Source organism: Flavobacterium sp. FlaQc-30, assembly GCF_044005885.1.
Taxonomy (GTDB): domain Bacteria; phylum Bacteroidota; class Bacteroidia; order Flavobacteriales; family Flavobacteriaceae; genus Flavobacterium.
In genome coordinates this window covers 403701-461371 of sequence record NZ_JBIPCO010000002.1, presented here as the reverse complement: position 1 = coordinate 461371, position 57671 = coordinate 403701, and the positions used below count along the sequence as shown (strand labels likewise).

47 protein-coding genes and 1 tRNA gene (2 of these 48 cut by a window edge) are annotated in these 57671 nt (G+C 33.1%); 40 read left to right on the top strand and 8 right to left on the bottom strand.

What is annotated here, in order from left to right; translation table 11 throughout:
• The 25 genes from ACHRV0_RS07245 to ACHRV0_RS07125 form a co-directional block, all read left to right on the top strand.
• A protein-coding gene (locus ACHRV0_RS07245; RefSeq protein WP_395440366.1) for a sensor histidine kinase crosses the window boundary here: on the top strand, positions 1–696 show its end. 870 nt of this gene lie to the left of the window's left edge; only the last 696 of its 1566 coding nucleotides appear in the window; its start codon lies off the left edge, out of view; the stop codon is at positions 694–696.
• An 86-nt stretch (positions 697–782) separates the two neighbouring features.
• Positions 783–3377 carry a zinc-dependent metalloprotease gene (locus tag ACHRV0_RS07240; protein WP_395440365.1) on the top strand — a complete coding sequence of 865 codons (2595 nt, stop codon included), beginning with the start codon at positions 783–785 and terminating at the stop codon, positions 3375–3377.
• 16 nt (positions 3378–3393) lie between these two features.
• Positions 3394–6732: a SusC/RagA family TonB-linked outer membrane protein gene (locus tag ACHRV0_RS07235; protein WP_395440364.1), complete on the top strand. Its 3339-nt coding sequence runs from the start codon at positions 3394–3396 to the stop codon at positions 6730–6732.
• A 12-nt stretch (positions 6733–6744) separates the two neighbouring features.
• Positions 6745–8064: a RagB/SusD family nutrient uptake outer membrane protein gene (locus ACHRV0_RS07230; protein ID WP_395440363.1), complete on the top strand. Its 1320-nt coding sequence runs from the start codon at positions 6745–6747 to the stop codon at positions 8062–8064.
• A 124-nt stretch (positions 8065–8188) separates the two neighbouring features.
• Positions 8189–8953, top strand: coding sequence for a LytR/AlgR family response regulator transcription factor (locus tag ACHRV0_RS07225; RefSeq protein WP_395440362.1), 765 nt, complete (start codon positions 8189–8191; stop codon positions 8951–8953).
• A gap of 237 nt (positions 8954–9190) precedes the next feature.
• The gene (locus ACHRV0_RS07220; RefSeq protein WP_089059786.1) at positions 9191–9775 is read left to right on the top strand and encodes an NUMOD4 domain-containing protein; all 585 of its coding nucleotides are present in this window, start codon (positions 9191–9193) and stop codon (positions 9773–9775) included.
• A 342-nt stretch (positions 9776–10117) separates the two neighbouring features.
• Entirely contained in the window at positions 10118–11506 is a 1389-nt protein-coding gene (gene lpdA / locus ACHRV0_RS07215) for a dihydrolipoyl dehydrogenase (RefSeq protein WP_089053238.1), read from the top strand.
• A 180-nt stretch (positions 11507–11686) separates the two neighbouring features.
• Positions 11687–12433, top strand: a complete 747-nt coding sequence (locus ACHRV0_RS07210; protein WP_395440361.1) for a DUF2314 domain-containing protein — start codon at positions 11687–11689, stop codon at positions 12431–12433.
• Positions 12434–12840: 407 nt separating this feature from the next.
• Entirely contained in the window at positions 12841–14289 is a 1449-nt protein-coding gene (locus ACHRV0_RS07205; RefSeq protein ID WP_395440360.1) for a DUF1214 domain-containing protein, read from the top strand.
• Between the two features lie 41 nt (positions 14290–14330).
• A complete protein-coding gene (locus ACHRV0_RS07200) occupies positions 14331–15815 on the top strand; it encodes a DUF1254 domain-containing protein (protein ID WP_395440359.1) in 1485 nt (494 codons plus the stop codon).
• A gap of 166 nt (positions 15816–15981) precedes the next feature.
• Positions 15982–16662, top strand: a complete 681-nt coding sequence (locus ACHRV0_RS07195; protein ID WP_395440358.1) for a DUF4919 domain-containing protein — start codon at positions 15982–15984, stop codon at positions 16660–16662.
• 20 nt (positions 16663–16682) lie between these two features.
• Entirely contained in the window at positions 16683–17105 is a 423-nt protein-coding gene (locus ACHRV0_RS07190) for a GNAT family N-acetyltransferase (RefSeq protein ID WP_395440357.1), read from the top strand.
• A gap of 41 nt (positions 17106–17146) precedes the next feature.
• Positions 17147–17632: a hypothetical protein gene (locus ACHRV0_RS07185; protein ID WP_395440356.1), complete on the top strand. Its 486-nt coding sequence runs from the start codon at positions 17147–17149 to the stop codon at positions 17630–17632.
• A gap of 139 nt (positions 17633–17771) precedes the next feature.
• Positions 17772–18257: an SRPBCC domain-containing protein gene (locus tag ACHRV0_RS07180; RefSeq protein WP_395440355.1), complete on the top strand. Its 486-nt coding sequence runs from the start codon at positions 17772–17774 to the stop codon at positions 18255–18257.
• 33 nt (positions 18258–18290) lie between these two features.
• Positions 18291–18704: a hypothetical protein gene (locus tag ACHRV0_RS07175; protein ID WP_089053232.1), complete on the top strand. Its 414-nt coding sequence runs from the start codon at positions 18291–18293 to the stop codon at positions 18702–18704.
• 12 nt (positions 18705–18716) lie between these two features.
• The gene (locus ACHRV0_RS07170) at positions 18717–18932 is read left to right on the top strand and encodes an ArsR family transcriptional regulator (RefSeq protein ID WP_089053231.1); all 216 of its coding nucleotides are present in this window, start codon (positions 18717–18719) and stop codon (positions 18930–18932) included.
• Between the two features lie 79 nt (positions 18933–19011).
• Positions 19012–19380, top strand: coding sequence for a polyketide cyclase (locus ACHRV0_RS07165; protein ID WP_089053230.1), 369 nt, complete (start codon positions 19012–19014; stop codon positions 19378–19380).
• 70 nt (positions 19381–19450) lie between these two features.
• Entirely contained in the window at positions 19451–19870 is a 420-nt protein-coding gene (locus tag ACHRV0_RS07160) for a DUF1801 domain-containing protein (protein WP_129024051.1), read from the top strand.
• A gap of 294 nt (positions 19871–20164) precedes the next feature.
• Positions 20165–21268, top strand: a complete 1104-nt coding sequence (locus tag ACHRV0_RS07155) for an MBL fold metallo-hydrolase (protein ID WP_129024050.1) — start codon at positions 20165–20167, stop codon at positions 21266–21268.
• Between the two features lie 21 nt (positions 21269–21289).
• Positions 21290–21817 (top strand): GNAT family N-acetyltransferase, encoded by a 528-nt coding sequence (locus ACHRV0_RS07150; protein WP_395440354.1) that lies wholly within the window; start codon positions 21290–21292, stop codon positions 21815–21817.
• A gap of 43 nt (positions 21818–21860) precedes the next feature.
• Positions 21861–22385, top strand: a complete 525-nt coding sequence (locus ACHRV0_RS07145; RefSeq protein WP_395440353.1) for a GNAT family N-acetyltransferase — start codon at positions 21861–21863, stop codon at positions 22383–22385.
• A 67-nt stretch (positions 22386–22452) separates the two neighbouring features.
• Positions 22453–23034, top strand: coding sequence for a TIGR00730 family Rossman fold protein (locus tag ACHRV0_RS07140; RefSeq protein WP_395440352.1), 582 nt, complete (start codon positions 22453–22455; stop codon positions 23032–23034).
• Between the two features lie 89 nt (positions 23035–23123).
• The gene (locus tag ACHRV0_RS07135; protein WP_129024046.1) at positions 23124–23591 is read left to right on the top strand and encodes an SRPBCC family protein; all 468 of its coding nucleotides are present in this window, start codon (positions 23124–23126) and stop codon (positions 23589–23591) included.
• Between the two features lie 241 nt (positions 23592–23832).
• On the top strand, positions 23833–24201 hold the full coding sequence (locus tag ACHRV0_RS07130) for an iron chaperone (RefSeq protein WP_129024045.1): 369 nt from the start codon (positions 23833–23835) through the stop codon (positions 24199–24201).
• 6 nt (positions 24202–24207) lie between these two features.
• Positions 24208–24888 carry a mutarotase gene (locus ACHRV0_RS07125; RefSeq protein WP_395440351.1) on the top strand — a complete coding sequence of 227 codons (681 nt, stop codon included), beginning with the start codon at positions 24208–24210 and terminating at the stop codon, positions 24886–24888.
• Between the two features lie 9 nt (positions 24889–24897).
• Here ACHRV0_RS07125 and ACHRV0_RS07120 read toward each other — a convergent pair whose 3' ends face one another.
• Together ACHRV0_RS07120 and ACHRV0_RS07115 are read right to left on the bottom strand one after the other, a co-directional pair.
• Complete coding sequence (locus ACHRV0_RS07120; RefSeq protein WP_395440350.1) at positions 24898–25638, bottom strand: DUF2625 domain-containing protein; 741 nt, start codon at positions 25636–25638, stop codon at positions 24898–24900.
• Between the two features lie 28 nt (positions 25639–25666).
• The gene (locus ACHRV0_RS07115) at positions 25667–27814 is read right to left on the bottom strand and encodes a cation:proton antiporter (protein WP_395440349.1); all 2148 of its coding nucleotides are present in this window, start codon (positions 27812–27814) and stop codon (positions 25667–25669) included.
• Between the two features lie 322 nt (positions 27815–28136).
• Between ACHRV0_RS07115 and ACHRV0_RS07110 the strand changes: the two genes are divergently transcribed.
• From ACHRV0_RS07110 to ACHRV0_RS07070, 9 genes are all read left to right on the top strand, one after another.
• Positions 28137–29564 (top strand): L-serine ammonia-lyase, encoded by a 1428-nt coding sequence (locus ACHRV0_RS07110; protein WP_129024042.1) that lies wholly within the window; start codon positions 28137–28139, stop codon positions 29562–29564.
• 180 nt (positions 29565–29744) lie between these two features.
• Positions 29745–30938 carry an SH3 domain-containing protein gene (locus tag ACHRV0_RS07105; protein ID WP_395440348.1) on the top strand — a complete coding sequence of 398 codons (1194 nt, stop codon included), beginning with the start codon at positions 29745–29747 and terminating at the stop codon, positions 30936–30938.
• Between the two features lie 50 nt (positions 30939–30988).
• Positions 30989–31807: a 3-methyl-2-oxobutanoate hydroxymethyltransferase gene (panB, locus tag ACHRV0_RS07100; RefSeq protein WP_089053217.1), complete on the top strand. Its 819-nt coding sequence runs from the start codon at positions 30989–30991 to the stop codon at positions 31805–31807.
• Positions 31808–31903: 96 nt separating this feature from the next.
• Entirely contained in the window at positions 31904–32254 is a 351-nt protein-coding gene (locus ACHRV0_RS07095) for a four helix bundle protein (protein WP_129024040.1), read from the top strand.
• Positions 32255–32345: 91 nt separating this feature from the next.
• Positions 32346–33035 (top strand): RluA family pseudouridine synthase, encoded by a 690-nt coding sequence (locus ACHRV0_RS07090; protein WP_395440347.1) that lies wholly within the window; start codon positions 32346–32348, stop codon positions 33033–33035.
• Positions 33036–33109: 74 nt separating this feature from the next.
• Positions 33110–34438: an aldehyde dehydrogenase gene (locus ACHRV0_RS07085; RefSeq protein WP_395440346.1), complete on the top strand. Its 1329-nt coding sequence runs from the start codon at positions 33110–33112 to the stop codon at positions 34436–34438.
• Between the two features lie 111 nt (positions 34439–34549).
• Positions 34550–35344: a hypothetical protein gene (locus ACHRV0_RS07080; protein ID WP_129024037.1), complete on the top strand. Its 795-nt coding sequence runs from the start codon at positions 34550–34552 to the stop codon at positions 35342–35344.
• Between the two features lie 70 nt (positions 35345–35414).
• Positions 35415–39467 carry a PAS domain S-box protein gene (locus ACHRV0_RS07075; protein ID WP_395440345.1) on the top strand — a complete coding sequence of 1351 codons (4053 nt, stop codon included), beginning with the start codon at positions 35415–35417 and terminating at the stop codon, positions 39465–39467.
• A gap of 88 nt (positions 39468–39555) precedes the next feature.
• Complete coding sequence (locus ACHRV0_RS07070) at positions 39556–40407, top strand: neutral zinc metallopeptidase (RefSeq protein ID WP_395440344.1); 852 nt, start codon at positions 39556–39558, stop codon at positions 40405–40407.
• Positions 40408–40726: 319 nt separating this feature from the next.
• Here the strand turns inward: ACHRV0_RS07070 and ACHRV0_RS07065 are convergent.
• The 4 genes from ACHRV0_RS07065 to ACHRV0_RS07050 form a co-directional block, all read right to left on the bottom strand.
• A tRNA-His gene (locus ACHRV0_RS07065) sits at positions 40727–40800 on the bottom strand.
• A 77-nt stretch (positions 40801–40877) separates the two neighbouring features.
• A complete protein-coding gene (bshB1, locus tag ACHRV0_RS07060) occupies positions 40878–41594 on the bottom strand; it encodes a bacillithiol biosynthesis deacetylase BshB1 (RefSeq protein WP_395440343.1) in 717 nt (238 codons plus the stop codon).
• An 80-nt stretch (positions 41595–41674) separates the two neighbouring features.
• Complete coding sequence (locus ACHRV0_RS07055; protein WP_395440342.1) at positions 41675–42739, bottom strand: chorismate-binding protein; 1065 nt, start codon at positions 42737–42739, stop codon at positions 41675–41677.
• 3 nt (positions 42740–42742) lie between these two features.
• The gene (locus ACHRV0_RS07050; protein WP_089053208.1) at positions 42743–43174 is read right to left on the bottom strand and encodes a PaaI family thioesterase; all 432 of its coding nucleotides are present in this window, start codon (positions 43172–43174) and stop codon (positions 42743–42745) included.
• Between the two features lie 317 nt (positions 43175–43491).
• Between ACHRV0_RS07050 and ACHRV0_RS07045 the strand changes: the two genes are divergently transcribed.
• The 6 genes from ACHRV0_RS07045 to ACHRV0_RS07020 all read left to right on the top strand — a co-directional run bounded on the left by ACHRV0_RS07045 (position 43492) and on the right by ACHRV0_RS07020 (position 54657).
• Complete coding sequence (locus ACHRV0_RS07045; protein ID WP_395440341.1) at positions 43492–45003, top strand: hypothetical protein; 1512 nt, start codon at positions 43492–43494, stop codon at positions 45001–45003.
• A 36-nt stretch (positions 45004–45039) separates the two neighbouring features.
• Positions 45040–45411, top strand: coding sequence for a hypothetical protein (locus ACHRV0_RS07040; protein ID WP_395440340.1), 372 nt, complete (start codon positions 45040–45042; stop codon positions 45409–45411).
• A gap of 323 nt (positions 45412–45734) precedes the next feature.
• On the top strand, positions 45735–49427 hold the full coding sequence (gene purL / locus ACHRV0_RS07035; protein ID WP_395440455.1) for a phosphoribosylformylglycinamidine synthase: 3693 nt from the start codon (positions 45735–45737) through the stop codon (positions 49425–49427).
• Between the two features lie 307 nt (positions 49428–49734).
• Positions 49735–52140 (top strand): TonB-dependent receptor domain-containing protein, encoded by a 2406-nt coding sequence (locus tag ACHRV0_RS07030; protein ID WP_395440339.1) that lies wholly within the window; start codon positions 49735–49737, stop codon positions 52138–52140.
• Between the two features lie 136 nt (positions 52141–52276).
• A complete protein-coding gene (locus ACHRV0_RS07025) occupies positions 52277–52720 on the top strand; it encodes a hypothetical protein (protein ID WP_089058735.1) in 444 nt (147 codons plus the stop codon).
• A gap of 158 nt (positions 52721–52878) precedes the next feature.
• Positions 52879–54657 (top strand): AMP-dependent synthetase/ligase, encoded by a 1779-nt coding sequence (locus ACHRV0_RS07020; protein WP_395440338.1) that lies wholly within the window; start codon positions 52879–52881, stop codon positions 54655–54657.
• Positions 54658–54893: 236 nt separating this feature from the next.
• On the opposite strand, the gene ACHRV0_RS07015 is transcribed toward ACHRV0_RS07020, so the two are convergent.
• Both ACHRV0_RS07015 and ACHRV0_RS07010 read right to left on the bottom strand, forming a co-directional pair.
• A complete protein-coding gene (locus tag ACHRV0_RS07015; protein ID WP_395440337.1) occupies positions 54894–55397 on the bottom strand; it encodes a hypothetical protein in 504 nt (167 codons plus the stop codon).
• Between the two features lie 1155 nt (positions 55398–56552).
• Positions 56553–57671 carry the 3' portion of a UvrD-helicase domain-containing protein gene (locus tag ACHRV0_RS07010; protein ID WP_395440336.1) on the bottom strand. Its footprint extends 855 nt past the window's final position, so only the last 1119 of its 1974 coding nucleotides appear in the window; its start codon lies beyond the right edge, outside the window; its stop codon occupies positions 56553–56555.

Sequence of the window (57671 nt, the reverse complement as noted above, 5' to 3'; positions counted from 1 at the left end):
ACTGTAATGCTTTTATTGATTTTCTACATCTTCTCTTATGCAAACAGACGTGCTTATAAGGAAAAAGAAATTGTCGAAAATGAAAAGAACAAACTGCTTGTCGAGAATGAGAAAATTATAAAAGAAAAAGCGCTTACTCAGCTGCAACAATTAAAGGAACAAATAAATCCTCATTTTTTATTCAATTCGCTCAATTCACTGTATATGTTAATTAGCAGCGATGTAAAAACTGCACAAAAGTTTACACTGAACTTATCACGTATTTATCGTTATTTAATAGATCCGCCAGAAAAAAACATTGTTCCGCTAAAGCAGGAATTATTGTTTATTGAAAAATATATCTTTTTACAGCAAACCCGTTTTAAGGAAGAATTGTTCTTTTCGATTCAAATCGAAGACCAAGAAGCCTTAGAAAAATTTATTCCGTATCTGGCTCTTCAAGTTGTGATTGAGAATGCAATTAAGCATAATAAAGCGACGCAGGAAACACCGTTAAAAACTCAAATTCTGATTCAGAAAGATCAAGTAATTATTACGAACAATCTCCAAAAAAAGGCCGACAGCGAGCCCGGAACCAAGTTTGGACTAAATTATCTGAACAGTATTTATCAATTTTACTCGAAAACCAATTTTGAAACCTCAGAAAAAGAGGGCAATTTTGTTTGTATCCTGCCATTAATACACATTCACTCCTAAAATAAAGCCACTCACTCCCTTTTGTTTTTTTTTCGAGCTAAAATCAAATAGCTTCGGCGGAAAATTAACTTAAACTTAACATCAAAATGAAGGAAAAGGCATTCCTGCATAATTTAAAATTATTCTGCTTACTAGTTCTACTTTTATTTGTTCCCGTTACTGTTCTTGCTCAGAAGAAAAAGAAAAAAGAAACGGATACCGAAATTGCAAAAGATTCTACTGATTCAAAAAAAGCAAAGAAATATGGTGACCTTATCAAAAAAGGAACCCTTAAAAAAGGTCTGTTTAATATTATTCAGGTTAAAACCGATGTTTATTTTGAAATTCAGGATAGTTTATTTAAAAGAGAATTTCTAGTTGTAAACAAATTATCTCAAGTTCCATTTCAGGTTAATGAAGCTGGATTAAACAAAGGGATGAATTATGAAAACAAAATAATTACCTTTTATAAAGATACAATTGCAAAGAAGGTTTGGGTAAAATCATATGTCCCAAAAGTTTCTTCTCCTAAAGAAGACGCTATTACAGCATCAGTAATCGACAATTTCTCTGAATCAATTATTGAAGTTTTTGATATTGAAACTAAAAATAACGATTCGACTGCGGTTGTAATTAAGGTAAATAAAATTTTTGACGGTAAGCAAAAAAGCTTCAATGATGTTTTGAGCAACATTGGTTTTGGAGGTTCTGTAAAATCTGACTTATCTTATATTGAAAGTTTAAAATCATTTCCTAAAAACATTGTTGTAAAATCACAGTTAACGACTTCTGTAAGCGAAGGCGGACCAGCTTTATCTGTAACTCTTGGTGTAACAAGCAATATTGTTTTGTTGGATAAAACACCTATGAAACCACGTTTTTCTGATAGACGAATTGGTTATTTCACTGAAAAACATTGGTACTTTGCTGATGCCCAGCAGTCAATGCTCGAAAAAGAACTTATTACACGCTGGCGTTTGGAACCTAAAAAAGAAGATGAAGAACGTTATTTAAAAGGTGAACTGGTTGAACCTAAAAAGCAAATTGTTTATTATATCGATCCTTCGACTCCAAAACAATGGAGAAATTATATTATTGACGGTGTTCACGACTGGCAGGTTGCTTTTGAAAAAGCTGGATTTAAAAATGCTATTATTGCAAAAGAACCTACTGAAAAGGATTTAGATTTTGATATAGATGATGTACGTTATTCTGTAATTACATATGCAGCATCGCCAAAATCAAACGCAATGGGACCATCTGTTGTTGACCCAAGAAGCGGTGAAATTCTAGAAGCTGATATTATATGGTGGCATAATGTAATGACGTCTTTACAAAGCTGGATGCGTATACAAACTGGTCCAATTGACCCAAAAGCCAGAGGAAACAAATTTAGCGATGAACTTATGGGAGAAGCTATTCGATTTGTATCATCACATGAAGTTGGTCATACTTTTGGACTTAAACATAATATGGGATCTTCTTTTGCTTATGATGTTGAATCTTTGCGTTCTAAAGATTTTACTGCAAAAATGGGCGGTACCGCACCATCTATTATGGATTATGCTCGTTACAATTATGTGGCACAGCCAGAAGATAATGTTACTGTAATTACTCCAAAAATTGGTGAATATGATAAATATGCTATCGAATGGGGTTACAGATGGTATAATGTGAATGAAAATGAAACTTTAAAATTAAACGAATTAATTGCCAAACATCAAAATGATCCGATTTACTTTTATGGCGAACAGCAAGAAAATATAATCGATCCGCGTTCACAATCTGAAGACTTAGGAAATGACGCTGTAAAAGCGAGCGAATATGGTTTAAAAAATCTAAAACGTGTAGTCGATAATATCTTAAACTGGACGTACGACAAAGATCGCACGTATTACGAAACTGGTAAACTTTATATTGGAACTATTGGTCAATGGCAATTATACAATCGCCATGTGTTAAATAATATTGGCGGAGTTTATCTAAATGAAACTGTTCACGGAGATAACAAACAAAGTTACATTCCAGTTTCGGCAGTAATGCAAAAAAGAGCAGCCGATTATTTGATCAAAAATGTACTTACAATTCCACAATGGTTATTCTTTAACGATATTTTAGACAAAACAAATCCGCTTAAAGATTCTCCTGTAGGACCTTACGAATACACGCCTTATACTTTATCAAGAGAATTGCAGTACGGTATTTTATACGATTTGTTTAGTGATGATCGTTTACTTCGAATAACAGAAAACGAATTGTACCAACGAAATAAAACCACTGAGAAGGTATTTACCGTAAATGATTTATTTAAAAAGATACATCAAAGTGTATTTGCAGGAACAATACAAGGTAAATCGCTGACAATTCTAGAGCGTATGACGCAAAAGAACTATGTAGATGTTTTGATTGTTTCTACAAATAAAATATTTGAAAAAACAGATGGTAAAAAAATAATCGACATTCAGGAAACACTAAATATGCCGCATTTATGCAATTATTTAGAAGATTCGAAAATGGTTCGGAATATCAATCAGACTTCTTTAAAAAGAGTTACAGAAGTTACCTCTGATAAAAAAGGAGAATTGAATACAGTCTTAAAATTACTAAAACTGAAAAAGAATATTGGAGATCAATCGACTCAAAATCATTATACCGATTTAATTCAAAGAATCGAAAAAGCGCTAAACAACACAATCAATTAATATACAATACAAAAACATGAAAAATTTTCTAAATATCTTACTGCTGTTCCTAGCTGTCGCAGGATACTCACAGGATAATAGAACCATTACAGGAATCATTCTTGATGAAGCTGACCAGTCGCCAATACCTGGCGCATCAGTTTTTGTAGAGAACAATTCTATCTCGAACAAAACTTCTCTAGCAGGAGTTATACACAGCGAAGCAATTGGAACTACAACTGATTTTGATGGTAAATTTCAATTAAAAATCAGCAAAAATGTTACTTCATTAAGAGTTACTTTTATGGGATATAAACCTTATACTCTTGAAATAACTTCTCAAAAAGAATACACAATCCGTTTAAAATCTGATGTTGCCCAGCTTCAAGAAGTGGTTTTGACAGGATACCAAAAAATCGAAAAAAGAAAACTGACTTCGGCTATTACTAAGGTTGATATGGCTTCAATTCAGCAATCTGGAGTTTCTGGTGTCGATCAATTATTAATGGGACAAGTTGCAGGTGTTGCTGTTACAACTCCTTCTGGAGCGCCGGGAGCGCCAGCCAAAATTAGAATTAGAGGTACAGCATCTCTTAATGGTACGCAAGATCCTTTATGGGTACTTGACGGATTACCATTAGAAAATAATGATGTTCCTAAAAACTATGACAAAGAAAATATCGATCAACTTGCAAATTACTCTATCGCTGGTTTAAATCCAGACGATATTAAAGATATTACAATATTAAAAGACGCTGCCGCAACTGCAATTTATGGTGCTCGTGCCGCAAATGGTGTAATTGTGGTAACTACAAAAAAAGGACGCAGAGGTAAAATGGTTGTAAACTTCAACACGAACACCTTTATTACACGCAGACCTGATTTTGACAAATTGAACTTATTAAATTCAAATCAAAAAGTAGATTTAGAACTTAACATGGCAAGTCGCGCAGATTTGACATATAGAGACACCGGTGGTGAAGTTGCTCGTATCTTAAACGGAGCGAATGAATTAGATGCCTTCAGAACCGGTGGTTTCTCTTCTTTAAGTGCAGGAACTCAACAATCAATCAATAACTTAAGAAATCAAAATACAAATTGGGGTAACTTATTGTATCAAGATGCAATTAATACGCAGCATGGTTTAAGTTTATCCGGCGGTGGCGAAAAATCAGATTACTATTTCTCTTTAGGATATTATGACGAAAACGGAGCTACTGTTGGTACAGGTTTCAAGCGTTACAACTTAACATTGAAAAACAATTACGAGATTACTGATAAATTTAAAGTTGGTATTGGAATTTTTGGTGCCGAAAATAAAACGACATCTTACTTAACAGATCTTGATGGATTTACAAATCCAGCAAATTATTCAAGAAACGTAAATCCTTATTTAACTCCGTACAATGCAGACGGAAGCTATAAATATGACCCGGATATTGCTTCTTATTCTGATATTAAACTTCCATTTAATTTCTTAGAAGAGAGAAACAATACTTCATACGATTTAAAAACGAGAGCTATAAAAGCATTGTTTGATGCTGAATATAAAATCACAAAAGATTTAAGAGTAACAAGCCAGTTAGGTTTACAACTTGATAATTCTTCTAGCGAAAAATACGCTGGTCAAGAAACTTTTTACACTAGAAGACAAAGAGAAAGATCAAGTTATTTTGCTGATAATACACAAAAATACTTCTTACCTGATGGTGGAATTATTCAAAACACAAATACAGACTTTTTTCAGTACAACTTAAAAACAATGGTGAATTATTCTAAAACTTTAGGAGAGAATCACGAAATTGAAGTAATGGCTGGTAACGAATTAAGAAGAAACAAAACGACTTCTATAGCAACTAAAGGTTTTGGTTTTGATGAAAATACCTTGACTACACAACAAATTATTTTCCCAAATTCAACTTTTGCCAAAGAGGCATTTTACAAAACATATGTAAAAACACAAAACGAAAATGCTTTTGTTTCATTCTTTGCAACAGCATCTTATACTTACAAAAGAAAATACAGTTTCTACGGAAGTGTTCGATATGATGGTTCAGATTTATTTGGTGTAGATCCTAAATACAAATACTTACCACTTTGGTCAGCATCTGGATCTTGGTTAGTTTCTCAAGAAAATTTCTTAAAAAATAGTAAAGCAATTTCTAACTTAAGACTTCGTGCTTCTTACGGTTTACAAGGAAATATTGATAAAAACACTTCACCTTACGTAGTTGGAGATAACCAAACAACTACTATCCTTCCTGGACAATCAGAATCTACAATTGTGGTATTGAGTCCGCCAAACAGCAAATTGCGTTGGGAAAAAACTCAAAACACAAACTTTGGTTTTGACCTTGGTGTACTTAACAACCGTATTACTCTTGTAACAGATATTTACGGAAGAAAAAGTACTGATTTAATTGGTTTAAAAGCAATACCATTAGAAAATGGTTTTGAATTTACAAACATGAACTGGGCTCAAGTAAGCAACAAAGGTTTTGAAATCGCTTTATCGACAAAAAACATCGACCGCCCTAATTTTAAATGGAATACCAATTTTAACTTTTCACATAACAAAAGTAAAGTTGATCGTTTAGAAATAAGAGACAACAGTTATTTACCAAACCAAGAAGGACATGCTGTAAATGCGGTATTTGGTTTAAAAACAAACGGAATTGACGAAAACGGTTACCCGTTATTTGTTAATAAACAAGGAGAAACTGTAAATGCGCAAACTTTCTTTGGTTTATATGATCCGCTTGCTGGTGTTTTTCCAGGTATGTTCTCGCAATCAGATTTAAGTGCGGCAGAGTTTAGAGACTTATTTACTTATTTAGGAGATAGAGATCCAAAATTTACAGGAGGTTTAATCAATACTTTTAAAGTAAGTAATTTTGATCTTACCATAGCAGCGTCGTTTAACATCAAACAAACTGTTACAAGAACTCCTCCATACAACGGAACACTTGTAGATAGAGGGCAAAACTATACGACTGATATTTTAAATGCTTGGTCGCCAACTAATACTTCATCAAACTTACCTGGAATTACAAGTAAAGATTCTGGTACAGGAGATTCTTGGATGGCTTACAATTGGTTCTCTGGCGGTAACCCAATTATTACTTATAATTATTTAGACACATGGGTCAGCGAAATGAGTTATATGAGATTAAGCAGTGTTCGTTTTGGATATACTTTCCCAAAAACGTTCCTAGACAAAATCGACATTCAAAGTATTAGAGTAAATATTGAAGCCAGAAACTTGTTCGTAATCAGCTCAGACTACAAAGGTTATTTTGACCCAGAAACTTTCGGAAACATTTACGCACAGCCAGTTCCTAGATCGTTGACTTTAGGATTTAATGTAACTTTCTAAAAATTAAAAAAGATGAAAAAATTCTCAAAATATATAACACTTTTCGTTGCTGCTATTGCACTTAGCAGCTGCGATGACTATTTGGATATTACTCCGGTAGGAAAAGTAATTCCAGAATCGTTAGCTGAATTTCGTGCGGTTTTAACAACGGCATATTCAGTTTACCCAGAACACAAATCATTGAGCGCCGCTCGTACAGATGAACTAATCTTGAATGAAGATAACAGTGAAACTGCTATTTACAAAGATGTACATATCTGGAAAGATCTAAATCCGGATCGAAACACTCTAAATTTTCATTATCAAGATTTATATACTGTCATTTTTTATACGAATGTAATTATCAACGAAGCGTCTAATAAAGTCGCAGCATCTGAAGAAAGAGATCAATTAATTGGAGAAGCTTATGCTTTGAGAGCAATGGCAAATTTTGATTTAATAAATCTTTTTGGAAAGCCTTATAATCCAGCAACTGCAGCTTCAGACAAAGGAGTTCCACTAGCTTTAGAGATTGATTTGGAGCAAGTATTTGTTCCGCAAAGCGTAGACGTTATTTACAATCAAGTTATTTCTGACACTAAGGAAGCTGAAAAATTAATTAATTTAAGTACACAGCCAAAAGGTTTAAATTACCGTTTCTCAAAAGTGGCGCTATACAGCTTAGAAAGCCGTTTGTATTTGTATCAACAGCAATGGCAAAAATCACTTGATGCTGCCAATAAAGCTTTAGAAATCAAAAATACGTTAATTGACTTAAAAGCAACGCCGGTTTTAGCTACAAAATATGATGGAAAAGAATCTATTTTAGCCCTTGAAGATGGTTACATCGTTGGTCTAAAAAGAGCTTCTTATGCATCTGCTGATTTAATTGCGGCTTATAATAAAACAACTGATTTACGTTTCCCATTATACTTTGGAGCAAGCGGAAGCCGTTTTAGAATTTTAAAAGGCGGAAACGACGATCAAAAATCATCTTTCAGATCTTCAGAGTTGTATTTGACAAAAGCCGAAACTTTGTTGAAACTGGATAATATTAACGATGCAAAGGCAACCGTTTTAAGTTTTATTAAAAACAGATACACACAAGCAGGATACGATCAATTGGCAAGTAATATCAATACAATGAATGCGACTGATCTAACCAACTTCATTTTTGAAGAAAGACGCAGAGAATTTCCTGTAGAAGGACACCGCTGGTTTGATTTAAGAAGAAGTAGTCAAAAACAAATTGTTCATAAATTCATGACCATAGAGTACACTTTACTACAAAACGATCCGCGTTACACTATTATTTATCCAGCAGACGCAAGATTAAATAATCCGAATTTATAAGTTCGTTCAAAATCAGAAAAAAGGTCCAGTTCAAAAAACTGGGCCTTTTTGCATTTAAAAACAGAGTCAACTATCTTTGCAAAATCAACTTTAGAATTTCGATTCTATAAACGAAATATTAAAAATGAAAATTGCCATTGTTGAAGACGAATATCTTGCTTCAAGTTATCTGAAATCAATTTTAGAACAGCAGGACATTTTACAAATAGCCGAAATTGCAGTTTTAAAATCGGTAAAAGAAGCTGTGGCCTTTTTTTCTGAAAATAATGTCGACTTGGCTTTTATGGATATTCATTTAGGCGACGGAAAAAGTCTTGAAATTTTTGAAAAAACAACAATCTCCTGCCCTGTCATTTTTGTTACCGCTTACGACTCCTACGCCATTTCAGTTTTCAAACACTTTACAATTGATTACCTTTTAAAACCTTTTGAAGAACAAGAATTATTTGAAGCCCTAATCAAATTCAAAAAAATAAAAGAAACCTTTAACAGCGATGCGACACTGCAATCATTAGTTGCAATCGAAAACCCCGATACAAGCAAAATACAGCGTCATTTTTTAGTAAACCACGGTTATAAGCTTATCTCTATAAATGAAGCCGAAATAACCTATTTTGCTGCATCTGGAAAACATTTGTTTATATATGTAAATTCTGGAAACAGTTTTTTATACAATAGCACTTTAACCGATATTATAAACAACCTCGATCCATTTACATTTTTTAAGATAAATCGTAAATACATTGTAAATCGAAGTACCATAAAAGAAGTACTAAAACACTCCAATCAAAAAATCGAATTAATTCTTACCGTTCCTTCTATTGAAAATGACTCAATAATCATAAGCAAAAAAGAAATCACTAATTTCAAAAACTGGCTCGATCAATAAAATTCAGATCCTTTATTAGAGTTCTAAAATGTTGTTTTATTAGAATGTCAAAAACCAAAAAAGTGTATCATTAGCATTTTTTTATAGAGAAGGACTTTGCAAATTGCCAAAAAAATTTAGAAAACGTTAAATTAGCGTTATAAGAATCATAAAAATGATACTTCATAACCAGCACGATAGCGATCATTTTTGATCAATTCTTTATCTTTGAGATTCAAAAATCAAATGTAAACGAAAATGCCACAACACAGATTTTACCCTGACGAAAAATTCAAAGAAATAGAAATAAATGCCTCATTACAACTTAAATACGCCATTTCAAACAGAGGCCGATTAATAAGCTTCACTGATGAAATTGAAAACGGACGTCTTTTAAAAGGCGGTTTAAGCGATGGATATCCTACTTTTAGATTTAAGGTAAAAAAAGACGATCAAATCGTTAACAAATACCTTTTTTTATACAAATTAGTTGCCCATTATTTTATTCCTAAAGAATCAGAAGAACAAACTTATGTACTTCACTTAGACTACAATCGAAGCAATGACGATGTGCACAATTTATGCTGGGCTACAAAAGCCGAAATGATGGCGCACAGTCGTAAAAGTCCGAGAGTAATTCAAGCCAAAAAAAACCTGATCGAGCACAACTTAAAAGCCGACGGAAGAAAATTGACTACAACAAAAGTCATGTTAATCAAGAAAATATTAGCAAGACCAGAACAAAAAACACGTCTAAAAATGATCGCCAAACAATTTGGCGTAAGCGAAATGCAGATACGTAGAATTGCAAGCGGTGAAAATTGGGGACACGTTAAAGTATAATTATAAATTGTAAATTATAAATTCAATACTGATGTCACTCTGAGCGAAGTCGAAGCCCTTTTCTACAAGAAAGGACTTCGACTTCGCTTATTTTGGCAAAGGGTATAATTTCGATTTAAACTTCTAAATCTGAATTTTCAATTCATAATTCATAATTTGCAATTCACAATTCATTCAATTTCTGTGAAAAGGTCAAAATCAGCAGGGGTAAAAATAAAATTTCAAGCGTTTTTTAAAATAATTCCTTAAATTCGCAATCACAAATAACAAAAGAAAAAATCGGCAAGTGAGTTTCGGAATTATAAACCTCCTTTTCGATAGTAAATACTAAAAACCAAAAAAATGAAATACGACGTTATTGTTTTAGGAAGTGGTCCTGGCGGATATGTTACAGCAATTAGAGCATCACAATTAGGCTTTAAAGTAGCTGTAGTTGAAAAAGAAAATCTTGGTGGTGTATGTTTAAACTGGGGATGTATCCCAACTAAAGCATTATTGAAATCAGCTCAGGTTTTTGATTACTTAAAGCACGCTTCTGATTACGGATTGAAAGTTTCTGAATTTGATAAAGATTTCCCTGCTGTTGTTCAAAGAAGCCGTGGTGTTGCTGAAGGAATGAGCAAAGGAGTTCAATTCTTAATGAAGAAAAACAAAATTGACGTTATTGAAGGTTTTGGAAAACTAAAACCAGGAAAAAAACTTGACGTTACAGATAAAGACAATAAAGTTACTGAATACAGCGCTGATCATATTATCATCGCAACTGGAGCTCGTTCTCGTGAGCTTCCAAACTTACCTCAAGATGGTGTAAAAGTAATTGGATATCGTCAAGCAATGACGTTGCCAACTCAGCCAAAATCTATGATTATTGTAGGTTCTGGAGCAATTGGAGTTGAGTTCGCTCACTTCTATAACTCTATGGGAACTGAAGTTACTATCGTAGAATTTATGCCAAACATTGTTCCTGTTGAAGACGAAGACGTTTCTAAACAAATGGAGCGTTCTATGAAAAAAGCAGGTGTAAAAATCATGACTAACTCTTCTGTAGAGAAAATTGATACTACAGGAAACGGGGTTAAAGCAACTGTAAAAACAGCAAAAGGAGAAGAAATTCTTGAAGCTGACATTGTACTTTCGGCAGTTGGAATTAAAACAAACATCGAAAATATTGGTTTAGAAGAAGTTGGAATCGCTGTTGACAGAGATAAAATCTTAGTAAACGCTTACAACGCTACTAACATTCCAGGATACTACGCAATTGGAGATGTTACTCCAGGACAAGCTTTAGCTCACGTAGCTTCTGCTGAAGGTATTAACTGTGTGGAGAAAATCGCAGGTTTACACGTAGACCCAATCGATTACGGAAACGTTCCAGGTTGTACTTATGCAACTCCAGAAATCGCTTCTGTAGGTTTAACCGAAAAACAAGCAAAAGAAAAAGGTTACGAATTAAAAATTGGTAAATTCCCATTCTCAGCTTCAGGAAAAGCAAAAGCTGCTGGTGCTGCTGACGGATTCGTAAAAGTAATCTTTGATGCTAAATACGGAGAATGGTTAGGATGTCACATGATTGGTGCTGGTGTTACTGATATGATTGCTGAGGCAGTTGTAGCTCGTAAACTAGAAACTACAGGTCATGAAATCCTAAAATCTATCCACCCTCACCCAACAATGAGCGAGGCAGTTATGGAAGCTGTTGCAGATGCATACGGCGAAGTAATTCACTTGTAACAATAACCAGAGACGCATTTGCATCTCTTTGGTTACATATTATTTTCAATTTAAAAAAGTCCGGTTTGTGAAAGCAAATCGGATTTTTTTATTGTTAAAGTTTAAGCCGTTTATAAGATTTTTTTTATCTTGGAGTTAAAATACATGTACAGCCCGCAATTACAATTAAAATAATACAGAATGGAAAACACACCAATATTCTTTGCCGACGGAGAAAATCCAAAAATGATCGAAGCACACAAAAAAGCACAAGAAACGTTTAAATATTTCTGGAGAGAATTATCGTGGGAATACCGCCGAATAGTTCCCGGACTTGATGTTGCTTGTGTAAAACTCGCTTTTACTCAGGAAATAGATGGTGAAATCCTAGTTGAACATATGTGGATCAACGATATCAATTTTGACGGCGATACTATTTATGGCGTTTTAGTAAATCAACCTGATGAGTTAACCAATGTAAACAACGGAGACGAAGTACAAATACCAGTCAACCAAATAAGTGATTGGTTATTTGCTATTCAAGGTAAAACCTACGGAGCCTTTACGATACACGCAATGCGTGCGGAAATGGATGAAGACGAAAGAAAAGAACACGACAAAGCTTGGGGATTAGAATTTGGAGATTACGACGATATTCAAGTTGTTTCAGATCAAAAAGAAAAACCCGAAAACCTTGTAGAACATCCAATGAGCAAAAACATGAAAGACAGCCTTATTGATTTTCTAAAAAATAATCCTAAAGAACTTACCTCAAAAGATGAATTAGGTTATACTTTTTTACATCTTGAAACCATTGCAGGAAATAAAACCTCCGTTGAAGTTTTGCTAAAATCCGGAGCAGATACGACAGCCAAAACCAACAATGGCAAAACCCCGCTTGATTTTGCAAAACAGCTAAATTGGGAACATTTAATTCCATTATTATAATACAAAACATCTAAAATCCGATTGGTATAAACCAATCGGATTTTTTTATTAGAAACTAGATCTGCTTACAATCACTGCTCAGTAGCAGTCTTCAACAAGCAAAAAACATAAACAACTGATTTTTAATGATATTCTTTTAAAAAATCACTCACCTATACTTTTTTTTCATAATTTTAACAATAAATTTAATTCAAAAAAGCCCTGAACCAAATAATGCGCTCATTAGAGTAATAAATTACACTTAATTACCTTTTTTATAAGAAACATTGATTTCTTATAAATATTAAGCAGAAAGATTACTTTCAACTTCTAAGTTTTTTTCAGAGTCGGTTTTGGCAAAGAGTAAGCTGCAGGATGTTGAAAAATTAAAATAATAAAAATTTATATCCACTAAATAAATTAATGTTATGAAAAAAATCCTTCTTTCTTTCTTGTCGGTATTTCTCCTGACAGCCTGCAATAATAATCAAACCAGTACCCTAGAGAAAAACAACAATTCAAACACAGCAGGAACTGAATTTAAGCCTGCAAACATTAAAGAACAAATTTTGTATCAACGCGCAGTTGAAGCTGCAGTCTGGGGAATGCCAGCAGTTAATTTTCAATTGATGTACGATGCACTCGCAAAAATAAATGGCAATTACAATCAAGTTGTTATTTGGCCAAAACTGTTAGATTGGAAAAATCAAACCCTTACCCCAAATCCTGATGTAATTTATTTAATGCCTTTTTTCAATACCGAAAAAGCAGGTCCTGTCGTATTAGAAATTCCACCAGCAGACAATGGCGTTTTTAATGGTAGTGTAATGACTTACTGGCAAAATGCAATTGAAGATGTTGGACCCGGAGGAGTTGATAAAGGCAAAGGCGGAAAATATCTATTTTTACCTCCAGGCTATGATAAAAGCAAAATACCAGCAGGTTATATCCCTTTACAATCTGATACTTATAGAGGTTATGCACTTTTGCGCTCTGTATTAAAAAGCGGCAGCCCTGCCGATGTTGCTGCTGCGGTTGCATACGCAAAACGCATTAAAGTTTATCCGCTCAGCGAAGCTTCAAAAAATCCAGCAACTGTTTTTATCGATGCAAGTAATGATGTGTACGACTCAAACATTCGCTATGACCATACTTTTTATGAAACATTAAATTCAATTGTGCAGACAGAACCTTGGCTTACAAGAGATCGTGTAATGATTGATCCTTTAAAAACATTAGGTATTCAAAGAGGGAAATCTTTTGCTCCTGATGCCCGCACTAAAGAAATTCTAACACAAGCCGTAAAAACAGCTAAAGAATGGCTTTTGTATAATTACGAAATAACGCCTCCTTTTTACAAAGACACACATTGGTTTTTTCCTGCAGATGAAGACAATATTAAAAGCGTAAAAAGCCAATACTCAATCTCAGAAATTTATCCTATCGACAATAGAGCCGTTTGTTATATGATCGCTTTTTTTAGTGCCAAACATCTTGGTGAATCACAATTTTATTTGATGCAGATTGTAGACAAAGATGGCAACGCTCTAGATGGTAACAGCACTTATAAAGTAAATGTTCCTGCAAATGTACCAGTAAAGCAATACTGGTCGATGACTGTTTACAACAGAGACTCGCACACCTTTATTCGAAACCAAAAACGTGCAGGACGTTCCTCGCAAAGTCCGGGACTAAAAGTAAACAGCGATGGTTCTGTCGATTTATACTTTGGTCCAACTCCGCCTGCAAGCGGTGAGTCAAATTGGGTTCCAACAGATCCAAAAGGCAAGTTCGAAATATTAGCACGCTTTTACGGCCCAACACCTGCCTTACGTGATCAAAGCTGGAAATTAACTGATCTAGAAAAAGTTAAATAGCACAAACAAACTATTAATATTTCTTTTTTAAATCGCATAAAATGAAAAAAAATATTATCCTCCTTATTACAATGTGTGCCTTAACAGCATGTAATCAAAGTACTAAAACCGAAAATACAAATTCAACTGATTCGGAAAGCGACAGTTCTAAAAACAAAACTGTCTCATTACCTCCAGGTCCAGATACTTCAGTAAAAATAACTACCGAATATGCACGCTTAGCCGCAAAAGACGCTTATTTTTGGGCTTGGCCAATGGTAAACATCTACAATCGACGCCTTGCCTTTACACAAGTAAAAGAACTTGCAATGGCAGGCCCTTTAATACAGGCTCCTTTAAATCATTTTGGAATGCTTACAGATTATGTAATTCCTACTGAAAGAGCTGTAGCTTGTCCTAATCAAGATGTTGTGTACGGAATTGGTTCACTTGCTTTAGATAAATCGCCAGTTGTTATACAAGTTCCTGATTTTGGTAAACGTTTCTGGGTTTATCAGGTTGTAGACCTTCGTACAGACAGCTTTGCAGAACTTGGTCAAATGTATGATACAAAACCCGGATTTTATTTATTGGCAGGAAGGGATTGGAACGGAAAAGTTCCTGATGGGATAATAAAAGTTTTTCGTTCTAAAACAAATACAGGAATTGTCGGGCCGAGAGTTTTTATGGATGACACTCCCCAAGATCGTCAAGCAATACAACCATTACTGCAATCCATTACGATGTATCCGTTAGCTGATTTTGATGGAAAGACAAAAAAAATAGATTGGAACAAAATTCCAAAAACCGAAGGCGCATCAATGGGCAACGCAGAAATGTCATGGGTAATTCCTGAAAAGTTTTTTGACGAACTCCCAATTGTACTCGCTGATGCACCTCCGCTACCTGGAGAAGAAGCACGTTACGCACAGATATTAGCCGTAATTGAAGCAGCAAAAAAAGATCCTTTACTAAAAAAAGCAATGATTGAAGCTGCGACAGAAGTAGAAAACCAAATAATTAAACCGTTGTTTGAATTTCGTAATTTCGGAAAACAACTCCCTTACAATTGGAGTACAATTACTAACGGAGCCTCTTTTGGTACGGATTATTTTACCAGAACCGCAACAGCTAAATCAAATATTCTAGTTAACAAACCTGAGCAGGCAAAATACTTTTATCAGGATCTTGATTCGCAAGGAATACGATTAAATAGTACTTCAAAATATACTGTTACGTTTACAAAGGAACAAATGCCTCCAGTAAATGGCTTTTGGTCTTTGACATTGTACAATCAACACCATTTTTTTGAATTGAATAATTTAAACCGTTATTCGTTAGGAACAAAAAACAAAACAATGAAAACAAACCCCGATGGTTCCTTAACCATATATGTACAATCTAATCCACCAGCAAAAGATCAAGAATCAAACTGGCTTCCTGCTCCCAAAAAAGGTGAATTTTCTCTTTATTTGCGTACATACTGGCCAAAAAAAGAAATACTAGATGGTAAATGGACACCGCCTGCAGTAACGAAAGTAAAATAAAACATACAATCAAAAAATTAATCCGGTTTGTGAAAGCAAATCGGATTTTTCAGTTTTACACAACTACTCTTCAAAAACCTTATTCTCTCCGATCTTAATTACTTTCAATAAACGTTGACTTAAATTTCGTACATTAGTTTAACCAAAAAAACTTAATCATCAGACTATGATAAAAAAAATAATTTTATTGACTGTTTTAATATTAGGAACAAAAGCTATTGCTCAAGATCAAGGTTTCAAAATTCCCGACTACAAAGCAATTGAAAAAGAAATACAAGACAAAAAATCGGCATTTTATTATCCTCAATTAGTGGAGAGATTAGTAAAGAACGATACTCTGCTAACACACGATGATTTCACCCATTTATATTTTGGTTACGTTTTTCAACCCAAATACAATGCTTTTTGGAAATCGCCAAACGAAAAAAAACTAAATGAAATTTACGGTAAAGAAAAACTGGAAAACAAAGATTACGATGAAATCATCAAACTAATCAACAATAGTTTAAACGAATTTCCATTTGATCTCAGACAGCTCAATCTTCTAGCCTACACTTATCATTTAAAAGGCGATGAAGTAAATTCAAAAATTGCTTCTTTTAAATTTCACAGCATCATGAATGCTATTTTATCTTCGGGCGACGGAAAACAATGTGAGACAGGATTTCATGTTCTTCTTGTTGAGCATGAATATGTAATGCTTAATGTTTTTGGACTAGAAAGTAAATCACAATCTTTAGTAGATCATTGTGATTATTTAAGCTTCGAAAAAGGCAAATATCAAGTTGACGGCATCTATTTTAATATCGAAAAAATGCTTGAAAATGAATCTAAAGTTTTGAGGTAAAAGCATGAATTTATAATTCAATGAAAATAATAGAGGTTAGAAATAAAGATTACGAAGCATTAAGAATTCTATTTTTAGAAGAAAGAAAAAGAACTTTTACATGGCTTAATTCTTCTGAATTTCAATTAGATGATTTCGAAAAATATACACAAGGTGAATTAATTTTAACAGCTCTGCATGAAGATATTCCCATTGGCTTTATTTCAATCTGGACGCCTACTAATTTTGTACATCATTTATACATTCATCATAAATATCAAAATAAAGGTATTGCCACCAAACTATTAAAAGCCGCAGTCTCCAAAACTAATTTCCCACTCGCTTTAAAGTGTTTAGAAAATAATCTAAAAGCCGTTGACTTTTATAAAAGAAAAGGCTTCATCGAAAAACGAAAAGGACAATCTGAAAATGGAACTTATATTTTATTTGAGTTAAATAAATAATTAATAACAACGTATTAGCAAAAAACTATCAACCAAGAACCATGAACCTAAAAAAAATAAAAGTCTATCATATATTTTGGATCGTTGCGCTGCTCATTTTAATTATCGGATTCATCCAAGAAAATGATAATCCAACGGCTAATCTCGACATCAATATTTACGATATTTACGTCGTTACAAGTAATTTTTCCAGCACAATCTTTTTATTTATTTGCTATTTCATAATGGGATTTGGCTATTGGCTTGTTCAACAAGTATTTAAAAAACAGCTTGTAAAATCTTTAACTATACTTCATTCTCTGATTTTTATTGGCAGTTTTATAATTTATTGGATTGCTTTAATCTACGCCAAACTGCTTCCGCCAAAACCTGAATTTCCCCAATTCTTTAGTGAATATCAATTTATAAACTCGACTTTAGTTCTGGAATTATTGGTGATTACTTTTGTCGGTATACCCATATACATTATCAATTTATTAATTGGGCTAATTAGAAAAAAGCAAACAGAAATACTTTCAAAAATCTAAAACGCCAAAATCCAAAATCTAAAATCATAAATCTAAACCTTCTCTGTCTGAAACACCCCTTAAAAATGTCTTTTAAGCACCCTAACATATTGATTTTTAAACAATAACTTTGATATTCAACTATTAAAAATTAATAATTATGAGTGCAGCAGATTTTACCACAACAATAGCAGTCGATCAATCTCCAGAAGAAGTTTTTAACGCTGTTACCAATGTTCGTAATTGGTGGTCGCAGGAAATTGAAGGAAATACAGCGCAATTAAATGATGAATTTGATTATCATTTTGAAGATATTCATCGCTGCAAAGTAAAATTAATTGAAGTTATTCCAAATCAAAAAGTAGTTTGGCTGATTGAGAAAAACTACTTTAAATTCACGGAAGACAAAACGGAATGGACAAACACAAAACCTACTTTTGAAATTTCAGAAAAAAAAGGAAAAACAGAACTTCGTTTTACTCATTTTGGTTTAGTTCCAGAATACGAATGTTTTGAAATCTGTCAAGATGCTTGGACAAATTATATACAGAACAGCTTAAAAAAATTAATCACAACAGGCAAAGGCGAACCCAATGCAGCTGGAAAACCACAAACCGAAAACGAAAAGAAACTATCATCTAAATAAATTTCATAAATTCGTGATACAAAACCAGAATCTATGAATCCTATTTTAAGAAATATACTTGCCGTTATTGCCGGCCTTTTTGTTGGAAGTGTTGTTAATATGAGTATTATTTTAGTCAGCGGTTCTATAATTCCGCCGCCAAATGGAGCAGACAATACAACAATGGAAGGTTTGCAAGCCACCATGCATTTATTTGAACCCAAACATTTTCTATTTCCTTTCCTGGCGCACGCTCTCGGAACGTTTGCCGGCGCATTAACAACAGCCTTAATCGCTGCAAATCATAAAACAAAACTAGCCTTAGTTATAGGAGGTTTCTTTTTATTAGGAGGAATTGTAAGCGTTTGTTCTTTACCGTCTCCAATATGGTTTACAATTGTCGATTTAGTTTTTGCTTATATCCCAATGACATACTTGGCATTAAAGTTAGTTGCGAAGAAATCCTAAATTTGGAAAAAAATGGATGAGAAATCAACTCAAACAAAACCCGCCAAAATGTGCTACGAACATATTGGCGGAAAACTTGGTCAGCTGCTTGCCGTAACTTTTGCAGAAAAAGGCTGGATTGCAAAAAAGAATCCAGCTGATAAACATTTCTATATTACAGATTTGGGCTTAACAGAATTTACGAAACTAGACATCGATCTCAGCCAGATAAAACCTGAAAAATTATAGTCCATTCTCTAAATTCCGTTTCTATTTTCTTTAAATCCTTCTAAATTTCATAACTTAGTTAGCTGTTAATCACAATATCATGACTAGGAAAGAAATTGCGCAAAATTTTTTAAAACTTGCGGCTGGCGGTCACTCACACGAAGCATTTCGGCTTTATGTGGGCAAAAAATTTAAACATCACAATGCTTATTTCAAAGGTGATGCCGACACTTTAATGCTGGCAATGGAAGAATCGGCAAGGACAAACCCTAACAAAATTTTTAAAATTCATCATATTTTAGAAGACGAAAAGTTAGTTGCAGTACATTCGCATTTAAAACAAACCCCAATAGATATAGGTTTCGCTGTAGTTCATATTTTAAAATTCAAAGCCGATAAAATTATAGAATTATGGGATTTAGGACAATCAATTCCCACAGAAACCATTAACGAAAACGGAATGTTTTAACTCGCTTACAGTCCCAGTTTTAAGTAAATCACTAAACTGATACTGAAAATAGAATTCAAAAAAAAATACAATGGCAAAAAATAAAACTACAGAAACTCAAAGCAGCGTTACTGATTTTATAAATACGGTTGAAGACGAGGCGAAAAGAAATGATGCTTTTGAGCTTATTAAAATAATGCAGCAAATAACTGGTTTTGAACCTAAAATGTGGGGACCAAGTATTATAGGTTTCGGGTCGTATCATTATAAATATGCCAGCGGACATGAAGGTGACGCTCCTTTGGCCGCTTTTTCTCCAAGAAAATCAGCGACCACAGTTTACTTTTTCTTATCCGAAAATACCGAAAAGGAACTTGTAAAACTAGGAAAACATAAATCATCAAAAGCGTGTATTTACATCAAAAAATTGACTGATATTGACCTCGAAATCTTAAAAAATGTAATACTGCTTTCGATCAAAGAAGTTCAAAATTTATATCCAACAAAATAAAAAAATGAATTCCGTTTTACCCGAAAATAGCTCACAGCATCTCAATGATCGTTTTGCATTTGAGAGTATCGTTTTTGTATTTATTATTATAACTTTTGTTTATTGTTTTTATAGACGGAAAAAAATATACCAGCATCTCAAGGAATCCAAAGATTATAATGGTTTTCCAAATATCAGACTTTATTCCAGTTTATTGTTCGTATTTATTATTGCCATAACCTTAGTTTTTAACTACATAATGAAGCTGCTATTATAAATATATCCATAACCAACAAACACCCCAATTCTTAAAAAATGGTAACATTCCTAATTTTACTTTTTGTACTAGTGCTTATAGCCTATAATTTTTTACGGCATCCAAAATTTGGAAAAAAACCATCGGGCGAAAGACTGGCTTTAATTCAGAAATCTCCACAATATAAAAATGGAAAATTCGAAAACCAAAACTTTACGCCGGATCTAGCCGAAGGAGCAAATTACTTTTCGGTTTCTTATGAATTCTTCTTCAAAAAAGTAGAACGAAAAATCCCTGCCGATTTAATCCCTTCTATTAAGACTAATTTGCACGAAATTCCACTTCATCAAGATGTATTAGCTTGGTTTGGACATTCCTCTTATTTTATTCAATTAGAAGGAAAACGTTTTTTAATAGATCCTGTTTTCAGCGGAAACGCCTCTCCTATTTCGGGCACAACAAAGGCTTTTAAAGGAACAGATGTTTATACCGTCGACGATCTGCCGGAAATTGATTATTTATTGATTACACACGATCATTACGATCATTTAGATTACGAAACTATTCTAAAATTAAAAGCAAAAACAAGAAAAGTAATCACAGCACTTGGTGTAGGTTCGCATTTTGAATTTTGGGGATTTCAGAAAGAAAATATCATTGAGAAAGACTGGTATGAAAAAATAGAACTTGATGAGAACATAATACTTCACACCACCCCATCCAGACATTTTTCTGGTCGAAGTTTTACACGCTGCAACACGCTTTGGACTTCTTTTGTTCTTGAAACCAAAGATTTCAAAATATATCTGGGCGGCGACAGCGGTTACGATTCTCATTTTGCCGAAATTGGTCAAAAATTTGGGCCTTTTGACATTGCTTTAATAGACAACGGTCAATACAATAAAAACTGGAAATACATTCATAATATGCCCGAAGATGTTATAAAAGCAATGCACGATTTAAAAGCAAAAAGAGTTTTTCCTGTTCATTCTTCGAAATTTGCATTGGCTCTTCACGCTTGGGATGAACCTTTGAAAAAAGTAACAGAATTGAATCGTTTACATGAAAAACCACTTCCATTAATTACACCTTTAATTGGAGAAATAGTCGAATTGAAAAACGAAAACCAAGAATTTAAACAATGGTGGAACGGAATAAATTAAATTAGTATTACTGCAAAAAAAATGAATACCTCAAACTATATAATTCGAAACGCTCTTCCTTTAGAATTTGAAAAAATAGGACAACTATTAATTCAGGTTTATTCACAACTAGAAGGTTTTCCGAAAGAAAATGAACAGCCCAATTATTATAAAATGCTGGCAAATATCGGCGATTTTACAAAACACCCAGAAACGGAACTTCTCGTGGCTGTTGATGAAAAAGGTATAATTCTAGGAGCTGTCGTTTACTTTAATGATATGCAATATTACGGTTCTGGCGGAATTGCAACTCAAGAACAAAACTCGGCAGGATTTCGTTTATTAGGCGTTGACAATAAGGCACGCGGAAAAGGAATTGGAAAATTGTTGACACAGGAATGTATAAAAAAAGCAGCCCAAAACAACCGAAAACAACTTATAATCCATTCTACTTTAGCCATGAAAACGGCTTGGAAAATGTATGAAAACATTGGTTTTAAAAGATCTGAAGATCTAGATTTTATGCAGGGAGAATTGGCTGTATTTGGCTTTAGATTACCTGTTTCATAAAAACCAATCCGACTTAATTAATTTGCTGCAAAAAACACTAAAAATGACAACATCAAATTTCAATTTACAACCCGATTTCTTAGAAAATGAGACTATAAAATTGATTCCGCTAGAGGAAAATCATTTTGAAGCATTATTTCAAGCCGCATCTGACCCGCTGATTTGGGAACAGAATCCTGTAAAAAACCGATATGAAAGAGAAGGTTTTAAAACTTTTTTTGAAATCATAAGTACAAAAAATCCGTTCTTAATTCTAGACAAAAAAACCAATGAAATAATGGGAACCACAAGTTTCTATGATTTCAATCCCGAAAAATCCAATGTTGGAATTGGCTACACTTTTATTACAAGAAAATACTGGGGCGGTCCTTACAATAGTTCAATTAAAAAATTATTGATAGATTATGCTTTTCAGCACGTCGATTCAATTCTTTTTCACGTTGGAGCAGAAAATTTCCGCTCTCAAAAAGCCGTTTTAAAACTCGGGGCAGAAAAAATAAATGACATCATATTTACTATTAATGGTATCGAAGTACCGTATTTTGAATATGAATTGAAGAAAAAGTAAATTACAAAATGGTAGTCTTTCATTTTGCTTCTTGCATCTTTTAAGACTCACATCAAAAAAAATAACAATGAAAAGAATAACTGTTTTCTGCGCTTCAAGCTTTGGCACCGAAAAAATTTACGAAGAACAAGCACTTGCTTTAGGAAAAACTTTAGCCGAACAAAATATAGAATTAGTTTACGGCGGCGCAAATGTAGGTTTAATGGGCGCTGTTGCAGATGGAGCTTTAAACGCAGGAGGAAAAGTAATTGGTGTGCTTCCTAATTTTTTAAGATCTAAAGAAATTGCTCATTTAGGCTTAACCGAACTAATTTTGGTAGAAAGCATGCACGAGCGTAAAACAAAAATGAATGATCTTTGTGATGGAGTAATTGCACTTCCCGGCGGTTTTGGAACTCTAGAAGAATTATTCGAAATGCTGACTTGGGCACAATTAGGACTGCATAAAAAGCCAATTGCTATTTTAAATGTAAATGGTTTTTATGATGCGCTGATAGCATTACTGCAGACAATGACAGAAAAAGGATTACTGAAAGAAGTCAACCAAAAAATGCTCTTAGTTAGTGATACTATTGATGATTTGCTTTATCAAATGAAAAATTATGTCGCTCCAAGTGTAGGGAAATGGATTGACAAAAAAGAACTATGAGTTAGACATTTAGAGTTACAAGTAAAAAATTAAAGTTACATTTACGAATCAATCCTGCTTCTAACAAACAACATATAACTTCGAGAAAAATGATAACAGAAAACAACAAATTTGCAAAAGCCGAAATGCTGATTCGAAAACCTGTTTCAGAAGTTTTTAAAGCTTTTATTGATCCTCAAATAACAAGTAAATTTTGGTTTACAAAAGGATCTGCCAAATTAGAAGAAAATACCGAAACCGAATGGACATGGGAAATGTATGATTTTTCGCTTTTGGTAAAAACTCTTATTTTGGAAGAAAACAAAAAAATCGTTGTTGAATGGGGAAATACTGGCGAAACAACTTTAGTCGAATGGATTTTTACGCCATTAAACGAAAATGAGACTTTTGTAAGTATTACAAATTCAGGTTTTGAAGGAGATGCTGATAAAATAATCGATCAAGTTCGCAATTCAACCGAAGGTTTTACTTTGGTTCTAGCAGGAGCAAAAGCGTATTTGGAGCATAATTTACAATTGAATTTAGTTTTAGATCGTTTTCCAAAGGGATTAGCGTAAAACTTTATTTTTACCGCAAAGCACGCTAAGATTTTTTTGAGAGCCGAAAAAAAATAACGCCCAGTTATGTCATTTCGACGAAGGAGAAATCACACTCGAAACTCGACAACGATTGGAGAATATTTGGAACGGAATTTCTTGTGTGATTTCTCCTTTCAGTCGAAATGACATAAAATGAGAAAATGTTAGCGCACTTTGCGAGATCAAAAAGAAAACAACTTTAAATTAATTTTTACTCCAAATGGAAACAAAGAAACCAGAAAATATCGACGAATATATTGGCGCATTTCCAAATGATGTTCAAGAAATTTTAGAGAAAGTTCGAATGACAATTCAGAAAGCAGCACCAGATGCCAAAGAAAAAATCAGTTATTCGATGCCTGCTTTTGAACAAAATGGAATCGTAGTTTATTTTGCTGCATATAAAAATCATATCGGTTTGTATGCATTGCCAAGCGGTCACGAAGCTTTTGCCGAGGAACTTTCAAAATACAAATCAGGAAAAGGTTCTGTTCAGTTTCCTTTAAAAGAAAAAATGCCCTACGACTTGATTACTAAAATTGTAAAATTTAGAGTAAAAGAAAACCTTGAAAAAGCGAAAAAGAAATAAGTCTAAATGAATTTAACGGAACATTATAATCAACTTTATAAAAGCGCTTCTGAAGCTATTTTAAACGGAAAGTATAATTTAGATTCTTATATTAATAATAGCTCAGATTCTAGATTTGGAATTACACTTCTTGCTCGTCCAAATGAAAAAGTTAATACCGAAATTCAGCAGTTTTTAGACAAATTAAAAGCAGTTGAACCCTCTCAGTATTATTATCCAAACTCGGACATTCATATTACCGTACTCTCTATTATTTCATGTTACCAAGGTTTCAGCTTAGATAAAATTGCTGTTGAAGAATATGTAAAAACGATTCAAAAAAGTTTAATAGATCTGGGCGAAATCACGATCGAATTTCGAGGTGTTACAGCCTCAAATTCAGCAATAATGATTCAAGGTTTCCCCACAGATGAATCTTTGAATAACTTACGAAATAAACTTCGAGAAAACTTCAAAAATTCAGCTTTAGAACAAAGCATAGACAGCCGATATTCCATTTCTACAGCGCATTCAACAGTAATGCGTTTTACAGAAAAACTTGTAAATCCCGAGAAACTAATTGAAATTACAGAAGAGTTTCGCGATTACAATTTTGGATCTTTTAAAGTGGAAAAAGTAGAACTAGTCTTTAACGATTGGTATCAAAGAGAAAAAAACACAATTCATTTGAAAAACTTTGACATATAAATTTTTAAACTACTGAAAACCCAGCTGTTTTCTCAATTCTAAATTTAAGCTGTATTGTTCTTGAATTGGAATAATTTTTCGTGTGCTTTTATTAATATCGCTTCCTTCAGCCGTCCAAAGAAAAGGATAAAAATTAAAGACCTCGTCGCCTTTTAGTTTCGATACCTCGTCACGCCATCCATTCCATCTGTTTCCTTCATAGAACTTATCCAAATCATTATTAAAACAAAAACCTAGAAACTCAGAATAAGTAATATCAAGCGGTTCATATTCTAAATTATCAGGCGAAAAATAATAAATCTTCCCTAAATCATTTCCTAGTCCGCCGCCATTCAATACATAAAAGCCACCAATTGCATCATCAGCAATTAATAAAAAAGAAGGTGTTTCGCCAAATTCATTAAACGATTTTCCTTTATTCCAATCAGGTAAAGTTCTATTAAATCTTGAATTTCCAGAACCTAGAATTCGAATCCAGCCATTGTCGACTAAAATACCGCCAGTCATAAAAACAACCGCTCCCATAGTCGAACGTGTAGTTACTTGAGTTTTATATAAAACTTCTTTAGCTTTTACTGCATCAACAGGTAAAACCTCAACCTTATTTTTTGCCGTTCTAATCCAATCTTCAACAACCGGCCAGCCCGGATCAGCTTTATCTATAAGTTCTTCTGCTTTTTTCATTTTGTTCTGTGCACTTACTGCGTAAGTAAAACATATCATTATAATTAATAGAAAATTTCGTGTCATCTATGCGATTTATAACTTTAAAAATTGCCTAACCTTTCTTCAAAATACTTCCCAAACCACGACCAATCTGCTCAATAGCTTCTAAACTTTTGGTTAACGGTGTTGCGGTAAAATCTTCGTAAGCATCCATAGAACTCTCTTTTCGATCATCCTGCGGATAAACTAAAATAATGTTATTGTCTCCGAAGAATTTTTCGATTTTTTGAGGAATTCTCTCAAAAATAGATTGATAGGATACAGAACCTTTTCTAGATAAATTAAAAACAATTAAATCATTTGGTTTTATTTCGTCTGAAATCGCTTCAAAATTATCCCAATCTAAAATACTTTTAAATCCGAATTTCGCATTTAGTTTCAAACTATTGGCAATCTGCTGAATAGTTTGATGCGTTTTATATTCTGCATAAATTACAATCGGAATACTTAGTTCTTGCGATAATCTTGAAATTTTCTGCAGTAAAAGCTGAAAACCTACGCCTCTTTCAGAAAATGGCGGACAAATAAATACCAGTCTTTTATCTTCTATAAATGTTTTTTGAAAACGGCAGATGAATAAACTTTTATCAACATTATTAATAATCGAATCTACGTTTTCACCAAAAATTTTATCTAAAAATCCTGTTTTTCTCGGCCAGCCCACAATCACAATATCCGACATGATTTCTTTAGAAGTTCTTGCAATACCACTTGCAGGATTATGATCAATTCTGGCAATTGTATTAATCTTAACTTCAGAAGCTGAACCTTGAATTACGAATTTATCGACTGCTTTTCGGTACTTTAAAATATTCTTTTCGGCTTGATCATTATTAGGAACAATCGTTAAAAGCGTAACCGGATTAGCCGATTTTTTGTCTTTTATTAAAAGTGCAAAATCTAATAAACTGGCTGTCGCCGAAGTTTTAGCGAGCGGAATCAAAATATGTTCGTCTAATATTTGATCTTTATCTGCATCTTCTGTAGAAACTTCTTCTTCGCAAATGGCGATTTTTTTAGCTGCTTTTTCAGTTGCAAATGAAGCAACGATGCAAGTAATTAAAATTAGAATAATAGTTCCGTTCAAAATATTTTCATCAAGAATTTTAGCTTTAAAACCCACTAAAATCACGGCCAAAGTTGCGGCAGCGTGTGCACTGCTTAATCCAAAAATAAGCTGTCTTTCAGTCTTAGTGTATTTAAAAACAACTTGAGTAAAAAAGGCGGCAATCCATTTTCCAAAAATAGCCACAACACTCAAAGTTGCTGCAACAATTAAAGCCGTTGGTCCGCTTAAAATCACACTTATATCAACAAGCATTCCCACAGAAATCAAGAAAAACGGAATAAATAATGAGTTTCCAATAAACTCAATTCTATTCATTAAAGCTGACGAATGCGGAATTAAAGGATTTAATGCCAAACCAGCAACGAAAGCTCCAATAATAGGCTCTACTCCTGCTACTTCTGCCAAAAATGCGGCAAAGAAAACTACTGACAGCACAAAAATATAATGAGCGTGTTTTTCGCTTTCTAATTTTTTGAAAAACCATTTTGCAATTCTCGGAATCACTAAAAACATAATGGCCGAAAAAATGGCAAGTGAAACACCAAGTTTTATCCAAAAAGCCTGATTTAAACTTCCTTGTGCGCTTCCCATAATTACCGCAAGAATAATCAAAACGGCTGTGTCTGTTAAAATTGTTCCTCCTACTGTTATGGCAACCGCTTGATTTTTTGCAATACCCAGCTTACTTACAATAGGATACGCAACCAAAGTGTGCGTTGCAAACATGCTCGCTGTTAAAAAACTCGCATTAAAATCATATTTTAAAAGATAAAAGCAAACCGGAAAACCAACAGAAAGCGGCAGAATAAAAGTAAAAAAACCAAATAATAAACTCTTATTACGATTGGCTTTGAACTCGTTCATATCCAATTCTAAACCCGCAATAAACATTATATATAAAAGTCCTATGGTCGAAAACAAATCAATTGCTGAATTCTTGGCAAGTATATTAAGTCCGTGCGGCCCAATGATTACTCCAGAAATGATAAGACCTATAATACCTGGAATATTTATTTTTTTTAGTAAAATTGGAGACAACAAGATAATAAAAAGTATTAACGAAAAAATTAATACTGGGTTGCTTAACGGTAATTCGAATTCTTGTAAAAAATGCTTGAAAAATTCTATCATAGTGTAATTTTAATCTTCATTGTGGTATTTTAATTTTCTCTCAAAATGGTGTCTTAAATTAGAATATTTTTTATCTGAAGATATAATTAATTTTGTTTTAGCGAAAGTCAAAACACATTGTTTTTGCACTTGCATCTATTACAAAAATACCTAAAAAAAATTACTAAACTCTTTACTAAAGCCTTATATTAACTAATTAAATTTAGTTCCTTGTCAAATTATTAAAATTTAATATCTTTTTTAACAAAATCGCAAGATTTCTAATTGAAAGTAAAACTTCATTGCATTATTCAATTATCTTTGTCATAACAAAAATTGAACAATGGAAGAATGTATCTCTGTTTTTGATATGCTTAAAATTGGTGTCGGCCCTTCGAGCTCACACACTTTGGGGCCTTGGAGAGCCGCCGAACGCTTCTTAGAAGAGTTAAAAAACGAATCGCTTTTAGATCAAGTTACTCGAGTAAAAGTCGATTTGTATGGATCACTTTCTTTAACCGGTAAAGGACACGCTACTGATTTATCAGTAATGCTGGGCTTAAGCGGTCAAGATCCTGAATATATTCCAGTAGAAAACATTGCTGGAATCATAAAAAACATTGAAGATACAAACGAGATCATTCTCGCAGATCAATATAAAGTTCCTTTTTATTTTCTTCAAGATATTGTTTTCAATAAAGAGTTTCTTCCTTTTCATGCAAATGGACTGAAATTTACAGCTTATAAAGCGGATGACTCTGAGTACGAATCTACATTTTACTCTATTGGCGGCGGTTTTGTTGTAAAAGAAGAGCGCGAAAATGCCAAAATTAAAGAGGTAATAAAATGTGCCTTTCCGTTTCCAATACAAAATGCCGTTGAGCTTCTAAACTATACCGTTACGGAGCAAAAATCAATTTCGGAAATTGTTCATGAAAACGAAAAATCGATGCGTTCTGAAGATGAAATTCACTCAGAACTTATGCGTATTTGGAATACTATGCTTGAATGTATGTATATAGGCTGTCATACGGGAGGAATTCTTCCTGGCGGATTACATGTGCGCAGAAGAGCTTTTGATATGCATCAAAATCTAATTGGTTTATCCAACTACAACGATCCGCAATCGTGGCTTGAAGAAATAAGAAAAACGGAAGTAAAATTTCGTCAAATCTTAAAATGGGTAAGCTGTTTTGCACTTGCTGTAAATGAGGTAAATGCGTCGTTAGGACGTGTCGTTACAGCTCCAACTAATGGAAGTGCCGGCGTAATTCCAGCTGTTTTGATGTACTATTTAGTAATTGAAAACCATAAAGCCGGCGAAAAAGAAATCAAGCAGTTTTTGATGGTTGCTGGAGAAATTGGAAGTATTTTCAAAAAAGGTTCCACTATTTCTGCCGCAATGGGCGGTTGTCAAGCCGAAATTGGCGTTTCGTCATCAATGGCAGCAGCAGCTTTATGCGAATTAATGGGCGGAACTCCTGCTCAGGTTTTAATGGCTGCTGAAATCGCTATGGAACATCATTTAGGTTTAACCTGTGATCCTATTGGCGGATTAGTTCAAATTCCGTGTATTGAAAGAAATACAATGGGCGCCATAAAAGCTATAAATGCAGCCGAATTAGCACTTGAAACTGATTCTAAAAATGCAAAAGTGCCTTTAGATAAAGTGATTAATACTATGTGGCAGACGGCAAAAGATATGAATTCAAAATACAAAGAAACCTCTGAAGGAGGATTAGCTGTTGCTGTAAATATGGCTGATTGTTAAAACATTGGCTTACAATAGATTAAAATGATTTTTTTTTCACGCAGATTTGGCAGATTTTAGCAGATTAAAATAACAAATCTGCTAAGATCTGCCTAAATCATTTTAAATCTGCGTAAAATAAAAAATCGGTCTAAATCTTTTTACCCCAATTGCTATCGGGAATGCCTAAACAACAATTTCATGAAAAAACGTTACTTTTTACTTCTTTTTTGCTCTGTTTTACTGCATTCGCAACAGCGCTATTTTCTAAACTCAGATACTCGACTTTATACGGCAGCTAATACTGATGCTGATTTCTTGGGTTATTTTAAATATGGAGCTGAAGTTCGATTATTATCTGAAAGTAAAAATGGCTGGTATAAAGTACAAGCCGATAATTTCAACGAAGGTTATGTTCCTGAGAAATTTGTAGCCAAAAGTTTAAACGCTAGAGATATTAAAATTAAAGATAATGAAAATCCAATTTTAGAAGGCGGCGACGCTTATTATGGCGGTAATCATTTATTTGTTTTAGCAGCAGGTTTAAAAGCGAGAGCTTTACCAGATAAAAACTCTAAGATCAGAGAAATTTTATTTACTGGTGACCCTGTACCTGTAAATTATCTTCCAAAAAATTCAGAAGAATGGGTTAACATCAATGGTAATTTTGATGAAGAATATGCAAAATTCACTTTAAAAAAATTCCTTGGAGCAAGACCAAACTTTGAAACTTTATTAAAAGACTTCGACAAACTTGATGTCAATGCTGTAACCGAACGAAAAACAGTAAGCGAGCGAATTGTTGAACTTGCTTGGAATAGTGAATATGACAAATTAATACCTGCCTATCAAAGATATTTCGAAGTTGTCAAGCAGCTAAATGATCCTAAGTTAATCGCTGATACTGAATTAAATATAGCACTTGCAAAAGGCTTAACCAAACATAAACTGCCAGAACAAATTAGTGCATTTGTCAAAAAAGCCGAATTTTCATTAAAAGGAGTCAAAACAAAATCACTTTTCTTAACTCAAAAAGACTTATTAAAAATATTTGGAGAACCAGCAAAAAAAGCGAGCGTAGGCGATGAATGCGGTATTTATTTAAGTGACTTGTTTTATTATTACCCAGACTTACACGCATCTGTAGATGAAAAACAGAATCAAGCCGAAATTGTTAAGGTTTTTATCAATGAAAACAACAAGTTAATCTTAAATTCAGGTTCAGTTTTGGACAATACCATGTCCGAAAAAGCTTTCATTGAAAAATATGGGACTTATATCGAAGCTTCATTAAAATGGCCTCATATCTATTCTATATTAATGGAAGACAGTCAAATTAGAATAGAATTTAAAGACGGGAAACTATACAGCATCGAAATATTCTTTTATTGCTGATTCTCAATTTACAATTATTCAATACTTTTACATCATCAAAAAAAAATAAAATGTCAGTAGCAAAAAAAGATTATAAAAGAATCACAACAAAGTCATTAATAGAAATGAAAAGCAACGGAGAAAAAATCTCTATGCTTACCGCTTATGATTATACAATGGCTAAAATTGTTGATACCGCGGGAGTCGATGTGATTTTGGTGGGTGATTCTGCATCAAATGTTATGGCAGGTCACGAAACGACTTTGCCAATTACTTTAGACCAAATGATCTATCATGCTTCGTCTGTAGTTCGTGCTGTCGAAAGAGCTTTGGTTGTAGTAGATTTACCTTTTGGAAGCTACCAATCTGACCCAAAAGAAGCTTTACGCTCTTCTATCAGAATTATGAAAGAAAGCGGCGGACATGCAGTAAAACTTGAAGGCGGAAAAGAAATTAAAGAATCGATTAAAAAAATACTAAACGCAGGTATTCCAGTTATGGGACATTTGGGTTTAACTCCTCAGTCAATTTATAAATTTGGAACTTACAGCGTTCGTGCTAAAGAAGATGCTGAAGCAGAAAAATTAATTGAAGATGCTAAAATGCTGGAGAGAATTGGTTGTTTTGGAGTTGTTCTGGAGAAAATCCCTGCTGATCTAGCTAAAAAAGTAGCTGAAAGTATTTCAATTCCAGTTATAGGAATTGGTGCCGGAGGAGGTGTTGACGGACAAGTTTTAGTTATTCATGATATGTTAGGAATGAACAACGAATTTAGTCCGCGTTTTTTACGTCGTTACTTAAATTTATATGAAGAAATGACAACAGCTATCGGTCAATATGCAGCCGATGTTAAGTCTAGTGATTTCCCAAATTCTAATGAACAATATTAAGTCTAGACTATCTTAGACTTCTTAGATTCTAGACTTCTCAGATTTTTTTATTCTTTTAAAAATCTAAGAAGTCTAGAAATATATAAATCAAAAATTATGCATCAATTCAAAGAACTTTTGATTTGGAAAAAAAGTAGATTATTTTGTTCTAAAATATATTCAATAACATCAACTTTTCCTAATGATGAAAAGTTCGGAATAATTAATCAATTAAGAAGGGCTGCTGTATCCATTCCTTCAAATATAGCTGAAGGTTCTTCGAGAAATTCGAATAAAGATTTTGCTAGATTTTTAGAAATTGCTATTGGATCTGCTTATGAAGTTGAAACTCAACTTTTGATTTCATCTGATTTAGGTTTTCTAAATGAAGAAAACACAACAGAACTAATTAGTATGTTAGAAGAAATCACTAAAATGACTTCTAGATTTAGAGCAACTTTATTGTAAAAAAAACTAAAATTTAAGAAGTCCAAGTCAATCTAAAGTCTAATAAATCTAAGTCAGTCTAAAAATCTAAGCAGTCTAAGCCAGTCTAATTATGAAAATTATTTCAGATAAAAACAATCTCCAAGTTCTTCATGAAGACAATCACATTATTGTGGTTAATAAACGCGTAGGCGATATTGTTCAAGGTGATAAAACGAGAGATAAACCATTATCTGATATTGTAAAGGAATACATAAAAGCCAAATACAATAAACCCGGCGATGTTTTTTTGGGTGTGATTCATCGACTAGATCGTCCTACAACTGGTATTGTTGTTTTTGCGAGAACCAGTAAAGCATTGTCACGAATGAATGAATTGTTCAGTAATCGTGAAACTCAAAAAACGTATTGGGCAGTTGTAAAGAATAAACCTCACGAAGCATCTGCTAAATTGGTACATTATTTAAAAAGAAACGAAAAGAATAACACTTCAAAAGCGCATTTAAAAGAAGTTCCAGACAGCAAACTAGCTAGTTTAGATTATAAAGTAATCAAAGAACTTCAAAATTATACGGCGCTGGAAATTAATCTTCATACAGGACGTCATCATCAAATTCGTGCGCAATTAGCAGCAATTGGATCTCCCATAAAAGGAGATTTGAAATACGGTTTTGACCGAAGTAATCCTGACGGCGGCATTCATCTTCATGCCAGAAAATTAGTTTTTGTTCATCCTGTATCCAAAGAAAACATAACTATCATAGCGCCAACACCCGATGAAACGGTTTGGAATGCCATTTGATTTTTATGATATAATTGTTAATTTTTTAAATTTTATCGATTAACTTGCATAGACAAAAACAAGCTGATCATAAAATGGACTATAAAAACGACATCGGGTACAGAAAAGAAACGCTCAAAAAGTTATTGTATAACATTCAAAAAAGCGAAGATTTAATTGTACAAGCTTTGTACGATGACTTTAAAAAGCCTGAATTTGAAGCTGTCCTGACGGAGACAAATTATGTCATTTCAGAATTAAAAGATACGATCAAAAATATTAATGCTTGGGCAGAACCAAAACGAGTTTTTCCTTCTCTGCTTAATTTTCCTTCTACAGATTACATTTACAAAGAACCTTACGGAAATGTACTGGTTATTGCTCCCTGGAATTATCCATTTCAATTAGCTTTGTGTCCGCTTATTGCTGCCGTTGCTGCAGGAAACAGAGTGGTTTTAAAACCGTCAGAACTTACCCCCCACACTTCTGCAATAATTGCAAAACTTATTGAAAAGACTTTCCATATTAATCATGTCGAAGTTTTTGAGGGCGGCGTTGAAGTTTCTAATAAATTACTAGCAAAACGCTGGGATTATATTTTCTTTACGGGCAGTGTTACGGTTGGAAAAGTAATTGCCAAAGCTGCTGCCGAAAATCTTACTCCCGTAACTCTTGAACTCGGCGGAAAAAACCCTTGTATTATTGATGAAACTGCCAATCTAAAACTTGCAGCAAAGCGAATTGTCTGGGGAAAATTTATTAATGCAGGACAAACTTGCATTGCACCAGATTATATTTTGATTCAAAAAAATATGAAAGTAAACTTTATTACTTTCTTAATGGAAGAAATCATAAAAGCTTACGGTAAAAAAATGGACAAATCTCCAGATTTTGCTCGTATAATTAATACAAAAAACTGGGTGCGTTTAGATCAGATGATTGAACGTGATAAAGTCATTTTTGGAGGTGAAACTAATGCCGACAAACTTTACATATCTCCTACTCTAATTGAAGAGCCAAGTTTAGACAGTCCAGTAATGAGCGAAGAAATTTTTGGCCCAATTTTACCAATTCTTGTTTATGAAACTGAAGACGACATTCATAACGTAATAAGTCGTTACGAAAAACCTCTTGCTTTTTATGTTTTTAGCGACGATAAATCGTTTGCAAAAAAAATGATCACAAGCTATTCTTTTGGAGGCGGATGTATCAACGACACTGTAATTCATTTTTCGAACAAAAGACTTCCTTTTGGCGGTGTCGGGCACAGCGGTATCGGGGCTTATCATGGTCAAAGGAGCTTTGATACTTTCTCTCATCATAAAGCAATTGTAAAAAAAGCAAACTGGCTTGATTTACCTATGCGCTACGCTCCTTACAAAGACAAATTAGCTTCAATAAAAAGGGTATTAAGCTGGATTTAAGAGGCAAAAACAATTCTAGGATTTTTAGACGAAATTGATTAAATATACTATATTTACCATTGACTATTATGGTACCAAACACAAACTATATTTAACAATTTTACTCTTAAAATGAAAGCTACACTTGACCAAATTGAAGACATCAAAAAAAATGGCTATTCAATAGATTTTTCAACTATTTTCAACTATGCCCTTGAAAACTTCAAAAAAATTGCATTGTATTCCGGACTTATAATTCTAGTATTTTCAGTCGTAGTAGTAATTGTAATTATGGGGTTAGCTGTAACTTTTTACGGCGTTAAAAGCCTGTCTGAAAATTTCTTAGAAAATTTTCAAATTCAAAACCTAAGCTACATTCAACAAGTAATAACTGCTGTTTCACTTGCTGCCGTTACCGCTGTATTTGCTCCTCTGGGCGCAGGATTCTTAAAAATGGCTGATTGTGCAGATAAAGACGAAGAATTTAATGTTTCTACAATTTTTACTTATTATAGAGCTCCGTACTTTGTTCAATTATTTGCAGTTGCTTTTATTATAGGACTTGTAACTAATGGAATTTCTTACTCTACAGAAAGCTTAGGCTTAGGATATTTAGGAACGGGAGTTTCTTTATTCATCAATTTTTTTACCTTTTTTACAATTCCACTAATCATTTTTGGAAATTTAAAAGCCATAGATGCTATTAAATCAAGTATAATCTTGGTAAGTAAAAACCCTGTTATAATATTCTGCCTATTTATAGTTGGATTTCTTGGCTCATTAGTAGGTCTTGTAGCTTGTTGTGTTGGTGTTATTTTTACAGCTGTTTTCAATACATCGATTACCTATGCGACTTATTTTTCAATTTTCAGCGAAGAAGAAGAGCAAGATTCAATTGATTCTATCGGACAATCAGATTTCGAATAAAAAGAGTTCAAAAACGTCTTTTTAGAATTTTTTAAAATGTTGTTTACGAAAACTAACTCTCTCAAAATATATGACGGAAAGCTATAGTTTTTTCAATGTATTGATTTCAGGAATTACCGCTTTTGGTAATTCTCTGAAATCAATCATGACAAAATCATACGCTCTGAGCCCCGACATTATTTTTTTCAATAGTCCAAAACTTATTATACTCGGACTTTCATTAGCTGCTTTTTTGGCATTATTAATCTACCAGTTTTTTAAAATTAAAACTAAAATTGGGTATTTTATTGAAAAAACAAAAGAAGCCGAAACAGCTAAAAAAGAATATCAGCTTTACATTTTATTTTTTGGAATTGCGGTTATTGTAATCGAGATCATTAATGAGATTTTCAAAATCCGCCCGAAAAGCTTATTAGTAACAAATGTTTCGATTGGATTCTTCGTTTTGTTCATTTATCTGCTGGTAGACAAAATAAAATGGCTGCGCGACAAAATTCAGAACATATTTATTACTTGCTTTTTTATATACATAAGCTATGTATGTTATAATATCGTTCGCCTCAGCAACGATGTTGTTCCTGTTATTGTTTTTTTAATCTCCTTTTTCTTCTCGTACAATATTTTAAAACCAATAAAAATATATTGGTTTTTTGTAGGTCTCACGTTTATATTTCTTCTTTCGACCGTTTCCTTTCATTTGATTCCAATAAAATCTTCTGTTTTATTAATTAATTTTTGCATTTTAATTTTCATTGTTAATCATGTAAAATATGCCGTTTTATCAAACAATGATGACAACTATCGATTTGCAAATGAAATTGTTCAAAAAGGAAGTTCACTAACAATTGCAACAAACCAGAAAGGTAAAATACTATTTTGCAGCGAAACCATTTATTCTATTTTAGGTTATCAGCCGGAAGAAGTTATTGGTTTAAACTTTTGGCACTTTGCAAAAGAAAACGAGCATAACGAAAAAGAACCAACACTAGATCGGGAAGAAAACAAAACTTATACTTGGAAGCTCAAAAGTAAAAACGGCGAATACAAACACATTCAATGGAAAGATAAAAAATTTACTGAAGATTTAATTATTAGTATCGGACAGGACGTAACAGAACAATTTAATGTACAAGACCAATACAAAAACCTAATCCAGACTGCAAGAGATATTATTTTTGAAATTGATGCCGATGGTAATTTTACATTCATAAATGAATTCGCTTACACACTTCTAGGCTACACAGAAAATGAAATATTAAAACATCATTATTCAAATTTTATTCACGAAAGCTACTCAATAAGCGCTGTAGATTTTTATGAAAATATTGTAGTCAACGAAAACAAATTCCCTACGATCGAAATTCCTATTTTAAAGAAAAACGGACAAGAAATATGGATTTCTCAAAACATTATTATCCGTAAAAATGATTTAGGTCAAACAACTGGTTACGCCGGAATTGCAAGAGATATTACCGAAACTAAAAATGCTGAAAACGAGAAAAAAAGACGTCTCGAAAAAATTGAAGCATACAATAACTCCACCAAAAAACTATCAACTGCTGACTTTAGCAAATATCACAATTTAAACACAGTTCTTGACTACATTATCAAAGAAGCATCAATAGTAAGCAAATCAAATAGAGTCAGCTTTTGGAAATACCGAAAAGACCTAATTACTTGCAAAAACTTATTTAGCAGCGACAATCAAAGTCCAAGTGACAAAAATATATTAGATCAGGAATCTTATCCGATCTATTTTGAAACACTAAAAAATAAAGTTGTCATAAACGCTCCAGATGTTTTTAATAAACTAGAAACGTCAGAATTTCAAAGACTGTACTTTACAAAAAACAACATAAAATCAATGCTCGACGTTCCTATTTTCTTGAACGGAAAACTGGTTGGTGTAGTTTGTTTTGAAAGTACAGAAGAAAAAAGAGATTGGGACAATGAAGACATTAACTATGCTAAAACCATCTCAGATGTGATTTCACTTGCAATTTCATCGCAAATGAGATTAGATGCAGAGCGTAAATTAGAATTTAAAAGTCAGCTGCTTTCAGCACTTTCACTTTGTACAGAGAAATTTTTACTTAGCAAATCTACCGAAGAAATGTTTCAGGAAACTTATGATCTAATAGGAAAAGCCTCAAAAGCAGATCATATGTTTTATTATGAAAAAGACTTTCTGACCAATACTTTTACTCAAAAATACAAGTGGTCAAGAAACGGTGTAGAACATCAAATAACACCATTAAAACAATTAACCGAAGACAATCTAAAAGAAATTCATAAGGCTGTACTTAACAAAAGTATTTTAAAAACGTATACACGTAAACTCAAAAAAACCTTTTTTAAACAACTTTTACTTGACAATCAAATAAAATCAATTCTGATTCTGCCCTTGTATATCAATGATGTTTTTACTGGTTTTATAGGCTTTGACGACTGCACTTCTGAACGAAAATGGTCTGAAGAAGAAATTTACATCTTTCAGGTTTTAGCCAATAATATTTCATCGGCACTAGAGCGAAATCAAAATGAGGCTAAAATCCTAGAAAGCGAAGAGAAATTTAAGTTAATTGCCAACAATATTCCTGGAACAGTTTACCTGTCAAAATTTGACGCAATATCAACCAAAATCTTCTTAAACGACGAGATTAAAAACTTAACAGGTTATTCTAAAGCTGAATTTATAGAAAACAACTTATCCTTTTTATCACTTATTCACCACAACGATCGTGAAAAAGTAATTAAAAATCAAATACACAATCTTCAAAACGGAATTCCGCTTCATAATGTTTACCGAATTAAAAGAAAAACTGGTGAATACATTTGGATCGAAGAATTTGGTGATGTCATAAAAAAAGGAGATGAAATTGAATTCGTAGGCGGTATTTATTTTGACATTACAAACAAAAAAGTGACCGAAGATGCTATAAAAGCAAAACAACTGGCGGAAGCAGCAAACAAATCAAAATCAGATTTTCTTGCTAATATATCACACGAAATCAGAACACCTCTAAATGGTATAATTGGTTTTACGCATTTATTAATGCAGACTGAACTTGAAGGAATTCAGGAAAAATATACCACAACTATTAATCAATCTGCCCATTCCTTATTAGAAATCATAAACGACATACTAGATTTTTCTAAAATTGAAGCTGGAAAACTTGAACTCTTTATCGACTTATACGACATTAAAAAAGTACTTGGACAAGTTTTTGATTTAATTATTTTTGAATCTAATCAGAAGAATCTTCAACTGGAATTAAATATCGATCCAGAAGTTCCTAAATACATCTGGACAGACATTGTCCGTTTAAAACAGATATTAATTAATCTGCTTTCAAACGCCGTAAAATTTACCAATGAAGGCTCTATCAGACTAAATGTTTCTGTTCTTAAAAAAACGAAGAACAACAATTGCATAATGCGCTTCTCTGTTATAGATACAGGTATTGGAATTCTTGAAAAAAATCAGAAGAAAATATTCAAAGCTTTTTCGCAAGCAGACAGCTCCACAACTAGAAAATTTGGAGGAACCGGACTGGGATTAACAATATCTAATCAGCTATTAGCTTTAATGGACAGCCGACTGCAGCTGGAAAGTAAAATTGGCGAAGGAAGTAATTTTTTCTTCGATTTAAATTTAAAAACCAGAAACCAAAGCGGGACAGAAAAAAATAATACTAAACTCAAAACTTTAAACTCAGAATACGATCAAATTAACAATAGTTCAAACAATGAGAAAATTAAATTTTTAATCGTTGAGGACAACAAAGTCAATATGTTGCTGCTAAAAACCATCATTTCAAATTTATACAGCAATTCTATTATTTACGAATGTGAAAATGGTTATGAAGCTGTAAAACAATTTGAAAGCATTAATCCTACACTTGTTTTTATGGACATTCAAATGCCAATTATGAATGGATACGAAACTACCAAAGCCATAAGAAGTACAATAACAGGAGAGCATACGCCAATAATTGCCGTAACTGCAGGCGCCGAAAAAGAAGAACGAAATAAATGCATAACAGCAGGAATGAACGACTATATCTCAAAGCCTATTATGAAAGGTATTGTAGAAGAAATTTTGGCAAAATGGCTGAAATAAAAAAAGTAAATTACCTCCAATAACATGTAATTCCCAAAAAATATATAAATTCGTACAACAAACATAACTTTTTAAAAAACAGCAAAGTATGAAATGGAAAGGAAGCAGAGAAAGTGATAACGTTGAAGACAGAAGATCAATTTCTGGCGGAAAAGTAGCCGTTGGAGGTGGAATTATCGGTATCATTATTTTGTTAGTAAATGTTTTTGGCGGCGAAAATGCCCAGTTTATCACTCCGGTTTTAGAACAAATGCAAGGCGGGCAGCAGACACAAACTGAAGCAGCTGCTCCATTAAGTAAGGAAGATGAAGAAATGGGACATTTTGTTAGATCCGTCTTGGCTAAAACTGAAGATTTCTGGGGTAAAATATTTGCCGAAAATGGCATGACCTATAAAAACCCAAAATTAGTGCTTTTTAAAGGCTCTGTAAATACTGCTTGCGGCGGAGCTTCATCAGCATCGGGACCTTTTTATTGTCCAGGCGATCAAAAAGTATATATGGATTTAGGCTTCTTTGAAGAACTAAAATCTAAATTTGGTGCTGAGGGTGGTGATTTTGCCATTGCGTACGTTATAGCGCATGAAATTGGCCATCACGTACAAACATTACTAGGAACCTCTGAAAAAATGCATCAAGCGCAAGAAGGTAAAAGCCAAGCCGAAGCCAATAAACTTTCAGTAGCCTTAGAACTGCAGGCTGATTTTTACGCTGGAGTATGGGCACATGACAACCAAGAAACGCTGGATGAAGGAGATATTGAAGAAGCCTTGAGCGCAGCTAATGCTGTAGGAGATGATGCAATACAAAGCAAAATGCAAGGTCAGGTAGTTCCTGATTCATTTACACACGGTACATCAGAACAAAGAATGTACTGGTTTAAAAAAGGTTTTAGAACCGGCGATATCAAACAAGGAAATACATTTGACGAAATTCGATAATACACCAACCAAATATAATAACCAACCAAAAAGCATGATGTAATTGTCATGCTTTTTTTTTCGTTCAAACCATATAAGCGATATAAGGTCATTTTAGATCAAAGCTGATATTACTAAGGTTAAAAGCAAAAACTTAAATAAAAAAGCTAATATTCAAATAGTGCCTGCGGTTTCAACCGCTGGCTATGTTTTCTAATATGACCTATTTGATTTTATTGAAATAGACCCAAAATCTAAAATGAACCTATATCACTTATATGCTTTAAAAAAAATTAAACGCACAAAAAAAGCCTTGAATTTCTTCAAGGCTTTAAATCTGGGTGGCTGACCGGGTTCGAACCGGCGACCCGCGGCACCACAAACCGCTACTCTAACCAGCTGAGCTACAACCACCATTTTTGCTTAGCGAGTGCAAATATAGAACAAAGGTTGAGTTCTACAAAGAAAAAAATGAAAAATTTTTATAAAAATTAAATCAAATCTTCTAAGCTATTGACTGCCAAACACCTTTCAACAGTAAAACCTTCGGCAAAATCTTTACCAACTAGGCGTCCTAAGTCCTGCGCACGATATTTTACACTTTCTAAAAAGTTTTTACTCGTAATTGGTGTCGCAGGTTCATTTGAATTTGGATCATAAAATTGTGTTTTATAAGCCAAAATTGATTCGATCTTCTTTTCTTCAAAGCCTGTAATATCAACTACAAAGTCTGGCTCAATATTTTTCCATTGAATATAATGATAAACCACTTTTGGTCTCCAAGCTTCTTGCGGCTCTCCATCTATAGAAGTTTCTATTTTCACTAATCCTGATAAAAAACAAGCATCAGAAACTAATTTACTTCCTTTTCCGTGATCGATATGACGGTCGTCAACAGCGTTGCATAAAACAATTTCAGGTTTGTACTTACGAATCATTTTAATGACTTCTAATTGATGTTTTTCATCATTTACAAAAAAGCCGTCACGAAGTCCTAAGTTTTCACGAACGACAACTCCTAAAATTTTGGCCGCAGCTTTTGCTTCTTTATCTCTCGTTTCAGCGGTTCCGCGTGTTCCTAATTCGCCGCGCGTTAAATCAACAACCCCAACTTTTTTCCCTAGAGAAACTTCTTTTAAAATTGTTCCCGCACAACCCAATTCTACATCGTCAGGATGCGCACCAAAGGCTAATATATCTAATTTCATTTTTTTTATTTCAAGTTTCAAGTTTCAGGTTTCAAGTTGTCAACAGAACTTGAAACCTGAAACTTGAAACAATTTATAAACTATTTTTTTAAAACTCTTTTCATCGTCATCGATTTATTGACGCTTTCCTCCCACTCTTTTTCTGGAATACTTTCTTTTGTAATACCGCAGCCCATATACAAAATGGCTTTGTTTTCCTGAATCTGCATGCATCGTAAATTTACAAATAAATCAGAGCTTACATTTTTTCCTGTAAAACTACTATTAAGCTCTCCTAAAAATCCGCTGTAAAAAGTACGATCATAATTTTCGTTTTCAATAATAAAACCTTTTGCTTTTTTCTTTGGCAAACCACAAACCGCAGGCGTTGGATGAAGCGTATCAATAACTTCTTCCAAAGTCGACTTATCCTTTAAAACTCCCGAAATATCCGTTTTAATATGCCAAATCGATCCCGCCTTTAAACTATATGGTTCAGAAACTACAACCGAAGCTGTAAATTCTCTAAGCCTTTTTACAATAAAATCAGTTACAAATTGCTGTTCGTCCTTTTCTTTTTGCTGCCAGACAATTTCAGTTTGCAGATTATCTTTTTGGGTTCCTGCCAAAGCCATCGTTTCAAAAACATTTTCATTTGCTTTTAGCAGTTTTTCTGGCGTCGCTCCCATCCAAAGTCCTATTTTAGGATGAAAAAAGCAATAACAAAAAGTCGCTGGGTATAATTGAACCAAATGCTGAAAAGTTCCAACAAAATCAAATTCAATTAAAGGCACTTCTTCACTTCGTGACAAAACCACCTTTTTGAATTCTTCATTTTTAATGGCTTGAATTCCCTGTGCAACCAAATATTCGTATTGAAATTTAGCTTCAGCATCAAAATTTAAATCATCAACTTCGATGGATTCAAATGAAGTAATTTCTTTTTCGGCAGTAATAATTTCCGATTCATTTTCAGGAATCAGAACCAGTTGTTTTTCATCAAAAGAAGCGAACACAAATCCTTTTTCGCTGTAATCTGAAACGGTATATAAAGTATTATTTTGCTGTAAAACTCCAACAAGATCAGTAGTATTGGGTTTTGAATAAAGTACAAAAGGTAAATTCAGTTCTTTATGCTTTTTAATTTTTAAGAAAAATGGATTCATAATTTATTCACTTTTCTTTCTATCCAAAACCATATTCGTTAATTTGCAAAGCGAAATCAAATTTCCTGCTTCATCCGTAATTTTAATTTCCCAAAGATGAAGACTTCTGCCTTTATGAATAATTCGAGCAGTTCCAAAAACAACACCCTCACGAATACTTTTTAAATGATTTGCCGAAATTTCGATACCGCGAACTTCTTGTTCCTTCGCATTAATAAAAAAATGAGAAGCTGCACTTCCCACACTTTCCGCCAAAGCGACAGAAGCTCCGCCGTGCAATAATCCCATTGGCTGATGAACACTTGGGTTTACAGGCATTTTTGCCGTTAAAAAATCTTCGCCCGCATCGATATATTCTATTTTCAGCGTTTCCATCAATGTATTTTTAGAAAATTCATTGCAGTACGCTAAAATCTGTTCTTTTGTATAATTCATTAAATAAACTTTAAAATCGTAAAATTAAAGAAAGATAACACATAAATCTAAAATCCTCCCGAAATTTCAGGACTAAAATTTAAAATTCAACTTCAAACCTGTAGGTTTTTTGTTATTTTTACAAAAACAATCAAATCTTTGGCTGATTTTTTTTTAGCCACAGATTGCACAGATTAGAAGGATTCTAAAGATATAGCAACTAGTTACACAAATTTCCGCGAATTTTATTTCAATTTAATTTGTGAAAATTCGCGGAATTCGTGACAAAGAAAAAATCTTTTTAATACTCTTAATCTGTGGCTAAAAAAAACTTTTAAATGCGTCAATACTTTGCAATCTTCGTTCTGGGTTTAATTTTAGTTTTCAGTTCCTGTCGAACTGACTTTGATACCGTTGCCAGTTCTGGAGATCTAAAGTTTTCTAAAGACACCGTTTATTTAGACACCGTTTTTAAAAATATTGGCTCAAGTACTTATCAACTAAAAGTCTATAATCGAAGTAAAAATGACATATCAATTCCAGTCGTACAATTCAAAAAAGGACTAAGTTCAAAATACCGAATGACTGTTGATGGTATGAGTGGTAATAATGGTAAAATTTTCAACAATGTTACGCTTTTAGCAAAAGACAGTTTGTACATTTTTATTGAAACCACTGCAAATATTACAGATGCAAATCCAGCCGATTTTTTATATACCGACGAAATTCAGTTTGACAGCGGCACAAATCTGCAGCAAGTCGCTTTGGTAACCTTAATTCAGGACGCAGTTTTTTTATATCCTAACCAAAATCCAAACGGAACAAAAGAGAAAATCAAAATTGACAGCAAAGATGTTGATGGATTTTATCTCAACGAAAATGATCCTGTAAACGGAAATGAATTACTTTTTACCAAACAAAAACCTTATGTAATTTATGGTTACGCAGGAGTTCCAGAAAACAAAACTGTAACCTTTGAAGCTGGCGCAAGAGTTCACTTTCATACCAACTCAGGATTATATGTTGGTAAAAATGCTTCTCTTCAAATTAACGGAACTACTTCAACAACAGAAAAACTTGAAAATGAAGTTATTTTTGAAGGCGATCGACTAGAATCCCTTTATTCGGATATTCCTGGACAATGGAAATCAGTTATTCTTGAAAATGGCAGTAATAACCATTCAATCAAAAATTTAACTTTAAAAAATGCGATTACGGGATTAGATATCAGAAATTCAGTTAACACAACTCAAATTAAAAATACCCAAGTTTATAATTGTGCTGAATATGGAATTTTAGGACAAAACGCCCGAATTAACGGAGAAAATCTAGTTATAAATTATGCCGGACTAGCCAGTTTATCGTGTGTTTACGGCGGAAACTATAGTTTTACACATTGCACTTTTTATAACAATTGGCAAAGCAATTCACAATTTGCAGTTAGTGTAAGCAATAGTTTGGCAGGCAAAATGCCCGAAACAAATGCGCTGACGCAGGCAGCTTTCAACAATTGTATAATTTATGGTTCAAACACCAACGAATTTAATTTGAGCAAAAACACAAATGCACCATTTGTTTATCAATTAAATAATTGTCTTTTAAAATTCAACAGTTCAACAACAAATCCTGATTATCAATTTAAAACAGATATGCAGCATTACAGCAACATCATTCTGAATGAAAACCCGAAGTTTTATAATGTCAATCAGAATAAATTCAATATCGACAAAACTTCTTCTGCTTTCGCGAAAGGAAATCAGTCGTATATAATTCTGCAGGATATTTTAGGAATTACAAGAACTTCACCACCAGATTTGGGTGCTTATCAGAGTCAAGATTTCCCGAAGTAATTATTATCAATATTTTTTTCAGCATTATAAAAAATCATGAAGACTTTTATAGTTTCAATATTTCTAATTTTCTCATATACTTTTTGTTACTCTCAAGAAAACAAAATAGATTATGACTTATCTTCTTCTCTTAAATCCTTTAAAACACTAACTTATTTTTTAGCTTTAAAAGACACAAGCAATCTAAAAAAAGTAGTAACAAAGTCATCTTACAAAAGTTTTAATTTTAACAATCTTGATGGTTTACAAAATTTAGCTAATGATTGGGAAGGAAAAGAAATCAAAATTATTAAATCAAGTAATGACGAGGAAATTTTAAAAATCGAAACTTACTACATCCCTCTTAGATTTGTTAAAGAATCTGGTTCAAATGAATGGAAATTTTCAAATTTTGTTCTAAGACCATAATTTCACTCTAATATTACTTTTTAAATAGAATTTGTTCTCAAATTTTCTCGCAAACTCACGAAGTTTTTCAATAGTAATCTCGTAATGTTTGTCATTTCGACGAAGGAGAAATCACACAAGAAACTCCGCATGCAAAATCCCCAATCTTTGTCGAGCTTCTTGCGAAGATTTCTCCTTCGTCGAAATGACATAAAATGAGAAAAAACCTTTTATGTGAATTTTTAAACAAAAACTTAGTGTCTTAGCTCCTTTGTGACAAAACATTTCAATTTCATTTTTTTCAAAAGAGTTTGTTATCAAATTTGCGCTTGCTATTTATTTACATTAAATTTGCACCTCAATACAACAAACTACACAAAACAATGATCCATTTCTTTGAAAACCAAAGCAAAACTGTTTTTGCCGTACAGACGCAAAACGAAATTTCAGCTCAAGACATTTCAAAATTAAACTGGCTTTTTGCCGACTCGAATAAGATCGAAAAATCCGCATTGACGGGTTTTTTTGTTGGTCCTCGCGCCACTATGATCACACCATGGAGCACAAATGCTGTAGAAATCACTCAAAACATGGGTGTTCCGGGCATTATCAGAATTGAAGAATTTCATCCAGCAACGGAAAATTTCACTGATTTTGACCCGATGCTTTTTCAAAAATTCAACGAATTAGATCAAGAAATCTTCACTATCAACATTCAGCCGGAACCAATTCTGGAAATTGATGATATTGCAACTTACAATAAAGCTGAAGGTTTAGCTTTAAGTGACGAAGAAGTAGATTATTTAAACAATCTTTCAACTAAACTAGGAAGAAAATTAACTGATTCTGAGATTTTTGCTTTCTCACAAGCGAATTCAGAACACTGTCGTCATAAAATCTTCAACGGAACATTTGTAATTGACGGTGAAGAAAAAGAGACTTCTCTTTTCAAATTAATCAAAAAAACATCTCAGGAAAATCCTAACGATATTGTATCTGCTTACAAAGACAACGTTGCTTTTGTAAAAGGACCAAAAGTGCAGCAATTTGCACCAAAATCGGCAGACAAACCTGATTTTTACGAAATAAAAGAATTTGATTCGGTTATCTCATTAAAAGCCGAAACACACAATTTTCCAACAACAGTTGAGCCTTTCAACGGAGCTGCAACAGGTTCAGGAGGAGAAATTCGTGACCGTTTGGCAGGAGGTCAAGGTTCATTGCCATTAGCAGGAACTGCAGTTTATATGACTTCATATTCTCGTCTAAATAACGACAGAAAATGGGAAAATGCTCTTGAAGAAAGAAAATGGTTGTACCAAACACCAATGGATATTTTAATCAAAGCTTCAAACGGAGCTTCTGATTTTGGAAATAAATTTGGACAGCCTTTAATTACAGGTTCTGTTTTAACTTTCGAACATTCAGAAAACGACCGTAAAATTGGTTATGATAAAGTAATCATGCAAGCGGGAGGAATTGGATACGGAAAACTAGATCAATCTATTAAAAAGAAACCACAAGAAGGCGACAAAATTGTAATTCTTGGTGGAGAAAATTATAGAATCGGAATGGGTGGTGCTGCAGTTTCTTCTGCAGATACTGGCGCTTTCGGTTCAGGAATTGAGTTAAATGCGATTCAGCGTTCAAACCCTGAAATGCAAAAACGTGCTGCAAATGCGATTCGTGGTTTAGTAGAAAGCGACAATAACCCAATTGTTTCGATTCACGATCACGGAGCTGGAGGGCACTTAAACTGTCTTTCGGAATTGGTGGAAGAAACTGGAGGTTTAATTGATTTAGACAAATTGCCAGTTGGAGATCCAACACTTTCTGCAAAAGAAATTATTGGTAACGAATCTCAGGAAAGAATGGGATTGGTTATTGGTCAAAAAGATATTGATACCTTACAAAGAATTGCTGATAGAGAGCGTTCGCCAATGTATCAGGTTGGAGATGTAACAGGAGATCACCGTTTTACTTTCCAATCAAAATCAAATGGTTCAAAACCGATGGATTATGCTTTAGAAGATTTCTTCGGAAGTTCTCCTAAAACGATTATGACAGATAAAACTATCGACAGAAAATATGCTGATGTTGCTTACGACAAAGCAGATTTCGAAAGTTATTTAAAAGACGTTTTACGTTTAGAAGCTGTTGCTTCAAAAGACTGGTTAACAAACAAAGTTGACCGTTGTGTTGGAGGAAAAGTTGCCAAACAACAAAATGCTGGACCTTTACAATTGCCTTTAAATAATGTGGGAGTTATGGCTCTAGATTATTTAGGAAAAGAAGGTATTGCAACTTCTATTGGGCACGCTTCTATCGCTGCTTTAATTGATCCGGTTGCAGGAAGTAGAAATGCAATTGCAGAATCATTATCAAACATTATCTGGGCGCCAATTAAAGATCAGTTGAAAGGAATTTCATTATCTGCAAACTGGATGTGGGCTTGTAAAAACGAAGGTGAAGACGCTCGTTTATACGCTGCTGTTGAAGGTTGTTCAGAATTTGCAATCGAATTGGGAATCAATATTCCGACAGGAAAAGATTCACTTTCAATGAAACAAAAATATCCAAACGACGAAGTAATCGCACCAGGAACGGTTATTATTTCGGCTGGAGGAAACTGTACAGATATTAGAAAAGTGGTTGAACCAGTTTTACAGAAAAACGGAGATTCTATTTATTATATTAATTTGTCTCAGGATGATTTCAAACTTGGAGGTTCATCTTTTGCACAAATTAGAAATACAATCGGAAACGAAACGTCTACTATTAAAGACGCTTCTTTCTTCAAAAATGCATTTAATACCATTCAGGAATTAATCGGCGAAAGCCAAATTTTAGCAGGTCACGATATCGGAAGCGGTGGTTTAATCACAACTTTATTAGAATTGTGTTTTGCTGATGTGAATCTTGGAGCTAAAATTGATTTCAGCGCTTTCGCGGAAAAAGATTTATTGAAAATCCTTTTCGCTGAAAATATCGGAATCGTTTTCCAGGCTAAATCTGACGCAGCTGTTGAAGCTAAATTAAATGCTAATAATATCGAATTCTTCAAAATCGGTTCAGTTCAAGAAACTGCAACTTTAGAAATTGGAGACTACAAATTAGATGTTCCAACTTACAGAGATGTTTGGTTTGAAACTTCTTATTTATTAGATCAAAAACAATCTAAAAACGGAACTGCAAAAGCTCGTTTCGAAAACTATAAAAATCAGGTTTTAAATTATACTTTCCCTGCACATTTTACAGGAAAAAAACCAGAAATCGACGCTTCGAAACCAAGGCCAAAAGCGGCTATTATTCGTGAAAAAGGAAGTAATTCTGAGCGTGAAATGGCAAACGCAATGTACTTGGCTGGATTTGATGTAAAAGACGTTCACATGACCGATTTAATTTCAGGTCGTGAAACACTTGAAGATATTCAGTTTATTGGTGCTGTTGGAGGATTCTCTAACTCAGATGTTTTAGGTTCTGCTAAAGGCTGGGCTGGAGCTTTCTTATACAATGAAAAAGCAAAAACAGCTTTAGACAATTTCTTCAAAAGAGAAGATACTCTTTCTGTTGGAATCTGTAACGGATGTCAGTTGTTTATGGAATTAGAAGTAATTAATCCAGAGCATGAAGTTCACGGAAAAATGCATCATAATGAAAGTAACAAACACGAAAGTATCTTTACTTCTGTCAAAGTTCAAGAAAACAATTCGGTTATGTTATCGACTTTGGCTGGAAGCACTTTAGGAGTTTGGGTTTCTCACGGAGAAGGTAAATTCAAATTGCCTTATGCAGAAGACCAATACAACATTGTTTCTAAATATGCTTACGAAGGTTATCCTGCAAACCCGAATGGTTCTGATTATAACACAGCAATGATGTGTGATAAAACAGGAAGACATTTGGTTATGATGCCTCACATTGAGCGTTCGACTTTCCAATGGAACTGGGCGCATTATCCAAAAGACAGAAATGACGAGGTTTCGCCTTGGCACGAAGCTTTTGTTAATGCCAGAAAATGGATTGAGAAAAACTAAAAAATATATTTTTATTAAGAGCGCCCGAATTTGATCGGGCGTTTTTTTTTGCCGCGAATTTCACGAATTTTCACGAATTATTTTTTTTTAGCCACAGATTATAAGGATTAAAATGTTTTTTTTTCATTGTCAAAAAATAATCTGTGAGAATCCTTTTAATCTGTGGCAAACTTTTACACACAATGCATTCGTGGAAATTCGTGTAATTCGTGGCTAACTAAACTATTTAAACTATTCTAAGATTAATTTAATGGTATCTTAAGACAGCTTAAGCAAGCGTAAACATTCTGGTAAATATCTTTGTTTCATGAAAAATATGATCCAAAAATTATCCCTGCTGATTTTCTTATTTACTATAAGCCAGTTTTCTTTTGCTCAAAAAACCGCAGCTATAAAAGGAAACATTACTGACGGAAAACTTCCAGTGGAATTTGTTGATGTAGTTCTAAAAAGCGCCAGCGATTCTACCAAAACAGCCAATTATGCTGTAACCGATGTTTTAGGAAACTTTGCCTTAGAAAACATTCAATCTGGAGATTATCAACTTCAATTTAAACTAATTGGTTTTAAAACTATTTCTCAAAAAATAAAGGTATCTGACAACCCAATTTCTATTGGAACCATCAAATTACAAACCGATACCAATTTACTAAATGATGTTGTTGTAAAATCTCAGCGAAAACAAATTCAGAAAACAGATGAAGGATTTGTTTTTAATGCGGTTTCAAACATTTCGCAGTCCGGCGGAACGGCGACTGATATGCTAAAAAGTATTCCGACTGTTGCAGTAGATGCTGAAGGCGGTATAACACTAAGAGGAAAATCGCCAATGATTTTGATTAATGGTAAAAATTCGGCCATTACAAATATGGATCAAATTGCGGCAAGCAGTATAGAAAGTATCGAAGTGATAAGTAATCCAACTGCAAAATATGATGCTAATGCTGAAAGCGGAATTATAAATATTAAACTTAAAAAGATTAATCAACAAGGGATAAATGGAGCGGTAGTTCTAGGCGCTGGTTTTGGTGCTAAAGGAAGAATGAACAGCTCTGTGATATTAAATCATAAAACTGAAAAATGGAATTTTGGTTTGGCCTATGACAATCGTTTTGCCGGCAGAACTAAAAAAATAAATGCTGATCGAACTAATTTTTTCATAGATGATGAGCATTACATTCATCAAAATAGAGATGATGCTCGTACAGAAGGTTTGCAAAACTTGAAATTTAACGTCGATTTTACTCCAAACGACAAAAACAGCTTTTCGTTTGAAGCACTCGGAAATTTAGAAAATCAAGATAATGATGAAACTTTATACACGCAGGTAAACACAAGCGCAAATCAGTTTTTTTCGAGCAACAAACGTCACTCTTTAGAACTGGAACGCACAAAAGTGGGCGAACTTGCTTTTAATTATGATCGAAAATTTTCTGACGACAGAAAAAGTCTAAATACAAGTATTACTTCTTCTTTCAACAAACACAAAGAAAACACTGATATTGACACTTATAATTATGACGCTTATAAACAACAAATAGGCGATGCTGCATGGCAAAGAACTCATAATTATACAAATGAAAATATCTCGAATGCTATTGTAAATTATACGGTTCCAGTATCTGAAAAATCAATTGTAGAAACTGGATATAAAGGAACGTTTCGTTTTTTTGACTCAGACTTTGAAAGTGCTGATTTGACAAACGACGAATATATTGTTAATCCTTTGGCAAGCAATACTTTTAAATACAACGAACAAATAAATGCTGTTTACGGAATGCTGAATTCGTTTATTGGCGAAACTGACAATCCTAAATGGAAATATAATTTAGGACTTCGCGCAGAACAGGTTTCAAACAATGGAGAAACGCAGAACAATACTGATAATTTTTCAAATCATTATTTAAAACTGTTCCCATCAGCTTCTTTACAAATGAATTTAAAACCAGATGAATTTATCAAATTTGGTTACAGCAAGCGCATTAACCGTCCAGATTTAGACGATTTAAATCCCTTTATTGATATTACTGATGCGTTAAATCCTCATGGCGGAAATCCTTATTTGAAACCTGAAATTATTCATATTGCAGAAGTAAGCTACAACAAAAACTGGGAAAACTATTCTTTTTCAACCAATGCTTTTTACCGAAATGCAAAAGACGCGATTAGACAATATGCCGAATTACAAGATAATGGTGTAATTTTACTGCAGCCAAGAAACATAGGAAGTACGATAACTTATGGTTTAGAAACTATCTTCACCTTAAAACCATTCTCTTTTTATGATGCTAATATTAGTTTAACCGCTTTCGAACAAAAAATAGACGCCACAAATCTAACTCAAGATGTAGTGAAAAATGCTTTTAGCTGGTACGGAAAAATCATCAATAACTTTGTTCCTTGGAAAGGCGGAAAACTCCAGATTATCGGAAATTACAATTCGGCTTTAACAACAGCACAAGGAAAAAGAATTCCGGTTTATAATGTAGATATGGGTTTTCAGCAAAAACTTGGAAAAGGAAACGCACGTTTAGGTTTGGTTGTTACCGATATGTTTAACACACTCGAAAGCGGTTACAAAAACAACACTTTACTATTTAGCAATAATAGAACTAACAAATCAGATACTCGCGCATTTATGCTGACTTTTGCATATACTTTTAAATCTGATTTTAAAGAAAAATTATTAGAAAATCAATTCTCTACAGAATAGTTTTTTACTCAAAAATAAAAATATTCATTCTTGTAATTTGGATTCTAATTTCTACTGAAATTTGAACTATATTCGCCAAAAAGTTCGCGCCCAAGAACTTTTTGGCCCATTCCAAAAACAAATTAACCTACATAGAATGAAATTTTACAAAGCACTCCTCTATGCGCTATTTCTAGTCGCAGCTCAATCGCATGCACAAATTAAGATTGACAAAATAAGATATAAAATTCACGATCATTTTATTACAACAAAAATTGGTTATCCAATTGAAGGCACCTTTTTATACGAAGGAAAAACCGAGCCAATTGTACAATTGAATGCTAACGGAACAGGAACTTTTCAGTACGAAGATTTATCCAAAAAAAGTATAAACTGGGGAATCGAATGTTCTGAAGACGGTATTCCAATTTTTAAAGAAGGTTACAACAGTGCTTCGTATACCATGTGGTACAAACCTAATAATGAAGAAGATTGGATTTATGTTCAATTCTCCATTCATTTCAACAAGAAAAAAATGTTTATAATGGGCGAACGAATCAAAGATTATTCTGAAGATTCTGAATCGAAAAAACGCTCTTAGAAAATAAATAATTCTTGTTTTTTCTAAAATTTACTACAAAAAAGAAAACGTTTTCGTTGATTTTTAAAAGTACCTATAAATTTTCCCATAAAATTCCATAAAATTAAAAATTATACCTAATTTTTATTTAATTTGCGATAAAATTCAATATATTAAACATGGTTTCAATCACACGCCTTTTTGATTTTCCCTATTATCAACAAGAAACTTACGATCTTCCGGTTGCGTTAGCAACTAAAAAAAATGGAGTCTGGGAAAAAACATCTAGCCAGGAATATATTGCAAAAGCAAATGCTGTTTCGAGAGCATTATTGCGCATGGGTGTTCAAAAAGATGATAAAATTGCCCTAATTACCTCAAACAACCGTACTGAGTGGAATATTATGGATATTGGTATCCAGCAGACTGGTGCGCAAAACGTGCCTATTTATCCAACAATCTCTGAGGAAGATTACGAATATATTTTGAACCATAGCGGCAGTATTTATTGCTTTGTTTCGGATGTAGAAGTACTTGAAAAAGTAAATCTTATCAAAGCAAATGTGCCGACCCTAAAAGAAGTTTATTCTTTTAATGAAATTGAAGGCTGCAAACATTGGTCTGAATTATTAACGCTTGGTGAAGACCAAAGCAATCAAGCCGAAGTTGAAGCAAGAAAAGACAGTATAAAAACGGACGATTTAGCCACTATTATTTATACCTCTGGAACTACAGGACGCCCAAAAGGTGTTATGCTTTCGCACAGAAACATTGTTTCTAATGTTTTAGACAGTGCACCAAGAATTCCGTTTGATCCAGGAAAAAGCAGCGCATTAAGCTTCCTGCCTATCTGCCATATTTTTGAAAGAATGATTTTGTACATCTATCAATATTATGGTATTTCAGTTTATTTTGGAGAATCTATTGAAAAAATCAGCGACAACTTAAAAGAAGTTCGTCCAAATGTAATTACAGCTGTACCAAGACTTTTAGAAAAAGTTTACGATAAAATTTATGCTAAAGGAGCCGAATTAACAGGCATCAAGAAAAAACTATTTTTCTGGGCTATTGATTTAGGTTTAAAATATGAACCATACGGAGCCAATGGTGCTTGGTATGAGTTTCAGTTAAAAATTGCCCGCAAACTTATTTTCAGTAAATGGAAAGAAGGTTTGGGAGGAAATTTAGATTTGATGGTTTCTGGAAGTGCCGCTTTACAGCCACGTTTAACAAGAGTTTTTGCTGCTGCCGAAATTCCAGTTATGGAAGGTTACGGTTTATCTGAAACATCTCCTGTAATTGCTGTAAACGACCAAAGAAACAAAGGTTTTAAAATTGGAACTGTTGGAAAACCAATTCGTAACGTCGAAGTAAAAATTGCCGAAGACGGAGAAATCCTTTGCAAAGGACCAAATGTAATGCTAGGTTATTTTAAAGATCCTGAAAAAACAGCAGAAGCTTTGCAAGACGGTTATTTCCACACGGGAGATATTGGAGAAATCGACAGCGAAGGTTTCTTAAAAATTACCGACCGTAAAAAAGAAATGTTCAAAACATCAGGAGGAAAATATATTGCACCGCAAATTATTGAAAACGCGATGAAACAATCTCGTTTTATTGAGCAGATTATGGTAATTGGTGATGGCGAAAAAATGCCGGGTGCTTTTATTCAACCTAATTTTGAGTTTGTAAAAGAATGGGCTAAAATTCATAAAATTACTTTAGGAAATACAGATGCAGCAATTAGTGCAAATGCCGATGTAATTAAACGTATAAATGAAGAAGTCGAAAGCATCAATGAGAAATTTGGAAACTGGGAAAAAATCAAACGTTTTGAGCTTACTCCAGATGTTTGGTCTATCGATGGCGGACAGCTTACTCCTACTCTAAAATTAAAACGTAAAATCATTAAAGAAATCTATAAAGATCTTTACGCTAAAATCTACGATCACAATTAAAATTCCAAAATAATTAACCAAAGAAAAACGGCTGACTAAAATTTTAGACAGCCGTTTTTTATTTTATGAAAATTCTAATTTCATCTATTGTTTTTCATTATTTTTTAACCGCTAGGGTCGATAAGATTAGTTTCACGCAGATTGAGCAGATTTTAATAATCTTTTCAATCCTTTACCCTGATAGCTATCGAGAGTGGCTAAAAAACTTTGTGTCTTAGCGCCTTTGTGGCAAAAGCCTAGAAAAACATACTTTTAAAATCTCTAAAGAAGTTTCTTCTCTTAGACTTTTTCTCAGCCTTTTCTTTTTTTAGAGAACTCTTTTTTTCAAAAACTGCTTTAGCTTTCTCCATCCGTTTAACTGGTTTTGTTTCTTCAGTTTTAGAATTTTCGTAAAACTTTTTAAAAGGACGAAGCTCAAAATCAACCAAAATTGCAGCCATATTTATAGCATCGATATTTGATGGATCTGTTTCACCTTTAAAGAAAGTCTCGATAGGTCTAAACTTATCTTTCTTCTCCTTAAACTTATTCTTTTTACTATGATCGAAATCTAAGCCCAAGAGATTGCTAAAAACATTTAAATCCTCTTTTGTTGGGTTATTTTCGAAAATCAACCAGCACAAATCACGAAGTTTTCCACGAGAAGGTTTGTACAAATAATCAAAGTATCTGCCTTCTTTTTCTAACTCGTATTTTTTTCTAATTGCGTTTTTATATTGTTGTAATGTATTGTTTTGCATGGTATTTTGATTTTGTAATTCTTGGGAATCTGAGGAAATCGAAGGTTTTTCTAAGAAATCCAATATCACAAAAGTTCAAAAGCACCATTGCCTTAACAGAGAAACATCTCTAAATGATATGTATAATTTCCTTAAAATTCACCTTTTCCTTCCATAGGTTAATAAGCTCCAAATCCATCTTTCTTCTCGAGGCAAATGGCAACTCATTAAATTCCACTTTATCTGTTTGACCACTATAGTCTGACCTAAGTCCTATTTTTTGATTCATCCTTAAATTTTTATTGTTTATTTTTTTTAAGCTTCTGAGGTACTAAGGTGATGAGATACTAAGTTTTTTTCTCTGTCTCTCTGCCCCTTTGAACCTTTGCCCCTAAGGCAAAAAAAAGCACCCAATTAAAGGTGCTTCATAACAAATACGATATAATTATCCTATTGCCTATATTGATGCACCGATATGTAAAAGCATTCGCTATTCGAAGTCGCGGCTGCTAGTCTTGGGTTGTCTATGTATAATTTAAAACTCATTGTTTTATTTTTTTTAATTGTTGTTGCTGCGTTGTTATTAGAAACTTTTTGTTTCAATTTTGTCAGGCAAAGATAATATCGAAAAAATCATATTTCCAAATATTTTTTAATATTAATTTTCTGATTATCAATTAATTAATCCTAAAATTAAAACAAAGAAATCCCTGTCCGCATACTGGTGCAGATTTATCTTTTTATCAAATGACTGTTACTCATCAGATTACTTTTCAAGATTATATTTCGCTATTTTGATTAATCATTAAACATTTGGTCAATTATTTTTTTAGTATTTTTTAGTTATGGTTTGCTTTTCTATCATTTTAAGCCTCTTTTTTGTCGCATTGAACAAATTTGAATTGCTCTAAAACAAAAAAAGCGTCCTGAAATGAGGACGCTTTTCTGTTTTATGATGAGTTTGACTCTAAATTTTATATTTTAATTTCACAAAAACACATACGCATCCTGAGCTTACAGCTGCAGAATCTCCGGCTAAAGTTTCAAAATTTTTGCTTATTGATAGTATCACTGTGTTTTTTTATGTTTTTAATTACAGATACAAATGTAGTATATTTTGCAATAATTTAACAAATATTGATTAAAATAAAATTTTTGCAACAAAAATATATTGATTTATATTTCATCAATATTAATTACATTATGTACTCCAAACCATTCTTGAGCTGTGCTTATAACATTCAAACTTGGGCTTTGATAGTAAACAGCTAACTTATTTTTTGCTCTTGTACAACAAACATAAAAAATCTTTTGAGTTCTTGGCAGAGTATTATAAAATGATGTTAATTTAGACTTTGTTTTTGATTTTCCTTCAATAAGATTTTTTTCTTGATTTAAACTGTCAAAAACATATTCAAAATTGTATTTATTCCAATTACCATTATCAAGAATTACAAGAACATTATCAAATTCATCCCCTTTGACTTTATGCTGAGTTGAATAATTTGTTAAGCCTTCTAAATAATTGTAAACGTTTTGAAATTCTGAAAAACTAACTTTTCTAATTCTATTATAAGCATATGCTTTTTCCGTCTGAAACTTTAATAAATTATATGATTTCATACATATTCCCATTTCATGAGCCTCATTAATAACTTCTTCAATAGTCTTATCTCCAACATTAATAAGTTTATCGATATTTGTTTTCAAAACTTTTTTTTGTTCTATATTAAATATAAGTTTGTTTTCTTTTAAATATGCTTTGTAATCAGTTTCTTTTAAAAATTCCAAATATTTAGCATCCTTGTAATATTTTATATTGTTTTGAATTTTAAATAAATGCTTTAATAAATGGTCTCTTTTCGACCCTTTTTTACTTTCGTCATCTTCATCTTGTTTCTTATCATCTGTTAAGGTTTCACTGCTCAAATAAATTCTTCTAAAATTTACAAATTTATACTTTTTTGCCTCCTCAAAAAGTAAAGGATTTAAAGATATAAATGAGCTTATTGGCCCAGTCATTGGTAATTTTACTTTTTCTATAACTTCACCAAAAGTATCATCTTCTGAGATTACAATGTCTGTTGAGTTTTTCAGGTGCTTTACGATATTATTTTTATACTCAAGAATTTTATCATTATTGTATATATCCATTAAAGTAGTGAACTGACCTTTTTTCGCATTTAAATTATGCGTAAGATTTAACTCCTTAGTTTCTTTAAATTTTTTAAAATCCCATCCTAAATATGTTTTAACTTTCTCCAAATCATCATTCTTAGAATAAATAAATTTAAT

Excerpts from the sequence above, each read along its gene's own strand:
- ACHRV0_RS07085 (WP_395440346.1), top strand. The coding sequence starts at position 33,110 with ATGGACTATAAAAACGACATCGGGTACAGAAAAGAAACGCTCAAAAAG.
- ACHRV0_RS07030 (WP_395440339.1), top strand. The coding sequence starts at position 49,735 with ATGAAAAATATGATCCAAAAATTATCCCTGCTGATTTTCTTATTTACT.
- ACHRV0_RS07125 (WP_395440351.1), top strand. The coding sequence starts at position 24,208 with ATGAATTTAACGGAACATTATAATCAACTTTATAAAAGCGCTTCTGAA.
- panB (WP_089053217.1), top strand. The coding sequence starts at position 30,989 with ATGTCAGTAGCAAAAAAAGATTATAAAAGAATCACAACAAAGTCATTA.
- ACHRV0_RS07090 (WP_395440347.1), top strand. The coding sequence starts at position 32,346 with ATGAAAATTATTTCAGATAAAAACAATCTCCAAGTTCTTCATGAAGAC.
- lpdA (WP_089053238.1), top strand. The coding sequence starts at position 10,118 with ATGAAATACGACGTTATTGTTTTAGGAAGTGGTCCTGGCGGATATGTT.
- ACHRV0_RS07080 (WP_129024037.1), top strand. The coding sequence starts at position 34,550 with ATGAAAGCTACACTTGACCAAATTGAAGACATCAAAAAAAATGGCTAT.
- ACHRV0_RS07115 (WP_395440349.1), bottom strand. The coding sequence starts at position 27,814 with ATGATAGAATTTTTCAAGCATTTTTTACAAGAATTCGAATTACCGTTA.
- ACHRV0_RS07200 (WP_395440359.1), top strand. The coding sequence starts at position 14,331 with ATGAAAAAAAATATTATCCTCCTTATTACAATGTGTGCCTTAACAGCA.
- ACHRV0_RS07070 (WP_395440344.1), top strand. The coding sequence starts at position 39,556 with ATGAAATGGAAAGGAAGCAGAGAAAGTGATAACGTTGAAGACAGAAGA.
- ACHRV0_RS07150 (WP_395440354.1), top strand. The coding sequence starts at position 21,290 with ATGAATACCTCAAACTATATAATTCGAAACGCTCTTCCTTTAGAATTT.
- ACHRV0_RS07050 (WP_089053208.1), bottom strand. The coding sequence starts at position 43,174 with ATGAATTATACAAAAGAACAGATTTTAGCGTACTGCAATGAATTTTCT.
- ACHRV0_RS07145 (WP_395440353.1), top strand. The coding sequence starts at position 21,861 with ATGACAACATCAAATTTCAATTTACAACCCGATTTCTTAGAAAATGAG.
- ACHRV0_RS07185 (WP_395440356.1), top strand. The coding sequence starts at position 17,147 with ATGAACCTAAAAAAAATAAAAGTCTATCATATATTTTGGATCGTTGCG.
- ACHRV0_RS07025 (WP_089058735.1), top strand. The coding sequence starts at position 52,277 with ATGAAATTTTACAAAGCACTCCTCTATGCGCTATTTCTAGTCGCAGCT.
- ACHRV0_RS07095 (WP_129024040.1), top strand. The coding sequence starts at position 31,904 with ATGCATCAATTCAAAGAACTTTTGATTTGGAAAAAAAGTAGATTATTT.
- ACHRV0_RS07160 (WP_129024051.1), top strand. The coding sequence starts at position 19,451 with ATGGCAAAAAATAAAACTACAGAAACTCAAAGCAGCGTTACTGATTTT.
- ACHRV0_RS07235 (WP_395440364.1), top strand. The coding sequence starts at position 3,394 with ATGAAAAATTTTCTAAATATCTTACTGCTGTTCCTAGCTGTCGCAGGA.
- ACHRV0_RS07210 (WP_395440361.1), top strand. The coding sequence starts at position 11,687 with ATGGAAAACACACCAATATTCTTTGCCGACGGAGAAAATCCAAAAATG.
- ACHRV0_RS07110 (WP_129024042.1), top strand. The coding sequence starts at position 28,137 with ATGGAAGAATGTATCTCTGTTTTTGATATGCTTAAAATTGGTGTCGGC.
- bshB1 (WP_395440343.1), bottom strand. The coding sequence starts at position 41,594 with ATGAAATTAGATATATTAGCCTTTGGTGCGCATCCTGACGATGTAGAA.
- ACHRV0_RS07205 (WP_395440360.1), top strand. The coding sequence starts at position 12,841 with ATGAAAAAAATCCTTCTTTCTTTCTTGTCGGTATTTCTCCTGACAGCC.
- ACHRV0_RS07175 (WP_089053232.1), top strand. The coding sequence starts at position 18,291 with ATGAATCCTATTTTAAGAAATATACTTGCCGTTATTGCCGGCCTTTTT.
- ACHRV0_RS07180 (WP_395440355.1), top strand. The coding sequence starts at position 17,772 with ATGAGTGCAGCAGATTTTACCACAACAATAGCAGTCGATCAATCTCCA.
- ACHRV0_RS07220 (WP_089059786.1), top strand. The coding sequence starts at position 9,191 with ATGCCACAACACAGATTTTACCCTGACGAAAAATTCAAAGAAATAGAA.
- ACHRV0_RS07040 (WP_395440340.1), top strand. The coding sequence starts at position 45,040 with ATGAAGACTTTTATAGTTTCAATATTTCTAATTTTCTCATATACTTTT.
- ACHRV0_RS07015 (WP_395440337.1), bottom strand. The coding sequence starts at position 55,397 with ATGCAAAACAATACATTACAACAATATAAAAACGCAATTAGAAAAAAA.
- ACHRV0_RS07130 (WP_129024045.1), top strand. The coding sequence starts at position 23,833 with ATGGAAACAAAGAAACCAGAAAATATCGACGAATATATTGGCGCATTT.
- ACHRV0_RS07105 (WP_395440348.1), top strand. The coding sequence starts at position 29,745 with ATGAAAAAACGTTACTTTTTACTTCTTTTTTGCTCTGTTTTACTGCAT.
- ACHRV0_RS07190 (WP_395440357.1), top strand. The coding sequence starts at position 16,683 with ATGAAAATAATAGAGGTTAGAAATAAAGATTACGAAGCATTAAGAATT.
- ACHRV0_RS07230 (WP_395440363.1), top strand. The coding sequence starts at position 6,745 with ATGAAAAAATTCTCAAAATATATAACACTTTTCGTTGCTGCTATTGCA.
- ACHRV0_RS07055 (WP_395440342.1), bottom strand. The coding sequence starts at position 42,739 with ATGAATCCATTTTTCTTAAAAATTAAAAAGCATAAAGAACTGAATTTA.
- ACHRV0_RS07135 (WP_129024046.1), top strand. The coding sequence starts at position 23,124 with ATGATAACAGAAAACAACAAATTTGCAAAAGCCGAAATGCTGATTCGA.
- ACHRV0_RS07240 (WP_395440365.1), top strand. The coding sequence starts at position 783 with ATGAAGGAAAAGGCATTCCTGCATAATTTAAAATTATTCTGCTTACTA.
- ACHRV0_RS07120 (WP_395440350.1), bottom strand. The coding sequence starts at position 25,638 with ATGACACGAAATTTTCTATTAATTATAATGATATGTTTTACTTACGCA.
- ACHRV0_RS07020 (WP_395440338.1), top strand. The coding sequence starts at position 52,879 with ATGGTTTCAATCACACGCCTTTTTGATTTTCCCTATTATCAACAAGAA.
- ACHRV0_RS07045 (WP_395440341.1), top strand. The coding sequence starts at position 43,492 with ATGCGTCAATACTTTGCAATCTTCGTTCTGGGTTTAATTTTAGTTTTC.
- ACHRV0_RS07140 (WP_395440352.1), top strand. The coding sequence starts at position 22,453 with ATGAAAAGAATAACTGTTTTCTGCGCTTCAAGCTTTGGCACCGAAAAA.
- ACHRV0_RS07075 (WP_395440345.1), top strand. The coding sequence starts at position 35,415 with ATGACGGAAAGCTATAGTTTTTTCAATGTATTGATTTCAGGAATTACC.
- ACHRV0_RS07225 (WP_395440362.1), top strand. The coding sequence starts at position 8,189 with ATGAAAATTGCCATTGTTGAAGACGAATATCTTGCTTCAAGTTATCTG.
- ACHRV0_RS07155 (WP_129024050.1), top strand. The coding sequence starts at position 20,165 with ATGGTAACATTCCTAATTTTACTTTTTGTACTAGTGCTTATAGCCTAT.
- ACHRV0_RS07195 (WP_395440358.1), top strand. The coding sequence starts at position 15,982 with ATGATAAAAAAAATAATTTTATTGACTGTTTTAATATTAGGAACAAAA.
- ACHRV0_RS07165 (WP_089053230.1), top strand. The coding sequence starts at position 19,012 with ATGACTAGGAAAGAAATTGCGCAAAATTTTTTAAAACTTGCGGCTGGC.
- ACHRV0_RS07170 (WP_089053231.1), top strand. The coding sequence starts at position 18,717 with ATGGATGAGAAATCAACTCAAACAAAACCCGCCAAAATGTGCTACGAA.